The sequence below is a fragment of the Streptomyces sp. NPDC045695 genome (assembly GCF_056432025.1).
Map to the genome: position 1 here is coordinate 1 of NZ_JBWKJU010000003.1, position 57671 is coordinate 57671.

The following is a 57671-nucleotide window of genomic DNA, read 5'->3' on the forward strand; positions in this document are numbered from 1 at the left end:
TCATCCACCGAAGTGGACGGGGTATCAACTTCTGGCGTTGATTTTTGGCACGCTGTTGAGTTCTCAAGGAACGGACGCTTCCTTTGTACTCACCCGCAGCGACATTGGCTGGGGCTTTCCTCCGGGCTTTCGTTCTGTTCTTGCGTTTCCGACTCTATCAGACTCTTTCGTGTCCGATTTCCTCGGTGCTTTCCAGGTTCCCGCTTTCGCGTTTCCCTTTCCGGCGGTCCCGACTCTATCAGAGGTTTTCCACCGGATTTCCCGGTTCGAATTCCTGAATGATGAATCGGATGTACCCCGCGGAATGATGTGATCCGTATGGGGTGAGAGAGAGTTTAAACCATCGCTGCCGAACTTGTCCAGTTCGAGGCAACCGTTTGAATCTACCTCCCCGTGGCGACGATGTCAACAGTCGTTCCGGGACGACGAGGAGACTAGCAGCTCACCCGCCCCGTACGCACATCAGGCCGCGGTCGGGAGGGACGCCGTCTGGTCAGCGGCCTCGACGTCGCCCACCTCGCCCGCGCGCGACGCCCGGCCGCCCAGGACGAAGACGTACAGCAGGAAGGCCGCCTCGGCCACGACGCCGATGGTGATGCGCGCCCAGGTGGGGAGGCCCGACGGGGTCACGAAGCCCTCGATCAGGCCCGAGACGAACAGGACCACGGCCAGGCCGATGGCCATGCCGAGCGCGGCGCGGCCCTGTTCGGCGAGGGCGGTGCGGCGGGTGCGGGGGCCCGGGTCGATGACCGTCCAGCCGAGGCGCAGGCCCGTGCCGGCGGCGACGAACACCGCCGTCAGTTCGAGCAGGCCGTGCGGGAGGATCAGGCCGAGGAAGACGTCGAGGCGGCCCGCGGCGGCCATCAGTCCGAGACCGACGCCCAGGTTGGCCATGTTGAGAAAGAGGATCCACAGCACGGGCAGGCCGAGGAAGGCGCCCAGCACCAGGCAGATCGCCGCCGCCTGGGCGTTGTTCGTCCAGACCTGGGCGGCGAAGGAGCCCGCCGGGTGGCTGGAGTAGTACGTCTCGTACTGGCCGCCCGGCTGCGTGAGCGCCTTCAGGTCCTCCGGGGCCGCGATCGCCCCTTGGACCTCGGGGTGCGTGGCTATCCACCAGCCGATGAGCACGCCGAGCGCCGTGGAGAGCAGTGCGGTCGGTATCCACCAGCGGCGGCTGCGGTAGACCGCGGCCGGGAAGCCCGCGGTGAAGAAGAGCGCGGCGTCGCGCCAGCTGGCACGGCGGGTGCCCGTCACCGTGGCGCGGGCGCGGGCGACCAGCTGGGTCAGCCGGCCCGTGAGCATCGGGTCGGGGGCGCTGGACTGGATCAGCGACAGGTGGGTGGAGGTGCGCTGGTAGAGCGCGACGAGTTCGTCGGCCTCCGCGCCCGTGAGCTTGCGGCCGCGGGCCAGGAGTTGCTCCAGGCGGTCCCATTCCGCGCGATGTGCCGTCACGAAGACGTCGAGATCCATCCGGTTGCCGCTCCCCTGCCCAGGTCCCCTGCTACTGCCTATTCCTCGTGTGGTCAGCTTGGCAGACTGGTTGCCGTACGGGCGGGGGCAGGTCACATGAGAGGTGCTGTGGTGAGCGATCTGGTGACGGGGGACGCCGTCGTCCTGGGGCTGCGGCCCGCGAGGCTGCCGAGCCGCGCGCTGGCGATCCTCCTGGACCTGGCGGTGTACGTCACCGGGTACGTGCTCGTCTCGATCGGCTTGACCCTGGCGACGGCCTCGCTCGACGACGCCGCGCAGGCCGCTGTGGCGGTGGCGAGCTTTCTGCTGTTGCTGGTGGGCGTGCCGATCGCGGTGGAGACGCTGTCCCACGGGCGGTCGCTGGGCAAGTTGGCCTGCGGGCTGCGGGTGGTGCGGGACGACGGCGGGCCGATCCGGTTCCGGCACGCGCTCGTGCGCGGGGCCATGGGGGTCGTGGAGCTGATGATGACCTTCGGGTCGGTGGCGTGCATCGCCTCGCTGGTGTCGGCGCGCGGGCGGCGGCTCGGGGACGTGTTCGCGGGGACGCTTGTGGTCCGCGAGCGGGTGCCGGGCGCCCGGGTGATGCCGGTGCCCCCGCCGCCGCCGTGGCTGGCCGGGAGGTTCACGGGGCTGGATCTGTCGGCGGTGCCGGACGGGCTGTGGCTGGCGATCCGCCAGTACCTCACGCGGATGAACCAGCTGGATCCGCAGGTGGGTGCCGCGATGGCGGCGCGGCTCGCGGACGATCTGGTGCTGCGTACGGGGGCGCCGCCGCCGGTGGGCGTACCGGCCGCCGCGTTCCTGATGGCCGTGGTGCACGAACGGCAGTCGCGCGACGCCGCCCGGGCCTTCAGGCCCGCCGCTCCGGCGCCCGTGTCCGGGCCGGTGCCGGGGCCGGGGCCGGGGCCGGGGCCGGGAGCGCTGCCCGGGGCGGGGCAGGCGCCGGTGCCCGTGGCTTACGCCGCGCCGCCCGCGCCCGTGGCGCCCGCCGCGCCCGCCGCGGCCGCCGAGGCTCCGCGCGCGGGCGGGTTCGCGCCGCCCGCCTGAGGGGTCACTGCTCCTCGAAGGCGGAGGGCGGGGTCTCCAGGTGTTCGAGTTCGATGCCGGGGGCCGAGAGGACCACGTCCCCGGCGATGTGGACCGTATGGACCTCGCCGGTGTCCAGGGCGCTGACCTGGTACTCGTCCACCACCAGCGGGCCGCTGTCCGTGGGGTGCTCCGCGCGGGCCACCAGGGCCCAGGCCTGGTCGACCGTACGGGGGGCCAGGACCGGGTCCGTGAGGGCGAGGAGGCGGACGCGGGTGGCGGGGGCGCCGGGGGTCAGGCGCAGCAGGCGGGACGTGGCGACGAGGAAGGCCGGGGAGGTGCCCGTGAAGCCGGGGGCGGCGATGTTCCCCTCGGTGGCCGTGGTGCCGGTGGGATCGGTACGGACCCACGTGACGCCGTCGATGGCCGCGCCGCGGACCTGCCAGCTCGCGGCGTTGACCTCCAGGCGGATGGGGCGGCCGAGCCCGTCGATCGCGAGGTCGACGGAACCGCGGTGGTCGCCGCCCGGGCCGGTGAGCTGGGAGACGTAGCGCCAGCCGGAGGGGCCGGGGGCGCAGTGGAAGTGCTCCTCGCCGAGCGGGGTGTGATCGTGCGGGTCGTGGAGCGAGTAGCGGCCGCGGGGCATGTGCGCACACTTCTTGGGATCGAGGGCTGGGGCGAGGGCTGGGGGCGAGGGCTGGAGCCGGGGCTGCGGTCCGGCGTACGGGGCAGGCCCCCGGCACACGTGCCGGGGGCCTGCTTCACATTCTGCTACGGCTGGTCTGCCGCGGGTCGGATCAGTAGCGGTAGTGGTCCGGCTTGTACGGGCCCTCGACCTTGACGCCGATGTAGTCGGCCTGCTCCGGGCGCAGGGTGGTGAGCTTGACGCCGAGGGCGTCGAGGTGGAGGCGCGCGACCTTCTCGTCGAGGTGCTTGGGCAGCACGTAGACGTCGGTCGGGTACTCCTCGGGCTTCGTGAAGAGCTCGATCTGGGCCAGCGTCTGGTCCGCGAAGGAGTTCGACATGACGAAGGACGGGTGGCCGGTCGCGTTGCCGAGGTTCAGCAGACGGCCCTCGGAGAGGACGATCAGGACCTTGCCGTCGGGGAACTTCCAGGTGTGGACCTGGGGCTTGACCTCGTCCTTGACGATGCCCTCGACCTTGGCCAGGCCGGCCATGTCGATCTCGTTGTCGAAGTGGCCGATGTTGCCCACGATGGCCTGGTGCTTCATCTTGGCCATGTCGGCGGCCATGATGATGTCCTTGTTGCCGGTGGTCGTGATGAAGATGTCGGCCGTCTCGACGACGTCGTCCAGGGTCGCGACCTGGTAGCCGTCCATGGCCGCCTGGAGGGCGCAGATCGGGTCGATCTCGGTGACGATGACGCGCGCGCCCTGGCCGCGGAGGGACTCGGCGCAGCCCTTGCCGACGTCGCCGTAGCCGCAGACGACCGCGACCTTGCCGCCGATGAGGACGTCGGTGGCGCGGTTGATGCCGTCGATCAGGGAGTGGCGGCAGCCGTACTTGTTGTCGAACTTCGACTTGGTGACGGCGTCGTTCACGTTGATCGCCGGGAAGAGCAGGTCGCCGGACTGCATCATCTCGTAGAGGCGGTGGACACCGGTGGTGGTCTCCTCGGTCACGCCGCGGATCTCGGACGCGAGCTGCGTCCACTTCTGCGGGTTCTCGCCGAGGGTGCGGTTGAGCAGGGTGAGGATGTACGCGTACTCCTCGGAGTCCGCCGTGGACGGGTCCGGGGCCGCGCCGGCCTTCTCGAACTCGACGCCCTTGTGGACGAGGAGGGTGGCGTCACCACCGTCGTCGAGGATCATGTTCGGGCCGCCGGTGGGGGTGTTCGGCCAGGTCAGGGCCTGCTCGGTGCACCACCAGTACTCTTCCAGCGTCTCGCCCTTCCAGGCGAAGACGGGAACGCCCTGCGGGTTCTCCGGGGTGCCGTTCGGGCCCACCGCGATGGCGGCGGCCGCGTGGTCCTGGGTGGAGAAGATGTTGCAGGAGGCCCAGCGGACGTCGGCGCCGAGGGCGACGAGGGTCTCGATGAGGACGGCGGTCTGCACGGTCATGTGCAGCGAGCCGGTGATGCGGGCGCCGGCCAGGGGCTGGGTCGCCGCGTACTCGGCGCGGATCGACATCAGACCCGGCATCTCGTGCTCGGCCAGGGTGATCTCCTTGCGGCCGAACGCGGCAAGGGAGAGGTCTGCGACCTTGAAGTCCATGGGTGCTGCTCCTCATGGTTCGAGAGGGTGGGTACGGCTGGTCCGTGCGCCGTCCTGGGGACGGGACACCGAGCACAGTCCGTCGGGGGTCCTCTCTCCCCTCGGCCGGTCGCAAGGACCGCCCGACCCGCCATCAGCAGCGACGCCTGACACTGACGACGAATCTACACCGATCGGCGGAGCCTGCCCCAGTCGGACGGGCAATCCCGGGGGTTCCGGGGGAGATCCGGCCGGCCGGACGCGCGTCCGGGTGCGCGAAGGCCCCGCGGCTCGATCGAGTCGCGGGGCCTTCGCGTGTGTCCGTCCCGGCGGGCGTCCGTCTCAGCGCGCGTCCGCGGCCGCCGGCTGGTAGATGTCGGGCTCCAGGTAGATCACGCGGGCGATCGGGACGGCCTCGCGGATCCGGGCCTCGGCGGCGTTGATGGCTCGGGCCACCTCGGCCGCGGTGTCGTCGTGCTGGACGGCGATCTTGGCGGCGACCAGCAGTTCCTCCGGGCCCAGGTGCAGGGTCCGCATGTGGATCAGGCCGGTGACCGTCTCGCCGTCGACGACGGCCGCCTTGATCTTCTCGACCTCGGCGGTCCCGGCCGCCTCGCCGAGCAGCAGGGACTTGGTCTCCCCGGCCAGGATGATCGCGATCACGATGAGCAGGACGCCGATGCACAGGGTGCCGATGCCGTCCCAGACCCCGTTGTCGGTGATGAGGGCGATGCCGACGCCCGCGAGGGCCAGGACCAGGCCGACGAGCGCGCCGAGGTCCTCCAGCAGGACCACGGGCAGCTCGGGGGCCTTGGCGGTGCGGATGAAGTCCTTCCAGGACTGCTTGCCCCGGGTCTCGTTCGACTCCTTGATGGCCGTGCGGAAGGAGAAGGACTCGGCGATGATCGCGAAGACCAGCACGCCGACCGGCCAGTACCAGGCGTCGATCGCGTGCGGGTGCTTGATCTTCTCGTAGCCCTCGTAGATGGCGAACATGCCACCGACGGAGAACAGCACGATGGAGACGAGGAAGGCGTAGATGTAGCGCTCGCGCCCGTAACCGAAGGGGTGCTGCGGCGTGGCCTCGCGCTGGGCCTTCTTCCCGCCGAGGAGCAGCAGTCCCTGGTTCCCGGAGTCGGCCAGCGAGTGGACGCTTTCCGCGAGCATCGACGAGGAGCCGCTGAAGAGGTATGCCACGAATTTGGCCACAGCGATGGCGAGGTTGGCAGCGAGTGCCGCCACGATCGCCCTGGTACCGCCCGACGCGCTCATAGGTGCTGAGTGTCCTTCCTAGCCGCTGACGTCCGGCCGTACATTGTTGCAGCTGCGGAAGTTCACCGCAGTGCGCGGGCGCGCGCGGGCAGGCGCGGGCAGGCGCGGCGTCAGACGACGACGGTGGCGCGGAAGACGGTGCCCGTTCCGGACAGTTCGACCTTTTCGTGCGCCGGTACGAAGACCGATTCGCCGGGCTTCAGGGTCAGTTCGTCCGCGCGGGGCGAACCTTCCGTGCAGAGCAGGATCTGCGGGGTGCCCTGCGGCAGGACGCGGGGGGCGCCGCCGGGGGCCAGGAGGAAGCGGGACAGCCGGAATTCGTCGATGGGGGTCTCGTAGACCTCCTCGCCGTCGCCCTCCGGGCGCAGCACGTGCGGGTCGCCCCACTCGAAGTCGGTGATCTTCAGCAGCTCGGGCACGTCCACGTGTTTGGGGGTGAGCCCGGCGCGCAGCACGTTGTCGGAGTTGGCGAGCAGTTCGACGCCGAGGCCGTCGATGTAGGCGTGCGGGACGCCCGCGCCGAGGAACACGGCCTCGCCGGGCTGGAGTCGGAAGTGGTTCAGGAGCATGGCCGCGATCACTCCCGGGTCGCCCGGGTGGTGGTGGACCAGGGAGGCGTACGGGACGTACGGGCCGCCGAGGCGGTCGGCGGCGGCCGCGGCCTCGGTGACCGAGTGGGCCATCTCGGTGCGGTCCGCGGTCAGTACGGCGGTCAGCACCTCGCGCAGGGCGGCGTCTTCGGGGTGGGCCCGCAGCAGGTCCGCGTAGGGCTTGAGCGAGTCGACGCCGAGGCCTTCGATCAGCTCCGCGGCCTGCTGCGGCGGGCGGAAGCCGCACAGCCCCTCGAACGGGGTGAGGGCGCAGAGCATTTCGGGCTTGTGGTTGGGGTCCTTGTAGTTGCGGTGGCCCGCGTCGATCGGGACGCCGCGGCGCTCCTCGTCCTCGAACCCCGCCTTGGCCTGGGTCAGATCGGGGTGGACCTGGAGGGAGAGCGGGGCGCCCGCGGCGAGGATCTTGAGGAGGAAGGGCAGCCCGGGGCCGAACCGGGCGACGGTCGCGGCGCCCAACTCCCCTTCCGGATCGGCGGCGATGACCTCGGAGAGCGCCCTTTCACCTGCACCTCGGTCGAGGCGGGAAGGGGCGCTCGGGTGGGCTCCCATCCACAGCTCGGCCTGGGGCTCACCGGTGGGTTCGACACCGAGCAGGGTGGGGAGCGCCGTGGTGGAACCCCAGGCGTAGGGGCGGATCGTGTTGGTCAGGCGGTCCATCGTCGTCTTCCTGGATAGAGCCGGGCAGCGTGTGTCTACCTCAGCTGTGTCCCCCGGAGGCCAACGCCAGGTAGGCGGTGGCGAAATCCGTGACGGCGAGGAGTTCGGCGAGCTGCTCCAGCTCCACGCCCTCCTCCGGTTCGAGCTCGCTGATGGCCGTGTCGTGGCTGAGGGCGAGCTCGCGCGCGGCGGGGGCGGCGGTGAGGCCTCCGGTGGGCCGGTCACGCAGCAGGACGACGCGGGCGCGCAGGGCCTGGGGTTCGTCGACCCGGTCGCGGAAGAAGTCTTCGGGGTCGGCTCCGGCGGCGAAGGCGCCGGAGAGCAGGACGCCGTGGGCGGGCAGCGCCTCGGGGAGTACGGCGGACAGCGCGGGGCGGCCGGCGAGCTCGGCGAGGGTGGCGGCGAAGCGGCGGCCGGCCGGTGCGGCGCCGGTGCCCTCGCTCCAGATGAGCGGGAGGGAGTCGGCGAGCTCGGCGGCGAGGGTCTTCGCCGGGTTGGAGTAGGTGGCGATGGCGGGCCCGCAGCGTTCGGCGGTGCGGTCGAGCCGGTCGGCGACGAGCTGCAGGGTGTCGGGCGCGGCGGTGATCAGGCCGACCTTGTCGAGGAGCAGCAGGAGCGGCGTCAGCAGGGCCCAGAGGGCGCCGGGTCCGGCCGCGGCGGATTCGTCGTACTCCTGGTACGGGGCCTTGGCCATCGGTACGAGGAGTCCGTGCGCGCCGTCCACCGCCTCGCTCAGGGGTGAGCGCTCGGGGGCTACGGCGACGACGGTGCAGCCGCGCCGGTAGGCCTGCTCGGCCAGGACGCCGAGGCCGGGCTCGGTGCCGTCGGTGGTGGCGATGAGCAGCAGGTCGACGGGGCCGGCCCAGCCGGGCAGGGCCCAGCGCAGCGCGCCGGCGGCGTGGGCGACGCCGGTGGGGTCGAGCCGGATGACGGGCGCGGAGGCGCCGGCGAGGGCGCCCAGCAGGTCGGCGACGCCGGTGGCGGCGGTGCCGGGCCCGGCGATCAGGACGGCGCGCGGGCGGCCGTCCGGACGCAGGTCGGCGAGGCCCGCCTCGGTGGAGTGCCGGGCCGCGGTACGGACCCGGGCCCCGGCCTCGGCCGCACCGCGGAGCAGGCCCCGGCGGTCGATGCGGGCGAGAGCGTCAGGGGCGTCGAGGAGCGACTCGTCGAGCATGGCGGCCTCCGGCTGTTGGGTGACGGAACCAGTCTGCGCGTCTCGTGGCGTGCGGTGGCTCAGGCGGGGCGGCGGGCCTCGTCCACGAGGAGCACGGGGATGCCGTCACGTACCGGGTACGCGAGGCCGCAGTCCTGGCCGGTGCAGATCAGCTCGGGGGCCGTCTCGTCTGCCGACTTGTCCTGGAGGGGCGAGTGGCAGGCGGGGCACGCGAGGATCTGCAGGAGTCCGGCTTCGAGCGGCATGGCGGTTCCCTTCGGGATGCGGGTGGGCGTGGTTAGCCTACCGCCGAGTCAACTCCGTTGCGGTCTGCCGTTTCCGTGCCGGGGCGTGGCGGGGGGTCTGACCCGGGCGGGGTCGGGTTTTGTCGCTGCCCGGGCCGGGGCGGCGCGGGTGCCGGGGCTCTGCCCCGGACCCCGCGCCTCAATCGCCGGCGGGGCTGGAACGGCCCGGGCGGGTGCCGCGCCGCTGCCGGGGCTCCGCCCCGGGACCCCGCGCCTCAAACGCCGGCGGGGCTGGATCGTCCGGCGGTGGTGGAGAGGTCAGGCGCGGATGAGGGACAGGGCCTCGTCGCGGACCTCGGTGAGGGTTTTCGCGTCGCGGGCTTCGACGTTCAGGCGCAGGAGGGGCTCGGTGTTGGAGGCGCGGACGTTGAACCACCAGTCCGGGCCCGTGACGGTCAGGCCGTCGAGCTCGTCCAGGGTCACGCCCTCGCGGGCGCCGTAGGTCTCCTTGACGGCGGCCAGGCGGCCCGCCTGGTCGGCGACCGTGGAGTTGATCTCCCCGGAGCCCTCGTAGCGGTCGTAGGAGGCCACCAGGGCCGACAGCGGGCCGTCCTGGCCGCCCAGGGCCGCCAGGACGTGGAGCGCGGCGAGCATGCCCGTGTCCGCGTTCCAGAAGTCCTTGAAGTAGTAGTGCGCCGAGTGCTCGCCGCCGAAGATCGCGCCGGTCTTGGCCATCTCCTCCTTGATGAAGGAGTGGCCCACGCGGGTGCGGACGGGCGTGCCGCCGTGCTCGCGGACGACCTCGGGCACCGACCAGGAGGTGATCAGGTTGTGGATCACCGTGCCGGCGCCGCCGTTGCGGGCCAGTTCGCGAGCCGCGACCAGGGCCGTGATCGCGGACGGGGAGACGCCCTCGCCGCGCTCGTCGACGATGAAGCAGCGGTCCGCGTCCCCGTCGAAGGCGATGCCGAGGTCGGCGCCCTCGGCCAGCACGCGGGCCTGGAGGTCCACGATGTTCTTCGGGTCCAGCGGGTTCGCCTCGTGGTTCGGGAACGTGCCGTCCAGCTCGAAGTACATCGGGACGAGCTCCAGCGGGAGTCCGTCGAAGACCGTGGGGACGGTGTGGCCGCCCATGCCGTTGCCCGCGTCGACGACGACCTTCAGCGGGCGGATCGCCGCCAGGTCGACCAGGCCGCGCAGGTGGGCCGCGTAGCCGGTCAGGGTGTCCTGCTCGGTGATCGTGCCCGGGACGGTGCCGGCGGGGACGGCCGGCGCGCCCTCGTCCGACCACCTCTCCACCAGCGCGCGGATCTGCCCGAGGCCGGTGTCCTGGCCGACGGGGGCGGCGCCCGCGCGGCAGAGCTTGATGCCGTTGTACTGGGCCGGGTTGTGCGAGGCCGTGAACATGGCGCCGGGCAGGTCCAGGGACCCGGAGGCGTAGTACAGCTGGTCGGTGGAGCACAGCCCGATCAGCGTGACGTCCACGCCGCGGGCCGCCGCGCCGCGCGCGAAGGCGGCGGACAGGCCCGGGGAGGAGGGACGCATGTCGTGGCCGATGACGATCGCCGAAGCGTCCGTGACCTCGACGAACGCGGCACCGAACAGCTCCGCCAGGGGCTCGTCCCACTCGTCCGGTACGACGCCGCGCACGTCGTACGCCTTGACGATGTTCGAAAGATCTGCGGCCACTGCCTGCCCTCCTGAGGGTTCCGTGCGGTTCAGCAAACCTACCCTGAACCCGGAGGGGCTTTTCGGACGATCGAAGCGTCAGGAATCCGGCGATCTCAGGACGCGCAGGTGTCCGCGCCGCGTTTCGCCGGTGGCGGGGCCACCTTGGCCGGATCTTCCGGCCTCGGCCGCGCGGCCGGGCGGGCGGGCGGCTTCGCGGACGGCGTTGGCGAGGGCTTCGAGGTCGTCGCCGCTGGGGCGCGGCGGCCCGGAGCCGTCGGACAGGCGCACGACGTCCCAGCCCCGGGGGGCGGTCAGGCGCTCCGAGTGCTCGGCGCACAGGTCGTAGCAGTGTGGTTCGGCGTAGGTGGCGAGCGGGCCGAGAACTGCGGTCGAATCGGCGTAGACGTACGTCAGTGTCGCGACGGCAGGGCGGCCGCACGCGGTGCGCGAACAGCGACGTACAAGGCTCACGACGTTGGACGGTACCGCACTCTTGACCGGGCCGCGACGACTCCACCGCCCCTCACTCCCCCGTGTCGTGGTCGGGGCTACCCTGCGGGGGTGATGGACAGCCCCCTTCCTCCGCGTCCCGCCGAGCCCCCCGCCGGGGCCCCGGCCGAGCCCCGTCCGCGTCGTCGGGACCGGCACGGGCGTGGGATGCGCGGTCCGGTGGCGCCTCCGCAGGTGCCCCTCGCGGCGAGCCGGGCGGAGCTGTTCGGGGACCTCGTACGGGATTCCGTGGAGCGGCTTGAGCGGCGCTGGCCGCAGCTCGCCGAGGTGGAGTTCCTGGTCGGGGACGTGCCGCCGCCGCCCGGCGGCCCGGACGGCGGCTGGAACGACGAGGCGGTGCCCCTGGGCGCGGTGTCGGAGTCCCGCGACGGGCGGCCCGCCCGGATCGTGGTGTTCCGGCGTCCGGTGGAGATCCGGGCCAAGACGCGGGACGAGAAGGCGATGCTGGTCCACGAGATCGTGGTGGAGCAGGTGGCGGAGCTGCTGGGGCTGTCGCCGGAGACCGTGGATCCGCGGTACGGGCAGGACTGAGCGGAGGCCTGGTGGCGGCGCCGTTGCGGAGCGCTGCCCCCGAGCCCCCGCTCCTCAATCGCCGGGGGGCTGTTTCATGCGGCGGGGCTGATCACCTCGTCAGGACCGAGAGGTCCTCGACGGCCTTGGGGACCGCGACGGTCGAGCGGTCGTCCGAGAGGCCCTGCACCGTGAACATCGTGATGCCCTCGTGGGGGAGGGTCAGGGTGCGGGCCGCGTGCACCGGCCCGCCCGAGAGGGTCTCGACGGTGAGGGCGTAGGAGCCCTTGCCGCCCGCCGGGGCGAGGGTCAGCGTCTGCGTGGTGCCCGCCTTGACGGTGACCTCCTGGGTGGCCGGCTCACCTCCGCCGGTGCCCGGCGACGCCGTCACCTTGACCTTCGCGTCGGCGCCCGGGGCCGTCAGCGACAGCAGGGTCGTGTTCTCCTCGGGCCGGTTGTCGGCCACGGTCGCCCGTACACCGACCGGCCCGGTGGCCGGGACGAAGCCCAGTTCCTGCTTGGCGCCGCTGCCGCGGACCACCCGCACCGCCGCGACCACCGGGGCGGCCTTCTTGGGGTCCGTCGGGGTCAGCAGCAGCGAGCCGGGCTCGCCGCGGGTCACGTCCTTGAGGTCGACGCTCGCCGTCATACCGGCCTTGACGTGCAGCTGTTCGTTGCCCGCCGGGCTGATCGCGCCGCCCGGTCCGGCGAGGCGCAGCTTGAGGTCCGCGTCCTCCTCGCCGGGCACGAAGACGACGAGCCGTACGGAGGCGGCGTCGGCCGGGATGCCCGGGAGCACCAGGGAGCCCGCCGGGTCCGTGGAGGCGGGCAGCCAGTCGGCTCCCACGCCCTCCTCGCCGACCTGCACCGTGGCTCCGACGCGGCCCGCGCGGGTCGTCACGTGGGCGGTGGCGTCCGCCAGCTGGGTCGCGGGGACGAGGGAGGAGAGCAGCACGGTCTTGGTGGACCGGGGGTCGACCCTGATGCCCTCGCCGGCGTTCGCGTCGGGCTTGGCGATCCCGTCGGGGCCGTAGAGCTTGATGTCGACGACGGCCGCGGCGTCGTCGGGGTTGGTGAGGTGTACGTAGTCCTCGCGGCCCTTGGCCGTGCTGACGGCCGGGAACCAGGAGTCGGTGCCGGGCGCGGTGCAGCCGACGCCGAGCAGGCCGCGGGCCCGGCCGACCGAGACCTTGGTGGTCAGCTGGGCCGTCCAGCCGGGGGCGAGGACCCCGTCGGCGCTGCCCGTGAGGGCGGGCGCGTCGGCGCCGCTGGCGGTGGCCCCGACGGGCTTGCCGGGCTCCTTGGGCTCCAGCACGGGCTTGGCGTCCTTGGTCGCGCCGAGCAGCCGGGCCGAGCCCTTGCCCTCTCCGGCGGGGGCGCCGGGGGTGAAGGCCGTGTACGTGGTCTCCGCGATGTCCGAGGAGCTGGGCCCCGGGCACACGAGCAGGGACCGCTCGACGGGCATCCGGGCGCCGGCCGCCGCCTTGCCGTCGGCCGCCTTGCCGTCGGCGGCGGGCGCGGTGAGGGCGGCGACGCCGGTGAGGGTGGCCAGCGCCGCGGTCACGGCGGCCAGCGTCAGGGGTGCGCGCTGCTTCACTGCTGGGGGCTCCCGTCGGGACGCGGGTCGTGCGGTGCGTGGGGGTCGTACGGGTCGTAGGGCTCGTACGGGTAGGGGTAGTGCTGCTGGTCCGGGTACGGGTACGGGGCCTCGTAGGCCTGCTGGCCCTGCTGGTCGTGGCCCTGCTGGTCCTGCTGGCCGTGGCTCTGGCCCTGCTGGCCCGGCTGGCCCTGCTCGTCGTACGCCGGGTACTGCTCGTACTGCTCGTACGGGACGGGCTGCACGGGCTGCTCGGGCTGTACCGGCTGCTGCTGTTCGTACGCGTAGCCGTCCTGCTCGCCGTAGGCCTGGTACGCGTACGCCCCCTCCCCGTACACCGGCTGCGCCGGGATCTGGGCGTACGGGTCGGCGGCCGCCGCGGCCTCCGCCGGTGCGGGGGCGGCCTCGGCGCGCAGGCGGCGGGCGCGGCGGCCCTCGCCGGCCTCGCCCGGGCCGGGCTGGGAGGGCAGGACGGCCTCCTCCTCGGGCAGGTCGTCGTCGAGCCGGGCGCGGCGGCCGGGCAGGGCCATCACCAGCAGGACCAGGGCGAGCAGGCCCTGGGCCCAGTGCCAGGCGGTGCGCAGGAGCGGGTCCTCGTGGACGAGGTCGAGGCGGCCGCCGTCGGCGGGCAGTTCGAAGCCCTGCGCCCAGCCGTCCACGGTCTTGGGCTTGAGGGGCTTGCCGTCGAGGGTGGCCTGCCAGCCGTCGTCGGCCCGGTCGGCGAGGCGCAGGACGCGGCCCGCCTCACCGGCGGGGATCTTGCCGTGGGCCTCGACGGGGCCGGCGGCGACCGGGATGGGGGCTTCGCCCTGCTTGCCGGAGACGATGACGGCGCGCGGCAGCCAGGGCTCGACGCCCCACAGCGCGGTGCCGTCCTGCTGGTGGCGCCGGCTCAGGCCCGGGGTGGCGTCGAGGACCCGCCGGATCTCCTCGGGACCGCCGGGGCGGAACATCACGAAGCGGACGGCGTAGGCGCTGAGCTGGCTGGACTGGTCGGCGCCGGAGCCGGCGACCAGGTTGGAGACGACCTTGTCGAGGCGGGGGTCGCCGCCCGTGCGTGCGGTGATCTCGGCGTCGCCGAGGCGGCCGCCGGAGCCACGGACGAGGCTGTAGGAGACGGTGGCGGGCGCGTCCAGGTCGAGGATCAGGGTGCGGGTCTGGTTGTCGTCCCCACCCGCGTCGGCGACGAAGGCCGGGACCTGCACCGGGTCGCGGCGCTCCAGCGGGCCGTCGGCGCCGGCGACCAGCCAGGCGGCCGCGGCGAGCAGCGGGCCCGCGGCGGCGGCCAGGGCGATCAGCGCGGCGAGCGGCTGGCGCCAGCCGAAGCTGCGGGCGGCGACCCGGTCCTTGGCGCCTTCCGCGCCGACCGCGGCGGCGGCGAGGAGGGCGAGCCCGTAGACGAGGGTGGCGGGTCCGGCCCAGCCGGTCCGGTTGAGGACCACGGCGAGGAGCAGGGCGGCCAGGGCGACGGCCCAGGCGGTGCGGACGGCGAACCGGCGGTCGGTGCGCAGCAGTGCGGCCAGGGCGGCCAGGACGACGCCGATGAGCAGGAGTCCGGCGGCGGTACCGGGGCCGCCCGGGCTGAGGGCGAGCAGGGCGAGGGCGCTCGCGGAGCCGGTTCCGTAGGGCAGCCCGGCCTCGTGCAGGAAGCGGCCGGGGTGCGTGAGGAGGCCGAGCGACCACGGGGCGAGCACGAGGAGCGGGACGGCGAGGGTGGCGAGCAGCCGCGCCCCGTACGCCTTCCACTGCGCGCGTCGCAGGAACAGCGCGGCGGCGCCGAGGGCGGCGGCGAGCGGCCAGAGGACCGGGGTGAAGGCGGTGGTCAGGGTCAGCAGGAGCGTGTACGTCCACACCGCGCGCCAGCCGCCCCGCTTGCCCGCGCCCGTCTCGCTCTCGCCGAGGGCGAAGGCGGCGACGGCGGAGCGGGCGATGAGCGGCAGGACGACGGCGAGGACGGCGGTGCCCAGGCGGCCGCCGGCGAGGGCTCCGGTCACGGCGGGCAGGAAGGCGTAGGCGACGGCGCCCCAGGCGCGCAGGAGCCGGGAGGTGACGAGCGGCCGGGAGGCGAAGTACGCGGTGAGGCCGGCGAGCGGGACGGACCCGACGAGGAGCAGGGTCAGGGCGGCCTGGGTGGAGCCGAACAGCAGGGTGGCGAAGGCGCCGAGGACGGCGAGGTAGGGGGGTGCGGCGGCGGTGGAGCCGGTGCCGACGGGCTGCCAGCCGTCGGTGTAGGCGCGCCACAGGTCGGGTCCGCCGTCGGGTGCGGGCAGCAGGGCGCCGCCCATGAGGGAGCCGCCGCCGATGAGGCTGCGGCAGGCGGCGAGGGAGACCAGCAGGAGCACGGCGAAGAGGAGGGGCGCGGGATTGGCGGCGATCCGCTTGAGCCGGGCGAAGCGCTCGGTCTCCTGGTGGTCGCCCTCTTCGCCGGGCGCGGTGAGGATGCTGCCACCGCCGTGCCGGCCCGCGGGGGCGGCGTCGGTGTCGCGGGCGTCGCCGAAGTAGCCGGCGAGCTGTTCCGCGTTGGCCCGCAGGGAGGCGCCGGGCGGGGGGAACAGGGGGCGCAGTTCGGCGGCGGGGACGGCGGGGCGGCGCCGGGCCTTGCGGGCGGCGAGGATGCGGCCGGGGCGGAGCAGGGCGGCGAGCAGGCCGGTGAGCTCGTCCACGGCCTGGCCGGGGGCCTTGCCGACGAGGTAGGCGAGGGTGCGCAGCACGGTGCCGAGCAGGACGCGCAGCAGGACGTAGGGCAGGGCACGGCCGGAGCTGTTGGCGAGGATCGTGTAGACGGCGCCGGCCTTGTCGACGCGGTGGGGGCTGGCGCTGGTGCGTCCGGCGCAGTCGACGGTGCGGCGTTCGCGGGCGGAGGCCTCGGCGTGGCGCAGGACGGCGTCGGGGGCGACGAGGACGGTGTGGCCGGCGCTCTGGGCGCGCCAGCACAGGTCGACGTCGTCGCGCATCAGGGGCAGGCGCCGGTCGAAGCCGCCGAGGTCCTCGTACACGTCGCGGCGCACCAGCATGCCGGCGGTGGAGACGGACAGGACGGGGCGGATCTGGTCGTGCTGGCCCTGGTCCTGTTCGCGGCGGTCGAGGCCGGTCCAGCGGCGGCCGCTGCGGGCGATGGTGACGCCTGCTTCGAGGAGCTGCTTCTTGTCGTACCAGCCGCGCAGTTTGGGCCCGATGACGGCGGCGTCGGGGTTCTCCTCGGCGACGCGGAGCAGTTCGGCGAGGGCGTCGGGTTCGGGGGCGCTGTCGTCGTGGAGCAGCCAGAGCCACTGGACGGGCTCGCCGTGCGGCAGGTCGGGGAGGTCGTACGCGTCGTCGCGCCAGGTGCGGCTGACGGGGTCCCAGCCGCTGGGGCGCTTGAGGTACGGGAGGTCCTCGGGGGTGAGGGTGCCCGCGCTGCGGCTGCATTCCTCCACGGCCGTACCGAATCCGGTGCGGCGGGCGAGGTGCAGGACGCGGTCGTCGCCGAGGGCTTCGGTGAGCAGGCGCGCCGATTCGTCGGCGCTGCCGGTGTCGGCGGCGATGTGGTCCTGCGCGGGGCGTTCCTGGCCGAGGAGGCCGGCGAGTGTCCGGGGCAGCCAGCGGGCGCCGTCGTGGGCGACGAGGACCGCGGTGACGACGTGCCGGGGGAACTGTGGTGTGGCGGGGGCCTGGTGGGAGGCCGTCGACTGGCTGTGCAGGGACATCGCGCTACTGGCCCTCCGGCCTGGGGAGTCCCCCCTGGGAGCCCCTCCCGGCGGTGCCGGGGGAGCGGTCGGGGGGAGGGTCCGGGGGTGGTGTTCCCCCGGAGGCTGCTGGACAGCGCCCCACCCTAACGGCTGGCAAGACAGCGGTCCGCCTCCTGCGGGGAAGGTGCAGGAGGCGGACCGTGTGCGGTGCTCTGTGGGTACGTGCCGTGCGGCTCGATATGTCGTGCGATGTGCGGTGGTTACCCGGCCGGTGGAGCTTCGGCCGGCTCAGACCGCTGCCTTTTTCAGGCGGCGGCGCTCGCGCTCGGACAGACCGCCCCAGATGCCGAATCGCTCGTCGTTGGCGAGGGCGTACTCAAGGCATTCGGAGCGGACTTCGCAGGCGAGGCAGACCTTCTTGGCCTCGCGGGTGGAGCCGCCCTTCTCGGGAAAGAAGGACTCGGGGTCGGTCTGGGCGCACAGTGCGCGCTCCTGCCATCCGAGCTCCTCGTCCGCCTCCTCGACCAGCAGTTCCTGAAACAGCTCGGTCATGTGCGCCCCTCGCTCTGTCTGTGCGTCCCCGTGGTCATGTCGTCACTGATCGCTACGTAACGACACGAGTGAAATTACAAGTGCGTGGCTCCGGCGCAGTCAAGCCGAGGTCTGCTATTGGGCGCCTTATTCACTCTGCGGAACCAAGCGTAAGCAGAAAGTGTTCATATCGCCAAAAATCGTGACACATGCAACGGGCGTCGTGAGATGCCCGCCTCACCAGCAATCGACGCGCCGCTTTCGGACGGGGTTGCGATTCGGCCGGAGAAGCGGCGCAGATCACATTCCGGTTACGAGATGGCGGTCCTGGTTTAGATCGCGTGCGCTTCGACCCCGGTGCAGCGCCATGTGCCCCGGCCCGGCCTGCACAAACCTTTCTCCGCGCGCGGTAACCGGATGAGGTGAAACTTTTCCCCCAAAGCGGACATTGGGTTGACAGTCCGGCCTACGAGCCGTTCTCCTTGTTCGCATGTCAGCGCCCGCAGCCGCCACCCGGACCCCCATTCGTGGGTTCCTGTGCGCTGCCCAGGTTCGCTGTTGCTGTTGTTGCTGTTGATGCCCGTGGAGCCCCGGCTCCCGTGAGCTCCGGCCACTCCCCCAGCAACCGCCCTGAGCGACTGACACCCGTCGAGGAACACCCCGATGAACCAGGACAGCGACCTCCAGATCGCCGGCGACATCCTCGCCGTCCAGCACCTCCTCCAGCCCGCCCGCGAACACCCGGCCACCGTCGCCGAGTTCGTCGGCCTCGCCCGCTCCATCGCCGAGGACCGCGCCTCCTGGGAGCACCTCGTCCAGTACGACGCCACCACCCGCTGGTACCACCGGCTGCGCACCGGCCCCGGCTACGAGGTCTGGCTGCTCAGCTGGGTCCCGGGGCAGGGCAGCGGCCTGCACGACCACGGCGCCTCCTCCGGCGTCCTGACCGTGCTCGAAGGCGAGCTGACCGAGCACACCGCCCGCGGACCGCTCGCCCACCGTCCCGGCTCCCAGCGCGTCTTCACCCCGGGCTACGCCCACGAGGTCGTCAACGACACCCTCGAAGGCGCCGTCAGCCTGCACGTCTACTTCCCCGGCCTGACCGAGATGCCGATGCACACCTGCTCCCCGGCCGAAGCGGCGTCCGTACCGGCCTGACCCCGAGCGGACCGGCACGTCCGGCCCGTCGGCCCGACCTGCGGCTGACAGTCCCACCCGTCGCCCGACCACCGCCCCTCAACGGCAGCCTGCGGCTGACAGACTGTCCTGCATGCGCATTGTTGTTCTGGCCGGCGGTATAGGCGGCGCCCGGTTCCTGTCCGGACTCAAGTCGGCGGTGCCCGACGCGGACATCACGGTCATCGGCAACACCGGTGACGACATCCACCTGTTCGGGCTCAAGGTGTGCCCCGATCTGGACACGGTGATGTACACCCTCGGCGGGGGCATCAACGAGGACCAGGGCTGGGGCCGCGCCGACGAGTCCTTCACCGTCAAGGAGGAACTCGCGGCGTACGGGGTCGGACCGACCTGGTTCGGCCTCGGCGACCGTGACTTCGCCACCCACATCGTCCGTACGCAGATGCTCGGCGCGGGCTACCCGCTGAGCGCCGTCACCGAGGCCCTGTGCGACCGCTGGCAGCCCGGGGTGCGGCTGCTGCCCATGACCGACGACCGGGTCGAGACCCACGTCGCGATCACCGAGGCCGGGACCGGCGAGCGCCGCGTCATCCACTTCCAGGAGTACTGGGTCCGGCTGCGCGCCGCGGTGGACGCGGAGGCCGTGGTACCCGTCGGGGCCGAACAGGCCAAGCCCGCGCCCGGCGTGCTGGAGGCCATCGCCGCCGCCGACGTGATCCTCTTCCCGCCGTCCAACCCGGTGGTCTCGGTGGGGACGATCCTCGCCGTGCCCGGCATCCGGGAGGCCGTGGCCTCCGCCGGGGCGCCGGTCGTGGGCCTTTCCCCCATCGTGGGGGGCGCACCGGTGCGCGGCATGGCCGACAAGGTGCTGGCCGCGGTGGGCGTCGAGTCCACGGCCGCGGCCGTCGCCCTGCACTACGGGACCGGGCTGCTCGACGGCTGGCTGGTGGACACCGCCGACGCGGACGCCGTCGCCGAGGTGGAGGCCGCCGGGATCGCCTGCCGCGCGGTGCCGCTGATGATGACCGACCTGGCCGCCACCGCGCAGATGGCGCGGGCCGCGCTGGAACTGGCGGAGGCGTCCCGGTGACGGCGCCGACGGCGGCGGCTTCGGCCCCGGCGGCGGCACCGGAATCGGCACCGGCAGCGCCCGAGCGGGCCCCCCGCGGGCGCGCTCCCTCGTACGAGGTGTGGGCCGTGGAGGGAATGCCCGAGGTCAGGCCGGGCGACGACCTGGTGAAGCTGATCACCGCGGCCGCGCCCGATCTGCGCGACGGGGACGTCCTGCTCGTCACCTCGAAGATCGTCTCCAAGGCCGAGGGCCGGATCGTGGAGGCGGACTCGCGCGAGGAGGCGATAGACGCGGAGACCGTACGGGTGGTCGCGCGGCGGGGTGCGCTGCGGATCGTCGAGAACCGGCAGGGACTGGTGATGGCCGCCGCCGGGGTGGACGCCTCCAACACCGCCCCGGGCACGGTGCTGCTGCTGCCCGAGGACCCGGACGCCTCGGCCGCGGCCCTGCGCGACGGGGTGCGCGACGTCCTGTCCGTGGACGTCGGCGTGGTCGTGACGGACACCTTCGGGCGGCCCTGGCGCTCCGGGCTCACCGACGTCGCGATCGGCGCGGCGGGCGTACGGGTCCTGGACGACCTGCGCGGGAACACCGACGCGCACGGCAACCCGCTGAGCGCGACGATAGTGGCCGTCGCGGACGAACTGGCCGCCGCGGGCGACCTGGTCAAGGGCAAGGCGACCGGGACGCCGGTGGCCGTCGTGCGCGGGCTGGCGCACGTGGTGGGCGAGGGCTCGTCGGCGCGCGACCTGGTCCGGGCCCCGGCCGACGACATGTTCCGCCTGGGCACCTCGGAGGCGGTACGGGAGGCCGTGACGCAGCGCCGTACGGTACGGGCCTTCACCGACGACCCGGTGGACCCGGGCGCGGTACGGCGCGCGGTGGCGGCGGCCGTGACCGCCCCCGCCCCGCACCACACGACACCGTGGCGGTTCGTGCTGCTGGAGTCGGCGTCGGCCCGGCGGGAACTGCTGGACGCGATGCGCGACGCGTGGATCGCGGACCTGCGGGCCGACGGGAAGTCCGAGGAGTCCATCGCGAAGCGGGTGCGGCGCGGGGACGTGCTGCGCGGCGCCCCGTACCTCGTGGTGCCGTGCCTGGTGACGGACGGCGCGCACCACTACGGGCACGCCCGCCGGGACGCGGCGGAGCGGGAGATGTTCGTGGTCGCGATGGGCGCGGGCGTGCAGAACCTGCTGGTCGCGCTGGCCGCGGAGCGGCTGGGCTCGGCGTGGGTGTCCTCGACGATGTTCTGCCGGGACGTGGTGCGCGAGGTGCTGGGGCTGCCGCGGGACTGGGACCCGATGGGCGCGGTGGCGGTGGGACACCCCGCGTCGGCTCCGTCGGAGCGGGCGGTGCGGGACCCGGAGGACTTCATCGAGGTCCGCTGAGGCCCCGGCCCGGACCCCGCTCGCCGTGCCCGCTCAGAGCCGGCCGATGTCGGTGCGGGGCATGCGGGGCATGCGGCGGGGCGGGGCGTGGCCCGCGAGGAGGATCAGGCGGGCGGCGCGGTGCCGCTGGCCGGCGTACGGGGCGAGGAGCTCCAGCATGACGGCGTCGTCGGCGTCGCGGTCGCCGGCGAGCGCGTAGCCGACGATGCCGGGCAGGTGGAGGTCACCGGTGGTGACGGCGTCCGGGGCGCCGTTGCTGCGCTGGAGCGTTTCGGCGGAGGTCCACGGGCCGATGCCGGGGACGGCCTCCAGCCGGGCGGTGGCCTGCGCCAGCTCCATGGCGGCGGCCTCCTCCAGGCGGTTCGCCACGCGGGCGGCCCGCACGATGGTGGCGGAGCGCTTGGCGTCGACGCCGGCCTTGTGCCAGTCCCAGGACGGGATCATGGCCCAGGTGCGGGGGGTGGGCATGACGTACAGGTCCACCGTCCGCGGGCCGGGGGCCGGCTCGCCGTACTGCCGTACGAGGCGGCGCCAGGCGCGGTAGGCCTCGTCGGCCGTGACCTTCTGCTCCAGGACGGTCGGGATCAGGGACTCCATGACCAGGCCGGTACGGGTGAGGCGCAGGCCGGGGCGGCGGCGGTGGCTGGCGTGCAGGAGGCGGTGGCGGGGGACGAAGGCGGCGGGGTCGTCGTCGGCGCCGAGCAGTGCGGGCAGCCGTTCGAGGAGCCAGTCGGCGCCGGGGCCCCAGGCTTCGGCGCGCACCTGCGTCCCCGGGTGGCAGACCCTGAGGGTGGCGGGGCCGAGGGGGGTCTGGCTGGCCTTCCAGACCGACCCGTCGGGGGTGGTGCGGAAGGTGGGGTCGGCCGAGCCTCGCCTGAGGGGGCCGAGGGTGAGGCCGAGGTCCACGGGCCCTCCCGGCGCCCACACCCGCGCCTTGGCCCCGGCCGCCGCGCTCCGCCCCTGCCCTGCGGGCACGTCGGTGCGCCCACCGCGCACGGCGGTGCGGGTGAGGGGGGGAACGAAGCGGCCGGCCATGCGTCGAGCGTATCCCCGCACCCCAGGGGCTCCGCCCCCTCCCCCGCCGGGCTCCGCCCGGACCCGCGCCTCAAACGCCGGCGGGGCTAAATACAGCCCCGCCGGAGGCCCGGCGCGCCGGGGATGCTGCTGACCGCCGGAGGCTACGGGCGGCCCTGGAGCTTCGCCGACGCCGTGCGGGTCGGGGGGAGTTTGGCGTACAGGCGCTTGCCGGGGCATTCCGTCGCGAAGCCGTCGCGGTGGCCCGAGATGACGTTCATCTTGACGTTCGTGCCCTTGGGGTAGAGGTTTCCGCCGCCGGACTTCAGGGTCGTCTTCGCGCGCGGGTCCCGCCCGAAGAGGCCGAGCTTCCAGGCCGTGAGGCGGGCGACGGCGTCGACCGCCACCGCCGGTGGGGGCGTGGACGTGTAGGTGCCGAGCACGGCGATGCCCATGCTGTCCGTGTTGAAGCCCATGGTGTGCGCGCCGAGCACCGGCTTGGAGACCCCGCCCGCACGGCCCTCGTAGACCGTGCCGCACTTGTCGACGGCGAAGTTGTAGCCGAGGTCGCGCCAGCCGTTGCTGAGCACGTGGTAGCGGTACAGGCTGCGGAGCACCGCCGGGGCGTCCTTGCAGGCGTAGTTGTTGCCCGAGGCGCTGTGGTGGACGAAGGCCGCCTTCACCGTGTTCGTGTAGACGAAGCCCGTCTCGCGCAGCGACTCGTCCGCGCCCCACCCCTTGCGGGTGACGATCCGCGGGCGCGGGCCGATGTAGGGCGCGGCCGCCTGGGTCAGCTCTCCGTCGCTCGCGAAGATCGCGTCGGCGGTGGAGTCGGCCTTGTTCAGCTCGGTGATCTCGTTCGCGCCGAGCGGGGCGTGCGGCAGGTTCGCGGCGGAGGACTCCGCCATCTCCATGGTCATGCCGGGCGGCATCACCTCGCCGTTGTCGTCGTCGTCGGGGCCGCTGTTCTTGCCGTCGGACGGTGCGGCGGGCCGTTCCGCGCCCGGGTCGACGAGCTCGATCCGCAGGCCCGAGGGCAGCCGGGCCGCCGCGTGGGTGTCCGGGGCGCCCGGTTCCGCCTGGACGCGGACCTCCACCCCGTCGGACTCTCCGACCCACAGCGGGGCGGTGGCACCGTGGACGCGGCCCGATGCGCGTTCCGCCGCGTCGAGGTCGGCCGCGTGCTCGCTGTTGTGGATCTCGAGGTCCTGCCAGTCGGACCAGGTCGCGGTCCGGGTGGAGCGCGTACGGACCTGGACCCGGCCGTGCAGCTCGGTGGTGACGTCGTCCCAGATGACGCCGACCAGCGAGAACGTCTTGACCTCGCGGGCGGGCAGGCCCTGCGTCTCGGGGACGCGGGGTGAACTCATGCCGGGGACGCCGGGTGTGCGGTCCGCCACGGGTCCCAGGGGGACCAGCGGCAGGGACTGGGTGGACCCGGCCGGGGTGACGGGGGCGACCGCGCCCGGTGCGGGAGCGGCCAGGGCCGAAGTGGGGAGCGCGACGGGCAGGGCCAGTGCGGCAGCCGTCGCGACGCCGATCGAGGAAGCAAGGAATCCACGCATGAAAAGGATGGTGGGCACCCGCGGCACCGGCCGCCATCCGAGGACTGACGCCCCGTCCGCCCGCCCGCCGGTACCCCTCCCCCGTACGGACGAGCCGGCGGCCCCCGTACGGGGGACGGGCCCGCGTACCCTGTCCCGGGTGAACGCCACTGACCGCACCCCTGCCGACCTGCTGCGATCCGCGCTCGCCGCCGATCCGGGCCGCCCGCTCGTCACCTTCTACGACGACGCCACCGGCGAGCGCGTCGAATTGTCCGTCGCGACCTTCGCCAATTGGGTGGCCAAGACCGCCAATCTGCTCCAGGGCGACCTGGGCGCCGAGCCCGGGGACCGGCTCGCGCTGCTGCTCCCGGCGCACTGGCAGAGCGCCGTCTGGCTGCTGGCCTGCGCCTCGGTGGGGGTCGTCGCCGAGGTGGACGGCGATCCGGCCGGCGCGGATCTGGTGGTCAGCGGGCCGGACGGACTGGAGCGGGGCCTGGCGTGCGGCGGCGAGCGGGTGGCGCTCGCGCTGCGGCCGCTGGGCGGGCGCTTCCCGCAGCCTCCGGCCGGGTACGCGGACTACGCGGTGGAGGTGCCCGGGCAGGGCGACCGGTTCGCGCCCTTCGTCCCGGTCGACGCGGACGGCCCCGGGCTGGTCGTCGGCGGCGAGGAGCTCTCGTACGCGCAGCTGACGACCCGCGCCCGCGAGGAGGCGGCGAAGCTCGGCATCGGCCCGGGCAGCCGGGTGCTGACCGGGCTCGGCTACGACACCTGGGAGGGGCTCTGCGCCGGACTGTACGGTCCGCTGGCCGCGGGCGGGTCCGTGGTGCTGTGCCGGAACCTGGACCGGCTCTCGACGGAGGCGCTGGCGCAGCGGATCGAGAGCGAGCGGGTCACCCATACGGTGTGAGGTCCCGGCGGCCCCGTCACCCCGCACTGCCCTCGTCACCGTCACCCGCACTGCTCCATTGCGGGAAACCGGCGATTTGTCACCCGCATGGCCCTAGACACACCCCTGCCCCCGGGCTGCCGAGGCGGCCCGGGGGCAGGATCGGCAGTGGCCGTGCCCACCCGTACGGCTGCCGATCCGAGAGAGGCGACCTGAAGTCTTAGCGACGAGGGGACGGACGCCGGTGAGGGACAGCGCAGGCATACCGGGCGACACCCAGGCGGCCGGAGGCCCTCGGCGGCCTCCGTCCAGCCGCAGGCGTCGGCTGCTGCGCTGGATCGGCCTCGGTGCGGCCCTCCTGGTGCTGGCGGGGGCCGCCACCGGCTGGTGGCTCTACAGCAAGCTCGACGGGAACATCACCGAGGACACCTCGGCGGCGGCCGAGCTGGAGCGCTACGAGCGCGAGCGCCCGGCGCACCTGGCCACCGGCGCCCAGAACATCCTGCTGATCGGCTCCGACTCCCGCTCCGGCAAGGACAACGCCCGCTACGGGCAGGACCAGGGCACCCAGCGCTCGGACACCGCGATCCTGCTGCACCTGCCGCGGGACCGCAGGAGTGCGACCGCCGTGTCGATACCCCGGGACCTGATGACGCGGATCCCCCCGTGCCTGACGGCGGACGGGAGCCGCACCGGCGAGCGGTTCGCACAGTTCAACTGGGCGTTCCAGTGGGGTGGGGCCGCCTGCACGATCCGTACGGTCGAGACGCTCACGGGGATCCGGGTCGACCACCACATGGTGATCGACTTCGGGGGGTTCAAGAAGATGGTCGACGCCATCGGCGGGGTGGAGGTCTGCCTGAAGGAGCCGATGAACGACTCGGAGGCCAAGCTGAAGCTGGCCGCCGGGCGCCAGACCCTGCGGGGCGAGGAGGCCCTCGGCTTCGTGCGGGCCCGCTACAGCCTGGGCAACGGCAGCGACACCGAACGGATGGAGCGCCAGCAGCAGTTCCTCGGTTCGCTCGTCGACAAGGTGAAGAGCAACGGGGTCCTGCTGAATCCGGCCCGGCTGTACCCGCTGCTGGACGCGGCGACGTCCTCGGTGACCACGGACCCGGGGCTGGCCTCGCTGCGCGACCTGTATGAACTCGTACGGGACATGAGGGATATACCGACCGAGCAGGTCAAGTTCCTGACCGTGCCCCGGCAGCCGTACACCGGCGACCCGAACCGGGACGAGCTGGTGGAGCCGGACGCGGCGCGGCTCTTCGATCAGCTGCGGATGGACAAGCCGGTGACGGTCGCGCCGCCGAAGCCCGCGACCGCGGCCTCGGCCCGGCCCGAGCCCCGGTCCTCGGCCACTCCCGAGCCGACCGCCCCCGAGCCCACCGGTTCCGAGCCCCCCGCACCCGTCCCCACCTTCACCGGAACCACGGCGGGCAACGCCGACTGCCGGTAAAGCAATCCCAAAAGGCGGTGACCGAACCGAGTGGGATGGGCGCTTCGACCCGTTATAAGGGGAGTGGAATTTGTCACCAGCATGGTTTGGGGCCGAACAGGGCGGATAAGGTGAGCGATCCGGTGCCCGGCCGGACCAGAGACCGGGTGCCAGCAGCCGGATCGTTGACCGTGCGCCCGGGGGAGGCGCGTCGCGAGGCACCCGACGGAGGACTCGAGCAACCGTGGATGCGCACAGCCGTGGGCGGGCAGACGAAATCGACCCCGCAGACCAGTGGGTGCTCAACCCCCGCACCGGCCACTACGAACTGCGACTGGGCGACTCCGCAGCGCAGCAGCGGCCCACGGTCGCCGCGCCGCGCAGATCCACGTCCGCCCCCACCGCCCCCACCAGCCCCTCCCCGGCCGTACCCAAGCCCCGGCCCGGCGACGGCCCGCCCGGAGGCCGGCGCGGTGGCCGCAAGGGCGGGGGCGGGGGCGGGGGACGCCGCAAGAAGGCGCTGGTCGTCACCAGTGTGACGCTGGCGTTCCTGCTGGTCGGCGGCGCCACCGCCGCGTACCTCTACTACGACCACCTGAACGGCAACCTCAGCGTCACCGATGTCGCGGGCGCGGGCACCGGCGGGTTCAAGAAGGACCAGGCCATCAACATCCTGGTCATCGGCACCGACAAGCGCAGCGGCGCCGGCAACGAGGGCTACGGGGACAAGGACAGCGTCGGCCACGCCGACACCACGATCCTGTTCCACATCGCCAAGGACCGCAGCAACGCCACCGCGCTGTCCATTCCGCGCGACCTGATCACCGACATCCCGTCCTGCCCGACGAAGCAGCCCGACGGATCGACCAAGGAGATCCGCGGCACGAAGGGCACGCGCTTCAACACCAGCCTGGGCCAGGAGGGGCGCGACGCGGGCTGCACGATGCGCACGGTCAAGGGCATCACCGGCATCGAGGTCGACAACTTCATGATGGTCGACTTCAACGCGGTGAAGACCCTGAGCACCGCGGTCGGCGGCGTGCCCGTCTGCCTGGACAAGGACGTCGACGACGAGGACTCCAAGCTCAAGCTGACCAAGGGCGAGCACAGGCTGTCGGGCGAGCAGGCGCTCGCGTTCGTACGGACCCGGCACGCCTTCGGCAACGAGAGCGACCTGGACCGGATCAAGACCCAGCAGCAGTTCCTCGGTTCGATGATGCGCGAGATGAAGTCGAAGGAGACGCTGACCAGTCCGAAGAAGTTCTTCTCGCTCGCGGAGGCGGCCACCAAGTCGCTGACCGTGGATCAGGGTCTGGGCTCCATCAACAAGCTCACCGATCTGGCGGGCGAGTTGAAGGACATCGACCTCAAGAACATCACCTTCACGACCCTGCCGGTGCTCGACAACCCGGCCGAGAAGGTCAAGGCGACCGTCGTGGTCAACCAGGCCCTCGCCGACCCGCTGCTCCAGATGATCCGCGGGGACGTCTCGCTCACCGAGGTCGAGAAGAAGGAGCAGGCGCAGAAGGAGGCGGCCGACGCCGAGGCGAAGGCCAGGCAGGACGCGTTGCTCCAGGGCAACCGGGCTCCCGCCGCGGACGTACGCGTGGACGTCTACAACGGCGGCGGCCCCAAGGGCGCCGCCTCCACCACGCTGAACTGGCTCCAGAACACCAAGGGCATGAACAAGGCCAGCAACCGCGGCAACGCGCCCGCGAAGGTCGGTGCCACGCAGCTGGAGTACGCGCCCAACCAGGCCGACCAGGCCCGGGCGCTGGCGGACGCGCTGGGGCTGCCGGTCACCGCGCTGAAGATGGGGACGGCGGACGCGGGGGCGAAGACCCCGATGAAGCTGACACTGGGTCCGGACTTCCAGCAGCCGGGCGCCCCACTGGCGCCTCCGGTGCCGCAGGAGCTGCCCGCGGACGTCCAGCAGGCTCAGGCCGACAAGGCCGTCTGCGCCAAGTAATCACCGCACAACGGGGCACTGCCGGTCCGCCGGCGCATCATCGACCAAGAAGGATCTTGAGGGGGACGTGTGAGGCACAGCAGCGTGCGAGGGGAGGGGGCGACCGCCCAGGCCGCCGGGGACACCTCCGGCGGCGGCGCGGACGCGCCCGGCTCGGTGCCCGCACCACGGGCCGGCTCCCGGGCCGCCCGCCGGGCGGCGGCCGGCGGCGGCCGCAACAGACGGGGCCGGCGGCGCGTGCTGCGCTGGGTGGCCTCCGTACTGTCCCTGCTCATACTCGGCACCGGGGCGGCCGGATACCTGTACTACCGCCATCTGAACGGCAGCATCAAGACGGACGCGCTGAACCTCGGCGAGACCAAACTGGGCGGCTCCAAGCCCAACGCCTTCGGGCAGACCCCGCTGAACATCCTGCTCATCGGCTCCGACGCGCGCGACGACGAGGCGAACCAGGCCCTCGGCGGCGCCAGCGACACCTTCGACGGCCCGCCGCTCGCGGACGTGCAGATGCTGCTGCACCTGTCGGCGGACCGCAGCAACATGTCCGTGGTGTCCATGCCCCGCGACACGATCCTGATGATGCCCAAGTGCACCGAGCCGGGCGGCAAGGTGTACCCCGCCAGCAAGGGCCTGGTGCAGACGAACGAGTCGCTCCAGCGGGGCGGACCGGGCTGTACGGTCGCCGCCTGGACCGAGCTGACCAAGATACCCATCGATCACTTCATGATGATCGACTTCAAGGGCGTGGTCTCGATGGCGGACGCCATCGGCGGTGTCCCCGTCTGCGTCGAGCAGAACGTGGAGTCGCGCACCCGCGACGGCAAGGGCTCCGGCCTGAAGCTGCCCAAGGGCGACAACGTCATCCAGGGCGAGCAGGCCCTGCAGTGGCTGCGCACCCGCTACGGCTTCGAGGACGGCACTGACATCGGCCGCACCCACGCCCAGCACCAGTACATGACCTCGATGGCCCGCGAGTTCCGCAAGAACGCCAAGCTCACCAACCCGGGCAAGCTCAACAGCCTGGCGCAGGCCGCCATCAAGGCCATGGTCGTGGACAACGGCCTGAACAAGATCGACAAGCTGTACGACCTCAGCATGGAGCTCAAGAAGGTCCCGCCGGGCCGGATCACCATGACCACCATGCCGTGGTTCTACAGCACGCGGCCCGGCATGGACGGACGCGTCGAGCCGCTGCCCGGTGAGGCCGAGGACCTGTTCCGGATGGTCCGCGAGGACATCGCGCTGGACGGCAAGGGCTCCGGGACCCCGGCGGGCGGCGCCGCCCCCTCGCCGGGCGCCTCCGCGAGCCCGGCCGCACCGAGCGCTCCGGCCCAGCCGAGCCTGGCACCGGCCGCGCCGCCCGCGAAGATCGCGGTCTCCGTCCGCAACGCCACCGGCGGCAAGGCCGGCGCCGAGGCCAGGGTCAAGAACCGGGCGAACGACGTCGCGGCCCTGCTGGCCGGCAAGGGCTTCACCAAGGCCGCCGCCGAGACCCAGACGGGCGCCGAGGACACCACGGTGATCCGCTTCGCCACCGACGCCCAGGCGGCCGACGCCACGGCGGTGGCCACCGCGCTCGGCCTGCCGGCCGGCGCCGTGCAGAAGACCGACGAGGTCACCGGGATCGTCCTGTTCGTCGGCAAGGACTGGCGGACCGGCACCGCGCCGGCCGCGCCGCCGCCGGCCCCGACCGTGGCCCCGACGTCGGCGCACGCGCTCAACGGTGACAACGACAAGGCGTGCATGGCCATCCAGCCGGGCTTCACCTGGTAGCAGGTGCCTGCCTGGTAGCAGGTACGCGAAAGGGGCCCGGTGCGGCGGCTGCGTAGATCGCAGCCACCGCGCCGGGCCCCTTCGTACGGGTTCGTACGGGTCAGACCTGCGCGGCGCCCTGGTGCGCGGCCGGGCGGCGGCTCGCGATGAGCTTGTTCGCGAGGGCGCGCGGGCTCGTCAGGAAGCCGAAGCCCCAGCACAGGTGCATGGTGGCCAGGGCCACGGGGATCTGCGCCCGGGCCTTCAGCGGCAGGCCCCTGCCCGCCGGGACGGAGCCCACGGCGATCGCCGCGAGATAGCCGGCCGGGACGGCGAAGCCCAGCGGGCTGACGCTCGCGCCCACCACCACCCCCGCCGCGAGGGCGCAGACGAGGGTCGGCGGGGCCAGGTAGCGCGGGTTGATGGAGCCCGCGTGGTAGCGCGCCACCACGTGGCGCCAGCGGCCGTAGTCCTTGTACTGCTTGGCCAGGGCCCGTACGGAGCGCCGCGGGCGGTACTGGACCTTCAGCTCCGGCGAGAACCAGATCAGGCCGCCGGCCTCGCGGATGCGGAAGTTCAGCTCCCAGTCCTGGGCGCGGATGAACTCCTCGTTGTACCCGCCCTGCTGCTCCAGCGCCTCGCGGCGGAAGACACCGAGGTAGACGGTCTCGGCCGGTCCCGCCTGGCCTCCGGTGTGGAAGGGCGCGTTGCCGACGCCGATCCGCGAGGTCATCGCGGCGGCGACGGCCTCCTCCCAGGCGTTCTCGCCCTCGGCGTGCATGATGCCGCCGACGTTCTGCGCGCCGGTCTCCTCCAGGAGGCGGACGGCGGTGGCGATGTAGCTCGGCGAGAGCATGCCGTGGCCGTCCACGCGTACCACGATCGGGTGACGCGAGGCCTTGATGGCGGCGTTGAGCGCCGCCGGGGTCCGGCCGGTGGGGTTCGGGACGGTGTGGACTCGGGGATCCTCGGCGACGAGTTCGGCGGCGATCTCGTCGGTGCGGTCCGTGGAGGGCCCGAGTGCGATCACCACCTCCATCTCGCCCGCGTACTCCTGTTGCAGGATGTGGCGGACGGAATCGCGGAGGTAGTGCTCCTCATTGAGCACCGGCATGATCACCGAGACTGCGGGCTGCTGGGCGGGCATGTGGTCCTTCAAGGTCGGGTATCGGTGTCACGTTACCGCGTACGGGGGAACCGGGTGCGCGCCGAGTGAGCAGTAAGGACAGACGCTGATCGTATGGGCCTACTGTGCGGACCCATCAGCTGATCCGCCGACCGTCCCCTGCTGCTCCGCGGAGGTGTCCACCGTGCCCCAGCCGCACCGTCCCCACCGTCCCGCCAGGGCTCGCCCAGCGCAGCGCCGGGGCGAGCGCCCCCGGTGGGGGGTGCGGATCGCCGCGGGGGCCGCGGTCGTGGTGCTGGGCTCCGGCGCCATCGGGCACGCCGTGATGACCGGACTGGACACCGGGATCGAGCGGGTGGACCCCTTCAAGGACATGAAGAACCGCCCGCAGGCCGGGCACGGCCTCAACTTCCTGCTCGTCGGCACCGACGGGCGGGAGAAGATCAGCCCCGAGGAGAAGCGCGAGTACCGCCTGGGCGGGGCGCCCTGCCACTGCACGGACACGATCATGCTGGTGCACCTGTCGGCGGACAAGGAGCGGGCGAGCGTGATCAGCCTGCCCCGCGACAGCTACGCCGAGGTGCCCGCCCACCTGGACCTGGTCACCGGCAAGGCGCACAAGCCGCATCCCGTGAAGCTGAACGCCGCGTACGCGGAGGGCGGGCCCCACCTGACCGTGCGGACCGTCGAGAACATGACCCGGGTGAAGATCGACCACTACCTGGAGGTCGATTTCACCAGCTTCATGAAGACGGTCGACGCGATGGGCGGCGTGGACGTCTGCACGGCCAAGACCATGCGCGACCCGAACACCGGCCTCGACCTGCTGCCCGGCAACCACCGCCTCAGCGGCGGACAGGCCCTGCAGTACGTGCGCTCGCGCCATGTCGACGGTGCCTCCGACCTGGGCCGGATGCAGCGCCAGCAGCGGTTCCTCGCCGCGCTGATCAAGCAGGCGACCGGCAGCGGGGTACTGCTGAACCCGGTGAAGTTCAAGGAGGTCAGCTCCACGCTGCTCGGCTCGGTCCGGGCCGACCGGGGCTTCGGCTCCGAGCAGATGCTGGCCCTCGGCCAGGCGATGCGCGACTTCACCCCGTCGTCGTCGGAGTTCGCCTCGGTGCCCATCGGCAGCTCCTCCTTCCCGGTCAAGGGCATCGGCTCCACCGTGAAGTGGGACGAGGCCAAGGCGGCCAAGCTGTTCGAGGCCGTGCGCCAGGACCGGCCGCTCGCGCCGCCGCCGCCCGGGAAGAGCGCCGCCCGGCCCGTGGCCGTGCCGGTGGACGTGCCGCCGCAGCAGGTCCGGGTCCAGGTGGAGAACGGGACCCGGATCGACGGGCTGGGCGGCCGCGTCGACGCGGCGCTGCGCGCCACCGGCTTCGACACCACGCGGGCCCCGGGCAACGGCGCCGGCCGCGACGTCAAGCGCACGGTGATCACGTACGACCCGCGCTGGGACCGCTCGGCCCGGTCGGTGGCGACCGCGCTGCCGGGCAGCGAGCTGCGGGCGGTGCCGGGCCAGGGGCGGACGGTCCAGGTCATCGCGGGCTCGGACTACCGCAAGGTGGTGCCGGTGCGCGCGGAGGACCCGTACCAGGGCGGCGCCGTCCAGGTGGTCTCGGGCGACCAGGTGGTGTGCGGGACCTGACGGCGCCGGAGCCCTGGTCGCCGGAGCCCTGCTAGTCGTCGAAGCCCTGGGCGGCGCGCTCCTCGCGCAGCGCCTTGATCGCCTGGCGGCGGGCGAGGCGGTGGGTGCGGCGGATCTGGGCCTCCTGGTAGCGCCGCTCGTCCTGTTCCGTCTCCGGGAGGACGGGCGGGACGGTGCGGGGCTTGCCCTCGGCGTCCACCGCGGCGAAGACGAGGTAGGCGGTGCCGACCTGGGTGGCGGGGGTGGACTCGTTCCACCGCTCCGCGAGGACGCGTACGCCGATCTCCATGGAGGAGCGGCCGGTCCAGTTGCACTGGGCCTTGACGTGGACGAGGTCCCCCACACGCACCGGCGCGAGGAAGACCATCTCGTCCATGGAGGCGGTCACGGCGGGGCCGCCGGAGTGACGGCCCGCCACCGCGCCGGCCGCGTCGTCCACCAGCTTCATGATCACGCCACCGTGCACCGTGCCGAGGAGGTTGGTGTCGTTCGCGGTCATGATGTGGCTGAGGGTCGTACGGGAGGCCGCGGTCGGCTTCCCGGGCAGCTCGCCCGGTATCTGAGTCATACAGATACCTTAGAGCCGTACCAGAGGCATCAGCTTCGCAACAGCCCCGGAACGGATCGGCCCCCGGGCTGTCGGACGCCGCTCGCGGGCAGGCATCCTTGGCACATGAATGACTGGCCAGAAGGTCGTGAAGGCGGGTACGGACACGGCAGCGCGCAGCCGCAGCCCGAGGGCGCGCAGCGGATGCGGCACGTCCAGCGGCAGCAGCCCCAGCCGCAGCGGCCCCCGCAGCCCCCGCGCCCCGCGCAGCCCTCGCGCCCGTCGGTGCCCGCCCAGCAGGCGCAGGGCCCCGACGCGTACAGCGGTTACGACACCGGTTACAACACCGGCCAGGTCTACGGATCGCCCGCGGGCGGAGCCCCGGGCGGCCCGGCCGGTCCCGGCGGGCCGTCCGGCCCCGGCCGGGTGCCCGGCTCCGCCCCGGACTGGCGCAAGCGGATCAAGGTCGGCTCGATCGTGCTGGTCTCCGCGCTGCTGGTGACCTCGGTCGCCACCTACTTCTGGGCCGACTCCAAGGTGCGGCGCGAGGTGGACCTCTCCAAGGTCATCGAGCGCCCCAAGGAGGGCGACTGCACGACGTACCTGATCGTGGGCTCCGACAGCCGCGAGGGCATGTCCGACGAGGAGAAGAAGAAGCTCCACACGGGCTCGGCCGAGGGCAAGCGGACCGACTCGATGATGATCCTGGCGAAGTGCTCCATCGGGAACACCATGATCTCGCTGCCGCGCGACTCGGACGTGGAGATCCCGTCCTTCGTCGGCTCGCAGTCCGGCAAGAAGTTCCCCGCGCAGGGGCGGCGGGTCAAGCTCAACGCCGCGTACGCGGAGGACGGCCCCGAGCTGCTGGTGCGGACGGTGGAGTTCAACACCGGGCTGCGCATCGACCACTACGCGGAGATCGGCTTCGCCGGCTTCGCGAACATCGTGGACGCGCTGGGCGGTGTGGAGCTCGACATCGAGGAGGGCTTCAAGGACGAGAAGTCGGGCGCCGACTTCAAGGCGGGCAAGCAGACGCTCAACGGCGAGCAGTCCCTGGCCTTCGTGCGCACCCGGTACGCCTTCGCCGAGTCGGACCTCCAGCGGACGAAGAACCAGCAGAAGTTCCTGTCGGCGCTGGCGAGCCAGGCGGCCACCCCGTCCACCGTGCTCAACCCGTTCGAGCTCTACCCGCTGCTGGGCGCCGGCCTGGACACCCTGATCGTGGACAAGGACATGGGCCTGTACGACATGGGCCAGATGTTCTTCGCGATGAAGGGCGTCAACGGAGGGGACGGCGTCTCGATGAACATGCCGATCTCCGGGCAGCGCGGCGGAAACCTCGTCTGGGACAAGGCGAAGGTGCAGCAGCTGGTCAAGCAGATCCAGAACGACGAGAAGGTCACCGTACGCGGGAACTGACCGGGTGACCGGCCGCTGGGCCGATCGGGTGACCGGCCGCGGGACCGCCCGCGGCCGTGCTCCCTGCCCCGAAGGGGATCAGGCGTCCGGGGAAAAGCGGATGGCGGCGGCGGGCAGCTGCGCCCCGCACCACACCCGGGCCCCGGCGCGCAGTTCGTTGTCGGCCCCCACGGCCGCCCCGTCGCCGATGACGGCGCCGTCGAGCACGGTCCGCGCGCCCACCTCGGCGCGCGCGCCGATCAGGCTGGCGTTCAGCTGCGCGTCCGGGCCGATCACGGCGTCGTCGAGGACGATGCAGCCCTGGACGACCGCGCCGGCCTCGATCCGGGCGCCGGCGCCGACGACGGTGCCGCCCGAGAGCTTGGCCCCGGGCGCCACCTGGGCGCCCGGCAGGACCAGCGACTCGCCGCGGCGGCCGGGGACCGCCGGGGAGGAGACGACGCCGCGGACCAGGTCGGCGGAGGCCTGGATGATCGACTCCGGCTTGCCGAGGTCCATCCAGTAGGTGTTCTCGGTGACCCCGTGCAGCGTGGCCCCGGAGGCGAGCAGGCCGGGGAAGGTCTCGCGCTCCACGGAGACCGGGCGGCCGGCCGGGATGGCGTCGATCACGCTGCGGCGAAAGACGTAGCAGCCGGCGTTGATCTGGTCGGTGATGATCTCCTCGGGGGTCTGCGGCTTCTCCGTGAAGGCCAGCACCCGCCCCTCGGAGTCGGTGGGTACCAGGCCGAAGGCGCGCGGGTCCTCGACCCGGACCAGGTGCAGGGAGACGTCCGCGTCGGCCGCCTCGTGGGATTCGACGAGGCCGGCGATGTCCAGGCCGGTGAGGATGTCACCGTTGAAGACGAGCACGGAGGAGTCCGGGCCCCCGGTCAGGAGCTGCCCGGCGTTGCGGATGGCGCCGCCGGTCCCCAGCGGCTCGTCCTCGACCACGTATTCGAGGGTGAGGCCGAAGTCGGACCCGTCGCCGAAGTACGGCTCGAAGACCTCGGCGAGGTAGCAGGTGGCCATCACGATGTGCGTGACACCGGCGGCGGCGGCCCTGGCTATCTGGTGGGCGAGGAACGGGACGCCTGCCGTGGGGACCATCGGCTTGGGCGTGTTCACCGTCACGGGACGCAACCGTGTGCCCTGTCCGCCGACCAGCAGGATCGCTTCCGTCATTGCGTTCTCCCCAACCGATTCCGGCGTACGAAGGTCCAAATTTAGCCCATCCGGGGGGCCTTCCAGGGCCGCCGCCGTCAGGACGCGAACGGGTCGGCGCGGCCCGGCAGTTGGCGTCGGGGCCGCGGGACGGCCGGTTTTCCGGAGACGGGCACGGCTTCAGGGCCGGGCATCCGGACGACCCCCGGCCGCGGCCGGGGGTCGTTGGCGTTCGGGTAGGCCAGAGGCCCGCCGCTACGGCAGGTTCCTCGCCATCACGATGCGCTGGACCTGGTTGGTGCCTTCGTAGATCTGCGTGATCTTGGCGTCGCGCATCATGCGCTCCACCGGGTAGTCACGGGTGTAGCCGTAGCCGCCGAGCAGCTGGACGGCGTCCGTGGTGACCTCCATGGCCACGTCGGAGGCGAAGCACTTGGCCGCGGCGCCGAAGAAGGTGAGGTCGGCGTCGACGCGCTCGGACTTGGCGGCGGCCGCGTAGGTCAGCTGGCGGGCGGCCTCGATCTTCATGGCCATGTCCGCGAGCATGAACTGCACGCCCTGGAAGTCGCCGATCGGCTTGCCGAACTGCTTGCGCTCCTGGACGTAGCCCTTGGCGTAGTCCAGGGCGCCCTGCGCGATGCCGAGCGCCTGGGCCGCGATGGTGATGCGGGTGTGGTCCAGGGTCTTCATGGCGGTGGCGAAGCCGGTGCCCTCGGCGCCGATCATGCGGTCGGCGGGGATGCGGACGTTGTCGAGGTAGACCTCGCACGTCGGTGAGCCCTTGATGCCGAGCTTCTTCTCCGGGGCGCCGAAGGAGACGCCCTCGTCGCTCTTCTCGACGACGAAGGCGCTGATGCCCTTGGAGCGCTTCTCGGGGTCGGTCACGGCCATGACCGTGTAGTACTCGGAGACGCCCGCGTTGGTGATCCAGCGCTTGACGCCGTTGAGGACCCAGAAGTCCCCGTCGCGCACGGCGCGGGTCTTCATGCCGGCGGCGTCGGAGCCCGCGTCCGGCTCGGAGAGCGCGTACGAGAACATCGCGTCGCCCTTGGCCAGGGGGCCGAGGTACTTGGCCTTCAGCTCCTCGGAGCCGGAGAGGATCACCGGGAGGGAGCCGAGCTTGTTCACGGCCGGGATGAGGGAGGAGGACGCGCAGACGCGGGCCACCTCCTCGATCACGATCACGGTGGCGAGCGCGTCGGCGCCGGCGCCGCCGTAGCTCTCCGGCACGTGGACGGCGTGCAGGTCGTTGGCGACCAGGGCGTCGAGGGCCTCCTGCGGGAAGCGGGCCTCCTCGTCGACCGCGGCCGCGAACGGCAGGATCTTCGCCTCGGCGAGCGAGCGGACGGACTCGCGGAGCATGTCGTGCTCCTCGGCCGGGCGGTACAGGTCGAAGTCGGCAGAACCCGCCAAGATCTCTCACTCCCCAAGGGTGATGCGTGTGCTAACTACCGTTAAGTAACCCAAGCTTAGTGGGCCGGTCACGGATGGCGATATGGACGGCCCACGTGAGTTGCGTGACAGAAGGGACGAGAGCCGTCGTGTCCTGGGGAACGTCCCCGCCGGTGGGCCCGACTATGCTCAGTGGCCGCAAACGGCCCCGCACCTCTGGAGCACCCATGGCCCCCCTCAGGATCACTGTGATCGGCACCGGATACCTCGGCGCGACCCACGCCGCGGCGATGGCGGAGCTGGGGTTCGAGGTGCTGGGGCTGGACGTGGTCCCGGAGAAGATCGAGATGCTGGCGTCGGGCCGGGTGCCGATGTACGAGCCCGGGCTGGAGGAACTGCTGGCCCAGCACGTGGCCGGGCTGCCCGGGTCCACGGGGCGGCTGCGGTTCACGACCTCCTGGGAGGAGGTCGGCGCGTTCGGCGACGTCCACTTCGTGTGCGTGAACACTCCGCAGAAGCACGGCGAGTACGCGTGCGACATGTCCTACGTGGACGCGGCGATGGCCTCGCTGGCCCCGTACCTGACCCGGCCGGTCCTGGTCGTGGGCAAGTCGACGGTGCCGGTGGGCTCGGCGGAGCGGCTCGCGGCGAAGCTGGCGGAGCTGTCCCCGGCGGGCGCGGACGTGGAGCTGGCCTGGAACCCGGAGTTCCTGCGGGAGGGCTTCGCCGTGCAGGACACCCTGCACCCCGACCGGATCGTGATCGGCGTGCAGGGCGAGCGAGGCGAGAAGCTGCTGCGGGAGGTGTACGAGACGCCGATGTCGGAGGGGACCCCGCTGGTCGTCACGGACTTCCCGACGGCGGAGCTGGTGAAGACCGCCGCCAATTCCTTCCTCGCGACGAAGATCTCCTTCATCAACGCGATGGCGGAGGTGTGCGAGGCCGCCGGCGGTGACGTGGTCAAGTTGGCCGAGGCCATCGGCTACGACGAGCGCATCGGCGCGAAGTTCCTGCGGGCCGGGATCGGCTTCGGCGGCGGCTGCCTGCCCAAGGACATCCGGGCCTTCATGGCGCGCGCCGGCGAGTTGGGGGCCGACCAGGCGCTGACCTTCCTGCGCGAGGTCGACTCCATCAACATGCGGCGGCGCGGACACATGGTCGAGCTCGCCCGCGACGCCGTCGGCGGCTCCTTCCTCGGCAAGCGGGTCGCCGTACTCGGCGCCACCTTCAAGCCGGACTCGGACGACGTACGGGACTCGCCCGCGCTGAACGTGGCCGGGCAGATCCACCTCCAGGGCGGGCAGGTCACCGTCTACGACCCCAAGGGCATGGACAACGCCCGGCGCGTCTTCCCGACCCTCGGCTACGCGGACTCCGCGCTGGCGGCGGCCCGGGGCGCGGACGTCGTGCTCCACCTCACCGAGTGGCGCGAGTTCCGCGAGCTCGACCCGGCGGAGCTGGCCGCGGTGGTCACGGACCGCCTCGTCCTGGACGGCCGCAACGCGCTGGACGCCGAGCGCTGGCGCGAAGCGGGCTGGGCCTACCGCGCGATGGGCCGCCCCCGCTTCTGACGCACGGGCCGCGCCCCGTCCCGCGGGAGGCGGGGCGGGGCGGCGGCGGTACGGGGGCCGGGCGGGCGGCGGGGCGTTACTGGGCCGGCTGCTTGTGGTGGGCGGCGCGGGCGGTGAATTCCGCGTCGCGCAGGACCCGCTGGGCGTTGCCCCAGGTCAGCAGGGCCAGGTCGGACTCCGACCAGCCGCGTTCCAGGAGCTCGGCGATCAGCCGGGGGTAGCCCGACGGGTCGGTCAGGCCGGTGGGGCGCGGCGCGCGGGGCTCGATGCCGAAGGCGGCGCCGAGGCCGACGCTGTGCGGGCCCGCGACCGCCCGTACGTGGTCGAGGTGGTCCGCGACCGCGTGCAGGGATTCCCCGGTGCGCGCGATGTCGAACGCGACCATCACCAGGCCGTGTGCCTCGCGCAGGGCGAGCAGGACCTCGTCGGGCACGTTGCCCGGATGCGGGGTGAGCGCGGCCGCGGCCGTGTTCGAGATGACAACCGGGGCCTTGGAGGCCGCCGCGAGCTCGCAGGCGACCTCGGGCGTGCAGCCGGTGAGGTCCAGCAGCACCGCCAGCCGGTTCGCCTCGCGGACCACCTCGTGGCCGAAGGGCGTCAGCTCCTCCCGCGCCCAGGACGCTCCCGCGGGCGCGAGGATCCGTACGCCCAGCGTGTGGAAGGCCCGCAACGGGCTCAGGGAATCCGTCAGCGTGCGGCCGGACACGGGGCCGAGGAACGAGGCGATCCGGCCCCGGTTGCGGGCGTCGGCCATGTCGTCGGCGCCCAGCGCCAGGGACAGGCTGTCGGGGTAGCGGCGGATCAGGGCCCGGGCCACGTCGATCTGTTCCAGGGTGTCGGAGACCACCTGGTCGTCGGTCGACGGTACGAGCAGGGACCAGAACTGGGCCCCCACTCCCCCGGCGCGCAGCCGCGGGATGTCGGTGTCGACACCGGTGTCGGGGGTGTCGATGTCGTGGTACGGGCTCTGGCGCAGGGTCCAGACGAGGGTGTTGCACCCGTCCACGACGGGGTGGACGGACAGCAGTGCGGCGGCCCGGTCGAGGGCGCCGGCTGCCGCGTGCGCGGCTGCGGGGAGGTCCTCGGCTCCGATGCCCACGGACTGGGGTTCATCCTGCAGGTCGGCCATGGCTTTGGCTCCGGTCTCGGCGGCAGCAGGGAGAGATGCAGCCACCGTGACACGGGGGACTCGGGAGCCGCCCGGCAGATGTGGCATTCGGGTGATCCCGCAGGCCCCGCAGGTCGTGTGGGACCTGCGGTTCCTGCGGGCACACCGGGCCGCCGCACCAGCCGGGCCCTGCCGAGCCGCGGTTAGACCGCGATCACCGCGTTCGACGGCCCCCGGGTCGCCGACAGCTCGCGCGCCACCGCTTCCGCGTCGCGCAGCACCCGTACCGCGTTGGACCAGGTCAGCTTCGCCAGGTCGGCCCTGGACCAGCCGCGGGCCAGCAGCTCGGCGACGAGGTTCGGGTAGCCGGCCACGTCGTCCAGGCCGGACGGGGTGAAGGCCGTGCCGTCGTAGTCCCCTCCGATGCCGATGTGGTCGATGCCCGCCACCTCGCGCATGTGGTCCAGGTGGTCGGCCACCGTGGCGGCCGTCGCCACCGGGCGCGGACGCTGCGCCTCGAAGGCCCGGTGCAGGGCCATCGCCTCGGGCGTGGTGTCCAGGTGGTGGAAGCCGTGCGCCCGCAGGTTCTCGTCCGCGGCCAGGGTCCACTCGACGGCGGCCGGGAGGATGAACTTCGGGACGAAGGTGGCCATCGCGACGCCGCCGTTGGCCGGCAGCATCGCCAGCACGTCGTCCGGGATGTTGCGCGGGTGGTCGCACACCGCCCGCGCCGAGGAGTGCGAGAAGACCACCGGCGCGGCCGAGACGGCGAGCGCGTCGCGCATCGTCGTCGCCGCCACGTGCGAGAGGTCCACCAGCATGCCGACGCGGTTCATCTCGCGGACGACCTCGCGCCCGAAGTCGCTCAGGCCGCCGTGCCGGGGCTCGTCGGTCGCCGAGTCCGCCCAGTCGATCGTGTCGTTGTGCGTGAGCGTCATGTACCGCACGCCCAGCTGGTGCAGGGCGCGCAGCGTGGCGAGCGAGTTGTTGATGGAGTGGCCGCCCTCGGCGCCCATCAGCGAGGCGATCCGGCCCTCGGCGCGGGCCGCCTCCATGTCGTCCGCCGTCAGCGCCCGGACGAGGTCGCGGGGGTAACGGTCGATCAGCTGCGCGACGACGTCGATCTGCTCCAGGGTGGCGCTGACCGCCTCGTCACCGGCGTAGTCGGAGCGGACGTAGACGGACCAGAACTGCGCGCCGACCCCGCCGGCGCGCAGCCGGGGGATGTCGGTGTGCAGATGGGCCGACTGGTCACCGCCGATGTCCCGTCGCGCCAGGTCGTAGCGCACCTGCTCGCGCAGCGCCCAGGGCAGGTCGTTGTGGCCGTCCACGACGGGGTGCTCGGCCAGCAGGGCGCGCGCCTCGTCCAGACGCTGCGCGGCGCTCACTTGCCGAATCCGAAGGACTCCGCGTTCGCGACCTTCGTCCGCAGCCGCTTGCCCTTCTCGGTGGCCTGGTCGTTGAGCTCCTGCTGGAAGTCGCGCATCCGGGCCAGCAGCTCCTTGTCGTGCGCGGCCAGCATCCGTACGGCGAGCAGGCCGGCGTTGCGCGCCCCGGCGACGGAGACCGTGGCGACGGGAACCCCGGCGGGCATCTGGACGATCGACAGCAGGGAGTCCATGCCGTCGAGGTACTTCAGCGGCACCGGGACGCCGATGACGGGCAGCGGGGTCACCGAGGCGAGCATGCCGGGCAGGTGGGCGGCCCCGCCGGCGCCGGCGATGATCGCCTTCAGCCCGCGCTCGGCGGCCTGCTCCCCGTACGCCACCATCTCGCGCGGCATCCGGTGGGCGGAGACGACGTCGACCTCGTAGGGGATCTCGAACTCGTCGAGGGCCTGGGCGGCGGCCTCCATGACGGGCCAGTCCGAGTCCGAGCCCATGACGATGCCGACGAGGGGGGCTGCGGTAGCGGTGCTCATTCGGTGATCGTTCCTCTGAGGTAGCCGGCTGCGTGACGTGCGCGCTCCAGCACATCGTCCAGATCGTCGCCGTAGGTGTTGACGTGGCCGACCTTGCGGCCGGGTTTCACGTCCTTGCCGTACATGTGGATCTTGAGCTGGGGGTCGTGGGCCATGCAGTGCAGGTACGCCGCGTACATGTCGGGGTAGTCCCCGCCCAGCACGTTCGCCATGACCGTCCACTTGGCGCGGGGGCGCGGGTCGCCCAGCGGGAGGTCCAGGACCGCCCGTACGTGGTTGGCGAACTGCGACGTCACGGCCCCGTCCTGGGTCCAGTGGCCGCTGTTGTGCGGGCGCATGGCCAGCTCGTTGACCAGGATCCGGCCGTCGGTGGTCTCGAACAGCTCCACCGCCAGGTGGCCGGTCACGCCCAGTTCCCCGGCGATGCGCAGGGCCAGGGCCTGGGCCTCGCCCGCCAGGGCCTCGGAGAGGTTGGGGGCGGGGGCGATGACCGTGTCGCAGACCCCGTCCACCTGGACGGACTCCACGACGGGATAGGCCACGGCCTGGCCGTGCGGGGAGCGGACGATGTTGGCCGCGAGCTCGCGGACGTAATCGACCTTCTCCTCCGCGAGGACCGGGACGCCCGCCTTGAAGGGGGCCTCCGCGTCCTGAGGGCTGCGGACGAACCACACGCCCTTGCCGTCGTAGCCGCCGCGCACGGTCTTGAGGATGACGGGGAACCCGCCCACCTCGTCCGCGAAGGCGGATACGTCGGCCGGATCGCTCACGATCCGGTGGCGGGGGCTGGGTGCGCCGATCTCGTCGAGCTTGGCGCGCATCACCCCCTTGTCCTGGGCATGTACCAAGGCGTCGGGCCCCGGGCGGACGGGGATGCCGTCCGCTTCCAGGGCCCGCAGGTGCTCCGTGGGTACATGCTCGTGGTCGAAAGTGATCACGTCGCAGCCGCGCGCGAAGGCACGCAGCGTCTCCAGGTCGCGATAGTCGCCGATGACGACGTCGCTCACCACCTGGGCCGCCGAGTCCTGCGGGGTGTCACTGAGGAGCTTGAATCTGATGCCGAGGGGGATACCCGCCTCGTGGGTCATGCGGGCGAGCTGACCGCCGCCGACCATGCCGACTACCGGGAACGTCACTCCTCCAGGATATCCGCCGGTATTGCGCCATCCGGACGTGACCCTGGCCCGGACCGGGCGGTGTGCCGTGCGTCGCACGGTGTCCGAAGGCACAGACGGGTCACAGGGGGGACACTTAACATGGGTGGGTTGACCGAGAGACCGGACGCCCCGTGCAGGGGCGGTGACCGACAGGACTGGCTTACTGATGAGCACGCCGGGGAACGGATCTGTCCTCGAACGCGTACGCGGCCTCGTGCGGGAGGTCGCCAAGTTCGGGGCGGTCGGCGGTCTGGGTGTGCTGGTCAACCTGGGTGTCTTCAACCTGATCCGCAGCACGACCGAGCTCCAGGTGGTCCGCGCGAGCGTGATAGCCACCGTCGTGGCCATCGCCACCAACTACCTCGGCTTCCGCTACTTCGCCTACCGGGACCGCGCGCAGAACGGCCGCACCCGCGAGCTGAGCCTGTTCGTGGCCTTCAGCGTGGTCGGGCTGGTCATCGAGAACGGCGTGCTCTACACGGCCACCTACGGCTTCGGCTGGGACGGCCCGGTCGCGAGCAACGTCTTCAAGTTCATCGGCATCGGCGTCGCCACCGTCTTCCGCTTCTGGTCGTACCGGACCTGGGTGTTCAGGGCCCTGCCCGTGCCCCTCACCGCAGCGGAGCCGATGCCGGAGCCGGCGCCGCTGCCCAAGCCGGAGCGCACGCCCGAGCCGCTGCCCGAGCCTGAGCCGGCGCCCGCGAACAACTAGGGCCGGTGGTGGCGGGGGCGGGTGTGTGCCGGGGCGTCCCCGCAGGGGGCCGAACGCACCACCGCCGCACCCCCCGGCCCCCCGAACCGTTCGGCGCCCGAGGAGACGCCCCGGCGCGCGCCCGGCCCCGCTCCACCACCGGCCCCACCGCACCGCACCGCCACGGCCAGCCAGCGCCAGCCAGCGCCAGCGCTAGCGCACCGTGGTCTGCGGTTCGGAGCGTTCCGGCGCCGTCCGGCTGAGGAACAGCGCGAACACCGGGGGCTTCGTCTGGAGCAGCTCCAGGCGCCCGCCGTCCGCCTCGGCGAGGTCCCGGGCGACCGCAAGGCCGATGCCGGTGGAGTTGCGGCCGCTGATGGCCCGCTCGAAGATCCGGTTGCCGAGGTCCGGCGGGACCCCCGGGCCCTCGTCCGTCACCTCCAGCACCGCCTGGTTGCCGATCACCCGGGTGCGGATCGCCACCGTGCCGCCCCCGTGCATCAGGGCGTTCTCCACGAGGGTGGCCAGGACCTGGGAGACCGCTCCCGGGGTGCCCACGGCCCGTACGCCCTGCTTGCCGGAGCGCACGATGGCCCGGCCGGCGCTGCGGTAGGCCGGCCGCCACTCCTCCACCTGCTGTTTGACGACCTCGTCCAGGTCGAAGGGGACCGCCGAGCCCGTCCGCGGGTCCCGCGAGTTCGTGAGCAGCCGCTGCACCACGTCCGTGAGCCGCTCCACCTGGGTCAGGGCGATCGTGGCCTCCTCCCGCACGGTCTCCAGGTCGTCGGTGACCGTGATCTCCTCCAGGCGCATGGACAGCGCCGTCAGCGGGGTGCGCAGCTGGTGCGAGGCGTCGGCGGCGAGGCGCCGCTCGGCGGTGAGCATCCGGCCGATCCGCTCGGCGCTGGAGTCCAGTACGTCCGCGACGCGGTCGAGCTCGGGGACCCCGTAGCGCCGGTGCCGGGGGCGCGGGTCGCCCGATCCGAGCCGCTCGGCCGTCTCGGCCAGGTCGGTGAGGGGGGAGGCCAGCCGGTTCGCCTGCCGTACGGCGAGCAGTACGGCCGCCACGACGGCCAGCAGCGCCACCGCGCCGACCACGGCCAGGGTCCGTCCGACCTCCTTGGTGACGGTCGAGCGGGATTCCTCGACGGTCACGACCTCGCCCTGTTCGCCGCGGGCGGTGCCCCGGATGACGCCGTCGGGGATCGCGGCGCCCACCTCGACGGCCGGCTGGCCGGGGATCGTGATCCGCGCGTAGTGGCCGGCGTCCAGCTGTTCGGCGAGGCGGACGGGGTCGATGGGCTTCCTCTCCAGCACGTTCGCCTCGACGATGCCCACCAGCCGCAGCGCCTCGGACTCGATCCGGTCCTGGGCGCTGCTGGTGATCGTCCGGGTCTCCACGATGACGAGGGAGACCCCGAAGACGGCGATCACGACGAGCACCACGGCGAGCGTGGAGTTGATCAGGCGGCGGCGCATGGCTCAGAGGATGCCTTAGGGAGGGGGTTCAGCTCTTCTCGAAGCGGAAGCCGACGCCCCGGACGGTGGCGATGTAGCGGGGATTGGCGGCGTCGTCGCCCAGCTTCTTGCGCAGCCAGGAGATGTGCATGTCGAGGGTCTTGGTGGAGGACCACCAGGTGGTGTCCCAGACCTCGCGCATGAGCTGGTCACGGGTGACGACCCGGCCCGCGTCGCGCACCAGGACCCGCAGGAGGTCGAACTCCTTGGCCGTGAGCTGGAGCTCCTCCTCCCCCATCCAGGCGCGGTGCGATTCGACGTCGATCCGCACGCCGTGGGTGGCGGGGGCCTGGGCGTTGTCGGCGGCGCCGCGCCGGAGCAGGGCCCGGACCCGGGCCAGCAGCTCGGCCAGCCGGAAGGGCTTGGTCACGTAGTCGTCGGCGCCGGCGTCCAGGCCGACGACCGTGTCGACCTCGTCCGCGCGTGCGGTGAGGACCAGGATGGGGAAACCGTGGCCCTCCGCGCGCAGCCGCCGGGCGACCTCCAGCCCGTCCATGCCCGGCAGGCCCAGGTCCAGGACGACGAGGTCGACGCCGCCCTGGAGTCCCGCGTCCAGTGCGGTGGGGCCGTCCTCCCGTACCTCGACCTCGTACCCCTCCCGGCGCAGGGCGCGGGCCAGGGGTTCCGAGATGGATGCGTCGTCCTCGGCGAGCAGTACACGCGTCATGTGGGTGATGGTAGTCCGCGGTGACTGGATCGATAGGCCTGCCGTCAAGACCCTCTCTATCTGGGCTTATGAACTACTAAGGGCCTTCGAATATGGTCGAACGGTTCCCTCCGCGCCTGTGATCCATCTCTCAAGTACGTTCAAATGCCACCGTGTCGTGTCGTATGGTGGCGAGACGCCTGATGCACTACCTCGAGGACCTTTGTGCCGAAAAGCGAGCCAAGGGTCTCCCTTTCTGTCCTGACCGGGCACGCAGTCCCGTCGGACTGACCTGTCCGGGCTTGATGACAGTGAATGACCTATGGGCCGGGCCCCTCGCGCATCCCGCGCGAGCGGCGTGGATCCCGGGTACGGATGTTCTTTCGCTCCCACCCCACGGGGGCGAGACCCCTGGGCGTGGGGTGGGAGGTCCGTCGCCGGTGCCGGCCACCCCCCACCGGGCGCGAATGAGCTCACAAGGCGCAGCGTCCCGAGCAAGCAAGGATCGACCATGGCTTCCAGCCTGACGAAGGACCCGGCGGAATCCTCCGCCGAGAAGGCCTTCTTCGGACACCCCCGTGGCCTGGCCACTCTGTTCATGACCGAGATGTGGGAGCGCTTCTCCTACTACGGCATGCGCGCACTTCTCGTCGTCTACATCCTGTCCGGCGGTCCCGACGCGGAGGCGGGCAGCCAGGCGGGCGGCCTCGCCATGCGGACCGCCGTCGCGACGGCGATCTACTCCGTCTACGTGGCCATGGTGTACCTCATGGCCCTGCCCGGCGGCTGGTTCGGCGACCGCGTCTGGGGTGCCCGCAAGACGGTCACCATCGCGGGCGGCGTGATCATGGCGGGCCACTTCGCGCTCGCCGTTCCGGGCCAGGCGATGTTCTTCGTCGGCCTCGCGCTGGTGGCGGTCGGTTCCGGCCTGCTGAAGGCCAACATCTCCACGATGGTCGGCCACCTGTACGACGGTCCGCAGGACCCCCGCCGCGACAGTGGCTTCACGCTCTTCTACGTGGGCATCAACCTCGGCGCCTTCGTGGCCCCGCTCGCCATCGGCACGGTCGGCCAGACCGTCAACTGGCACCTGGGCTTCGCCATGGCCGGTCTGGGCATGGCGCTGGGTCTGGGCCAGTTCCTCATGGGCACCAAGCACCTGAGCGCCACGAGCAGCCTGGTCCCGAACCCGCTCACCGTCCAGGAGCGCAACGCGGTCATCGTCCGGCTGGCGGCGGCCGTCGGCATCATCACCGTCTTCTACGCGGTCGTGGCCTTCGCCGGCATGTTCACGCTGAACTGGGCCATGATCCCGCTGACGATCGCGGGTCTGCTGATCCCGATCGGCGTGCTCGCCCGCATCAAGCGCGACAAGGACCTCTCGGCGCCCGAGCAGTCGAAGATGACCGGCTACATCTGGTTCTTCGTCGCCGCCGCCGTCTTCTGGATGATCTACGACCAGGGTGGTTCCACGCTGGCCGCGTTCGCCGAGACCAAGTCCGCGAACACGCTCTTCGGCTTCGACTTCCCGTCGACCTGGTTCCAGTCGCTGAACCCGCTCTTCGTGATGTCCCTGGCCCCGGTCTTCGCCTGGCTGTGGATCTGGCTGGCGCGCAAGAACCAGGAGCCGACGACCATCGTGAAGTTCGCGATGGCCCTGGTCCTGGTCGGCGGCTCGTTCTTCGTCTTCGTCGTGCCGATGGGCATGGCGGGCGACGGCGGCAAGGTCAGCCCGATGTGGCTCGTCTCGATCTACATGATCCAGACGATCGCCGAGCTGTGCCTGTCCCCGGTGGGTCTGTCCGTCACCACCAAGATGGCTCCGCAGAAGTACGCGAGCCAGATGATGGGTGTCTGGTTCCTCGCGGTCACCGCGGGTGACTGCACCACCAGCCTCCTGTCGATCGCCGGTGTGGACCTGAACGGCACCACGATCATCGCGGCGCAGGCCGCGCTGGCGGCGCTCGCGGGCTTCGCGATCTACATGTACCGCAAGCAGGTCCAGACGATGATGGGCGACGTCCACTGACGCACCCCCCTTCACGACGGGACGGCCCGGCACACCGAAAGGCGTGCCGGGCCGTCCCGTTTCCGCGTACGGGAGGCGCCGCTACCGGGTGCCGCGCAGGCGGCGCCACGGGGTGAAGGTGAACACCGCGCCGCCGAGCAGGATCACCGTGCCGGCGACCAGGGCCAGGGCCTTGATGCCGCCCTCGTCCTGCGCCCCGGTCTCGGCGAGGCCGCCCGAGGTGGTGCTGCCGGTGGTGGAGGTCGAGGAGCCGGAGCCGCCCGCCTGCGCGGTGGTGTCCAGTTCCAGGGAGACGCCGCTGCTGGTCGCCTTGCAGGGGACGTTGATCGGCGTGGCGCCCGGGGCCATCGTGACGTCGATCGTCAGCTGGTCCGGGCTCAGCGTGACCTTGCCGGTCTTGCCCGGCTTGTAGGTGCCGGTCATATCGCTGAGGCTGACCGGGGCCTTGTCGGGGATCGGCTCCGCGTTGGCCGGGCCGGCGACCTTGACCGTGCCGCTGTCCGCCCCGCCGAGCTTCACGGCCATCGAGGGCTTGAGGGCTCCCGCGGGCAGGGCCATGGGCGCGGCCATCGCGCCCTTGGCGGTCTTGACCGTCAGGTCGTAGCTGCCGCCGTTCTTCTTGGCGTTGATCGTGACCGGGGTCTTGATGCCGCCCGGAACGACCGGCCCGCAGTCGAAGGCCACCTCGACGGCCTTGCCCGGGAAGTCGGTCTGGCCGCCGCCTCCGCCGGTGGTCCCGCCGGAGGTCGAACCGCCCGAGGTCGAACCGCCGGAGGTCGTGCCGCCGGTCGTGGTGCCGGTCGTGGTGCCGCCGGAGGTCGTACCGCCGGTGGTGGTCCCGCCGTTCGTCGTCCCGCCGCTGGAGCCGGCGGACACGTCGATGGTGGCCCCGCCCTTCACCTCACCCGTCGGCGCGCACTTGGTGACGAAGGTGCCGAAGGAGAAGGTGACGGCGACCTCGTACTTGCCGGGAGTCAGGGTGATCTTGCCGGCCTTGGTGAGCTTCAGCTTTCCCTTCATGGTCGACATCTGCATGGGGGCCTTCTTGGGGATCGGCGGGTTCTTCTTCTCCCCGACGACCTTCAGCTCGCCGCCACCCTCGCCCACCGTGATCCAGCCGGTGGGCTGCACCGCGTCCTTCGGGATGTCCATCAGGTCCGTGTTGTTCGAGGCCGGCTTGACCGTCTCCCAGGACACGTCGACCTCGTCACCGACCTTGGCCGTGGCCGGGGCCGTCACCTTGGCGGTGGTCTCGCCCTCCACCGGGTCGCCGCCGCCGGCCGGCGGCACGCACCTGACCTTGTACGTGGCGTCCGCGGCCTGAGCGGGAGAAGCCGCTGTGGCAAGGCCCGCGCCGCCGAGCAGCAGCGCGACCACGGCCGCGCTCACCCTCCGTTGGGTCTTCACTGGTGTCCCTTCGTCGTCGAACGGTTCTCAGACGGTGCGGACGTCTGTGGTGCTGTCTCCGGCGCGCTGTCCGGGGTGAACCACGGCAGGACCGCCGTGGGGGTCTCAGGGGGGCCGGCCGCCTGCTCCGAGCGGGCGGGCGCGGCGGCCCGCAGGGCGGACAGCCGGGGCAGCCGGGCCGTGACGGCCGATGTCTCCTCGGCGGGCCGGGCTCCGCGGTGGCGGCCCGCCGCGGGCACCCGGCGGGGCCGGACCCGGTCGACGACGGCCATGCCGATACGGAAGACGGCGGCCGGGATCACCAGCAGGAGCAGGCCCCAGAAGAGCAGCACCCCGTACGGCCGGTCCACGCCCCAGGGCTGGGTGGCCATGACGGTCTCGCCGTACTTGAGGGAGATCGTGTAGTCCCCGTACGCGCCCGCGGCGAGGCTGACGTCGAGCGCGATCTCCGCCTTGCCCCCCGGCGGGATGGTGCCCTTCCAGCGGACCTCCTCCCACAGCGGGGCGAACACGCCGTGGGCGGTGCCGAGCTGGAAGACCGGGTCCTTGACCGGGGCCGAGCCGAGGTTGCCGACGGTGACCTCGAACCTGCGGCCGGGCGGCGCGCCGAACCAGGTCAGCACCCCGTCCTCGCCCTCCAGCCGGACCCCGGTGAGCAGGGCGAGGCGGGCCGTTCCGGACGCGGCGGGCAGCTCGGCCACGGGGTGGCCGGTGATCTTCAGGGGTGCGGAGACGGTGGACTGGTCGCCGTTGACGGAGGTGACGTTGACGACGCAGGGGCAGGGCTTGGGCGGTGCCACCACCGCCAGGGAGGCGGTGAAGCGCCCGTCGTCGCCGACCGAGACGGCCGCGCCGTCGGCGTTGGCGCAGCTGTTGGTGCCGCCGATCATGTTCTGCCCGCAGACCAGCAGCATCACCAGGGTCTTGGCGCGCCAGCCGGTTCCGGTGACGGTGATCTCGGTGCCGGGGGCGGCCTCCTGGAGCGAGAGCGCCGCGGTGGGCTTGCCCTCGTCGGCGGCGGCCGGGGCCGCAGGCAGCAGCGCGAGGGCCGCGGCCACCAGTACCGCCAGCGCCGCCAGCGCCGTCGCGGCGAACCGTTCGATCCTGCCGCTCACCTGGCTGCTCCCGTCAGTTGGTGGTCCGCTGCGGCTTCGCTCCCGGAATCGGGCCGCTCCCCGTCGCCCGGGCCGGGCCCGGGCACGCCGCCGCCCCGGGGCCGCCCGCGCCGTACGAGGAGCAGCGCGGCCGCCGCGCTCCCGCCGAGCAGGAGCAGGCCGGCCCCCGCCCAACCGGCGCCCGGCCGGGGCGTGAACCACGCCGAGGCGGAGCCCGTGGCCGGAGCCGCGCCCGGGGCGGTGACCGTGAGGGTGAAGGCGACCCGGTCCAGGGCGGGGGCCGCGGGCCAGGGTTCGGTCAGCCGGACCCGCTGGCCCGGAAGCAGCTCGACGGGCAGGGGCCGGGGGCCGCCTGCCCGCTCCCGGCCGAAGGTCCCCGCGGCCCTGACCGCGAGCTCGGGGGCGAGGGCCACGTTGCCCCGGTTGACCAGGGTGTACGCGACCTGCGCGGCGGCGCCCCGGCCGTGCACGGCGACGTCCTCGACGGTGAGGGCGGCCAGTGTGGGGCCGCTGACCCGCAGGTGGACCCGTACGCCCACCTCGCGTCCCGCCTCGGTGGCGACCACGGCGGCGGGGTGGTCGCCCGGCGGGGAGGAGGGCGGCACGGTGACCGTGAAGGGGACCACCGCGCGGGTGCGGGGCGGGATCGTCACGGTGGCGCCCGCGCCGAAGCTGATCCAGGCGCCGGCCCCGGCGCCGGGGCCCTCGGCGGAGCCCGTGGCCGAGGGCCGCCCCGGGCGCACCGCGAAGGCGCCGTCGGCGGTGTTGTAGGCGTCGGCGCCGCGCAGGGTGACGGTGTGTTCCTCGTCGCTGGTGTTGGCGAGGGCCAGGCGGTCCTCCAGCACGGTGCCGGCGTCCCCCGCGAGGTAGAAGTACGGGCGGGCGCTCCCGGATCCGGCGGCGGGCTCGGCGGTCCAGCCCGGCTCGTCGGCGGCCGCGCCGTACGCGGGGGCCGCTGGGATCGCGTACAGCGCGGCGGTGGTCAGCAGGAGGACACCGGCGCGCTTGAGGGCGTGGAGCAGCACGGGCATGGCCGGGGCGCTCCGTTCAGGACCGGGCCCGCTGGCCGCGCCGGGTCAGCCAGAGCACGCCGGCGACGCCCGAGAGCAGCACGGTGCCGCCGAGGGTGCCGAGGGCGAGGGCGGAGTCGGCCGGTCCGGTCTGCGGGAGGGTGTCGCCCCCGGCGCCGTCCTGCGTGGCGCCGCCGGATTGCGTGCCGGCGCCGCCGGCGGCCGTCACGTCCAGCTCAAGGGAGGGACCGGGGTTGTTGCCGGGGGTGCAGGTGGTCGTGGTGCCCATCGCCTTGATGGTGAGCACCCCGGCGGTGAAGGTGACCTTGCCGCTCTTCTTGGGCGTGTAGGTGCCCGAGAGGTCGGTGATCTTGATGGGCGTGTCGGCGGGCGCGGCCTCGGGGTTGGGCGGACCCGAGACCGGCACCGACACCTTCTCGGCGCCGCCGACGAGGATCACGGCGCTGGGGCTCATCGCGCCCTTGCCGAGCTCGATGGGGCTGGAGGAGACGCCCTTCTGGAAGGACATCGTGAGCTTGTAGGCGTCGCCGTCCTTGACGGCCTTGATGTCGATGGGCGATACCGCCGACTTGTCCCCGATCGGGGTCTTGCAGTCGTAGGCGACGTCGACGACGGCGGCCTGGGCCGCGGGCGCGGCCAGCAGGACCGCCGGTCCGGCCGCCAGCGCGGAGGCCAGCGCGAGCGCGGTGGAGCGTTTCCGGTCGGACACCTTCGTCTTCCCCTCGGACCACAGGTAACTGACGACACATCAGATGAGTGGCTCAAGGTACGCCCGGGCCCTTACGGAGGGAAGACAAAGGACAGGCCGGGATCGACCGTTCGTCAGTGGACGCGCAGACCCTTCTGCCACACGGCGGAAACGAGCGGAACGCCGGGGCGGTAGGCCAGGTGGACGTGGCTCGGGGCGTCCAGCAGGGCCAGGTCGGCGCGGGCTCCGGGGGTGACGACGCCGACGTCCGCGCGGCGCAGGGCGCGCGCCCCGCCGGCGGTGGCCGACCAGAGCGCCTCGTCGGGGGTCATCCCCATGTCGCGGACGGCGAGCGCGATGCAGAACGGCATGGAACTGGTGTAGGAGGAGCCGGGGTTGCAGTCCGTGGACAGGGCGACGGTCGCACCCGCGTCGATCAGGCGCCGGGCGTCGGGCCACTGGGCGCGGGTGGAGAACTCGGCGCCGGGCAGCAGGGTGGCCACCGTGGTCGCGGCCGCCTGGGCCAGGGCGTCCACGTCGGCGTCGGTGAGGTGGGTGCAGTGGTCGGCGGAGGCGGCTTCGAGCTCCACGGCGAGCTGCACGCCGGGGCCGTGGGAGAGCTGGTTGGCGTGGACGCGCGGGATCAGCCCGGCGGCGGCGCCCGCGGTGAGGATCGTACGGGCCTGGTCGCCGTCGAAGGCGCCCTTCTCGCAGAAGACGTCGACCCAGCGGGCGTACGGGGCGCAGGCGTCCAGCATCTCGCCGGTGACGAGGTCGACGTAGCCGGCCGGGTCGTCGGCGTAGTCGGGGGAGACGATGTGCGCGCCGAGGTAGGTGACCTCCTCGGTGTGCGCGGCGGCGATGCGCAGGGCGCGGGCCTCGTCGGCGACGGTGAGGCCGTAGCCGGACTTGGTCTCGAAGGTGGTGGTGCCCTGGCGGCGGGCCTCGTGGAGGTGGCGCAGCAGGTTGGCTTCGAGTTCGGCGTCGGTGGCGGCGCGGGTGGCGGCGACGGTGGTGCGGATGCCTCCGGCGGAGTAGCTGCGGCCGGACATGCGGGCGTTGAACTCGGCGGTGCGGTCGCCGGCGAAGACGAGGTGCGAGTGGGAGTCGACGAAGCCGGGGATGACGGCGCGGCCGTCGGCGTCGAACGTCTCGTCCGCGGCCGGGGCCTTGGCGGCGGGGCCGACCCAGGCGACGTGGTCGCCGTCGAGGACGACGGCGGCGTTCTGGACGAGGCCGAGGGGGCCGTCGCCGAGGGCGGGGTCGTTGGTGACGAGGCTGCCGATGTTGGTGATTGCGGTGGTGGTCATGGTTCCTCGCGATCGTCGAGTTGTTGTTCCCCCGCCCCGCCCTTTCACCGTTTCCCGGGGCTCCGCCCCGGACCCCGCTCCTCAAACGCCGGAGGGGCTGGAAAACAGGGGCGGGGTGGGGGAAGGGCCCGCCGCAGGCGGCGTCGTCAGGCGCGGAGGGCCGCGATGGTCTCGGCCAGGGCCGACGGGACGTCCGGGACCAGCTGGTGCGACCCGTCGCGGACCACGTGGCGGCCGCCGACCACCGTGTGGCGGACGTCGGCGGCGGAGGCGGCGAAGACCGCCGTCTCCGCGCCCAGCCGCGCCACCGGCCCCGCCGTGCGGACGGAGTCCAGGGCGATCGTGGTGAAGTCCGCGAGCGCGCCCGCCTCCAGGCGGCCCGCCTCGGCCCAGCCCAGCGCCGCGTGGCCGTCGGCGGTGGCCGCCCGCAGCAGCGCCGCGGCCGTCCAGTGGCCCCGCGTACGGCTGGCCAGGCGTTCGTTGAGCTCCATCGCCCGGGCCTCTTCGAGCAGGTCGATCACCGCGTGGCTGTCGCTGCCCAGCGACAGCGGGCTGCCGGCCCGCTGGAGCCGCACGGCCGGGCCGATTCCGTCGGCGAGGTCCCGTTCGGTGGTGGGGCACATGCAGGTGCCGGTCGCGGTGCCACCCAGGAGGGCGATGTCCGTGTCCGTGAGGTGCGTGTTGTGGACGCCGGTGGTGCGCGGGCCGAGCACCCCGTGGTCGGCCAGCAGCTCGGTCGGGGTACGGCCGTGCGCGGCCCGGCAGGCGTCGTTCTCCGCGGTCTGCTCGGAGAGGTGGACGTGCAGGGGGGCCCTGCGGTCCCCGGCCCACTGCGCGACGGTGGCGAGCTGGTCCGCGGGGACGGCCCGTACGGAGTGGATCGCGGCGCCGATCCGGGCGTGCTCGCGCCCCTTGAGCGCGGAGACCCGCTCGGCCCAGGCCTCGGCGGTGCCGTCGCTGAAGCGCAGCTGGTGGTGGTTGGGGGGCTCTCCGAAACCGGCCGAGAGGTAGGCCGTGTCGAGGAGGGTGATGCGGATGCCGGCTTCGGCGGCGGCCGCGATCAGGGCCTCGCCCATGGCGTTGGGGTCCGCGTACGGGGCGCCGCCGGGGGCGTGGTGCACGTAGTGGAACTCGCCGACGGCCGTGATGCCGGCCAGCGCCATCTCCGCGTACACGGCCCGGGCGAGCGCGAAGTAGGCGTCGGGGGTGAGGTTCTGCGCGACGGAGTACATGACCTCGCGCCAGGTCCAGAAGGTGCCGGAGCCCACCTGGACCGTGCCGCGCAGGGCCCGGTGGAAGGCGTGGGAGTGCGCGTTGGCCAGGCCGGGGAGCGTCAGCCCGCGCAGGACCTCGGCGCCCGGGGGCGGGCTCTCGGTCCCGGTCACGAGCGAGGCGATCCGCCCGTCGGCGGACACCTCCAGGGCGACGCCCGGCTCGACGTGCGTGTCGAGCCAGGCGTGCTCCAGCCAGTACGTCGTCGTCACCGGCACGCGAGTCCTTCCAGTACGTCGGCGAGGGCGAGGACGCCGGCCACGCAGTCGTCCTCGGCGGCGAACTCCCGCGGGGAGTGGGAGACACCGGTCGGGTTCCGTACGAACAGCATCGCGGTCGGGACGGCCGCGGAGAGGATTCCGGCGTCGTGTCCCGCCCCGGTGCCCAGGACGGGGACGGCCCCGCCCAGGATCCGGTTGAGCTCGTCGCGCAGGGCGTGCTCGAACTCGACGACCGGGGTGAAGGACTCCCGGACGATCGCGAGGTCGATGCCGTCCTGGTCGGCGCGCTCGCGCGCGGCCTTCTCGACGGCGGTGACGACCGTGTCGAGGGTGGCCTGGTCGGCGGCGCGGGAGTCGAGCCAGCCGCGCACCAGGGACGGGATCGCGTTGACCCCGTTGGGCTCGACGGAGATCTTCCCGAAGGTGGCGACGGCCCCGGCGAGGGCCGCCTCCGTACGGGCGGCCAGGACGGTCGCCGCGTACGTGAGCATCGGGTCGCGGCGGTCCACCAGGCGGGTGGTGCCCGCGTGGTTGGCCTCGCCGTGGAAGTCGAACCGCCAGCGGCCGTGCGGCCAGATCGCGGAGGCGATGCCGACCCGGTCCCCGGAGAGGTCCAGGGCGCGGCCCTGTTCCACGTGGAGCTCGACGAAGGCCCCGATGCGGCCCAGGCGTTCGGGGTCGGCCCCGATGGCGTCCGGGTCGTAGCCGGCGGCCTCCATGGCCCGGGGCAGGCTGATGCCGTCGGCGTCGCGCAGCTCGTACGCCTTCTCCTTGGTCAGCTGCCCGGCGGCGAGCCGGGAGCCGACGCAGGCGAGGCCGAAGCGGGCGCCTTCCTCGTCACCGAAGTTGGTGATGGCCAGCGGCCTGGAGAACTCCGCGCCCCTCCTGCGGAGTTCGTCCAGGGCCGCGAAGGAGGACACCACTCCGAGGGGGCCGTCGAAGGCCCCGCCGTCGGGGACGGAGTCCAGGTGCGAGCCGGTGACCACGGCGTCCCCCGCGAGGGGGTCGCCGAGCCAGGCCCACTGGTTGCCGTTGCGGTCGGTCTCGTACGTCAGCCCGCGGGCCTGGGCCTGCGCCTGGAACCAGGTCCGGCAGTCGGCGTCGGCGCCGCTCCAGGCGTAGCGGCGGTAGCCGCCGCTGTCCGCGTGCTTGCCGATGGGTGCGAGCTCGGCCCACATCTCGTGGAAGGTCACGCGGAGTCGCCCTCGCGCATGGGGACGCGGACGCCGCGCTCGTCCGCGACCGACTCGGCGATGTCGTATCCGGCGTCGACGTGGCGGATGACGCCCATGCCCGGGTCGTTGGTGAGGACGCGGCGGATCTTCTCGCCGGCCAGCGGGGTGCCGTCGGCGACCGTCACCTGGCCCGCGTGGATGGAGCGGCCCATGCCGACGCCGCCGCCGTGGTGGATGGAGACCCAGGAGGCGCCGGAGGCCACGTTGACCATGGCGTTGAGCAGCGGCCAGTCGGCGATGGCGTCGGAGCCGTCGAGCATGGCCTCGGTCTCGCGGTACGGGGAGGCCACCGAGCCGCAGTCGAGGTGGTCGCGGCCGATGACGAGCGGGGCGGCGAGGGTGCCGTCGGCCACCATCTCGTTGAAGCGCTCGCCGGCCTTGTCGCGCTCGCCGTAGCCGAGCCAGCAGATGCGCGCGGGCAGGCCCTGGAAGTGGACCCGCTCGCCGGCCATCTTGATCCAGCGGTGCAGGGACTCGTTCTCCGGGAAGAGCTCCAGCATCGCCTTGTCGGTCTTGTGGATGTCCGAGGCCTCGCCCGAGAGCGCCGCCCAGCGGAAAGGGCCCTTGCCCTCGCAGAAGAGCGGGCGGATGTAGGCGGGGACGAAGCCGGGGAAGGCGAAGGCGCGGTCGTAGCCGGCCAGCTGGGCCTCGCCGCGGATGGAGTTGCCGTAGTCGAAGACCTCGGCGCCGGCGTCCATGAAGCCGACCATGGCCTCGACGTGCTTGGCCATGGACTCGCGGGCGCGGGTGGTGAAGCCGGCCGGGTCCTTGGCGGCGTAGGAGGCCATGTCCTCGAAGTCGACGCCGACGGGCAGGTAGGCCAGCGGGTCGTGGGCGCTGGTCTGGTCGGTGACGATGTCGATCGGGGCGCCCTCGGCCAGCATCTGCGGGAGCAGCTCCGCGGCGTTGCCGAGGAGGCCGATGGAGAGCGGCTTGCGGGCGTCGCGGGCCTCGACGGCGAGCTGGAGCGCGTGGCGCAGGTCGTCGGCCTTGACGTCCAGGTAGCGGTGCTCGATGCGGCGCTCGATGGCGCGCGGGTCGACGTCGATGCAGATGGCGACGCCGTCGTTCATCGTCACGGCCAGCGGCTGGGCGCCGCCCATGCCGCCGAGGCCGGCGGTGAGGGTGATGGTGCCGGCGAGCGTGCCGCCGAACTTCTTGGCGGCGACGGCGGCGAAGGTCTCGTAGGTGCCCTGGAGGATGCCCTGGGTGCCGATGTAGATCCACGAACCGGCCGTCATCTGGCCGTACATGGTCAGGCCCAGGTTCTCCAGGCGGCGGAACTCCTCCCAGTTGGCCCAGTCGCCGACGAGGTTGGAGTTGGCGAGCAGGACGCGCGGCGCCCACTCGTGGGTCTGCATCACGCCCACCGGGCGGCCGGACTGGACGAGCATCGTCTCGTCCTGCTTGAGGGTCTGGAGGGTGCGGACCATCGCGTCGTACGAGCGCCAGTCGCGCGCGGCCTTGCCCGTGCCGCCGTAGACGACGAGCTTGTCGGGGTGCTCGGCGACCTCGGGGTCGAGGTTGTTCTGGAGCATCCGCAGAGCGGCCTCCTGCTGCCATCCCAGGGTGCTGAGCTCGGTGCCTCGCGCGGCACGTACGGGGCGGGGTCCTGACATGGCGGTGCCTCCTCCGATGTTGGTCAATCTATTCACATCCTCGCGTCCTGAATAGATTCAGTCAACACCTGCGCACGGCGCCGTCGGATGATGGGATGGCGGACATGGCTGCCACCACGCACGCGGGAGAGCACGAGGGAGAGCACGCGGGACAGGGCGCCGCCGCGCGCCGGGACCTGGCCGTACGCGCCGCCGTCGAGCAGGGGCTGCTGGACGCCGACCCCCTGGCCTGCCTCCTGGACGTCGCCGGGATCCGGGCTTCCGCGGCCGCCCTGACCAGCGCATTCGCGGACGCTGTGGCACCGGGCACCCCCGTCCTGCACGCCTTCGCGGTGAAGGCGGCCCCCCTCGTGCCGGTGCTGCGGCTGCTCGCCGGCGCGGGGCTCGGCTGCGAGGTCGCCAGCCCCGGCGAGCTGGCACTGGCCCGGGCCGCGGGCGTCCCCGCCGGGCGGACGGTCCTCGACTCCCCCGCGAAGACCGCGGCCGACCTGCGGGAGGCCCTGGCCCTGGGCATCGCCGT

The 57671-nt window shown here is 72.8% G+C and carries 48 protein-coding genes (1 of these 48 running past the window's edge); 16 read left to right on the plus strand and 32 right to left on the minus strand.

Annotation, left to right across the window (positions count from 1 at the left end; all coding sequences use genetic code 11):
* Positions 1-313 (plus strand): hypothetical protein (locus tag AC07DU_RS06370; protein WP_479109940.1); only part of this gene is annotated, 313 nt, incomplete at its 5' end.
* A 149-nt stretch (positions 314-462) separates the two neighbouring features.
* Here AC07DU_RS06370 and AC07DU_RS06375 read toward each other — a convergent pair.
* Positions 463-1470 (minus strand): stage II sporulation protein M, encoded by a 1008-nt coding sequence (locus tag AC07DU_RS06375; RefSeq protein ID WP_360901138.1) that lies wholly within the window; start codon positions 1468-1470, stop codon positions 463-465.
* 111 nt (positions 1471-1581) lie between these two features.
* Between AC07DU_RS06375 and AC07DU_RS06380 the strand changes: the two genes are divergently transcribed.
* Positions 1582-2517 carry an RDD family protein gene (locus AC07DU_RS06380; RefSeq protein WP_479109942.1) on the plus strand — a complete coding sequence of 312 codons (936 nt, stop codon included), beginning with the start codon at positions 1582-1584 and terminating at the stop codon, positions 2515-2517.
* A gap of 4 nt (positions 2518-2521) precedes the next feature.
* Here AC07DU_RS06380 and AC07DU_RS06385 read toward each other — a convergent pair whose 3' ends face one another.
* From AC07DU_RS06385 to AC07DU_RS06420, 8 genes are all read right to left on the minus strand, one after another.
* Positions 2522-3142 carry a hypothetical protein gene (locus AC07DU_RS06385; RefSeq protein WP_479109944.1) on the minus strand — a complete coding sequence of 207 codons (621 nt, stop codon included), beginning with the start codon at positions 3140-3142 and terminating at the stop codon, positions 2522-2524.
* Positions 3143-3293: 151 nt separating this feature from the next.
* Positions 3294-4730, minus strand: a complete 1437-nt coding sequence (gene ahcY, locus AC07DU_RS06390) for an adenosylhomocysteinase (RefSeq protein ID WP_453289310.1) — start codon at positions 4728-4730, stop codon at positions 3294-3296.
* A 321-nt stretch (positions 4731-5051) separates the two neighbouring features.
* A complete protein-coding gene (locus AC07DU_RS06395; protein WP_360901150.1) occupies positions 5052-5981 on the minus strand; it encodes a cation diffusion facilitator family transporter in 930 nt (309 codons plus the stop codon).
* 110 nt (positions 5982-6091) lie between these two features.
* Positions 6092-7249 (minus strand): mannose-6-phosphate isomerase, class I, encoded by a 1158-nt coding sequence (gene manA / locus AC07DU_RS06400; protein WP_479028286.1) that lies wholly within the window; start codon positions 7247-7249, stop codon positions 6092-6094.
* A gap of 40 nt (positions 7250-7289) precedes the next feature.
* A complete protein-coding gene (locus AC07DU_RS06405; protein WP_360901156.1) occupies positions 7290-8423 on the minus strand; it encodes an SIS domain-containing protein in 1134 nt (377 codons plus the stop codon).
* A 59-nt stretch (positions 8424-8482) separates the two neighbouring features.
* Complete coding sequence (locus tag AC07DU_RS06410) at positions 8483-8668, minus strand: Trm112 family protein (protein ID WP_030724745.1); 186 nt, start codon at positions 8666-8668, stop codon at positions 8483-8485.
* Positions 8669-8965: 297 nt separating this feature from the next.
* Positions 8966-10336, minus strand: coding sequence for a phosphomannomutase/phosphoglucomutase (locus AC07DU_RS06415; RefSeq protein ID WP_453374023.1), 1371 nt, complete (start codon positions 10334-10336; stop codon positions 8966-8968).
* Positions 10337-10414: 78 nt separating this feature from the next.
* Positions 10415-10789: a DUF3499 domain-containing protein gene (locus AC07DU_RS06420; RefSeq protein ID WP_360901163.1), complete on the minus strand. Its 375-nt coding sequence runs from the start codon at positions 10787-10789 to the stop codon at positions 10415-10417.
* A 93-nt stretch (positions 10790-10882) separates the two neighbouring features.
* Here AC07DU_RS06420 and AC07DU_RS06425 point away from each other — a divergent pair, with 93 nt between their 5' ends.
* Positions 10883-11359: a metallopeptidase family protein gene (locus tag AC07DU_RS06425; RefSeq protein WP_360901166.1), complete on the plus strand. Its 477-nt coding sequence runs from the start codon at positions 10883-10885 to the stop codon at positions 11357-11359.
* A gap of 91 nt (positions 11360-11450) precedes the next feature.
* On the opposite strand, the gene AC07DU_RS06430 is transcribed toward AC07DU_RS06425, so the two are convergent.
* The 3 genes from AC07DU_RS06430 to AC07DU_RS06440 form a co-directional block, all read right to left on the minus strand.
* Positions 11451-12935, minus strand: coding sequence for a DUF5719 family protein (locus tag AC07DU_RS06430; protein ID WP_479109946.1), 1485 nt, complete (start codon positions 12933-12935; stop codon positions 11451-11453).
* Positions 12932-16621 carry a glycosyltransferase family 2 protein gene (locus AC07DU_RS06435; RefSeq protein WP_479109948.1) on the minus strand — a complete coding sequence of 1230 codons (3690 nt, stop codon included), beginning with the start codon at positions 16619-16621 and terminating at the stop codon, positions 12932-12934. The genes AC07DU_RS06430 and AC07DU_RS06435 overlap by 4 nt, the downstream gene beginning before the upstream one ends.
* Before the next feature lie 270 nt (positions 16622-16891).
* Complete coding sequence (locus AC07DU_RS06440) at positions 16892-17155, minus strand: WhiB family transcriptional regulator (RefSeq protein WP_003983763.1); 264 nt, start codon at positions 17153-17155, stop codon at positions 16892-16894.
* A 642-nt stretch (positions 17156-17797) separates the two neighbouring features.
* Between AC07DU_RS06440 and AC07DU_RS06445 the strand changes: the two genes are divergently transcribed.
* From AC07DU_RS06445 to AC07DU_RS06455, 3 genes are all read left to right on the plus strand, one after another.
* Positions 17798-18292: a cysteine dioxygenase gene (locus AC07DU_RS06445; RefSeq protein ID WP_360901176.1), complete on the plus strand. Its 495-nt coding sequence runs from the start codon at positions 17798-17800 to the stop codon at positions 18290-18292.
* A gap of 112 nt (positions 18293-18404) precedes the next feature.
* Complete coding sequence (gene cofD, locus AC07DU_RS06450) at positions 18405-19364, plus strand: 2-phospho-L-lactate transferase (protein ID WP_360901179.1); 960 nt, start codon at positions 18405-18407, stop codon at positions 19362-19364.
* Positions 19365-19480: 116 nt separating this feature from the next.
* Positions 19481-20737, plus strand: coding sequence for a coenzyme F420-0:L-glutamate ligase (locus tag AC07DU_RS06455; protein ID WP_479029030.1), 1257 nt, complete (start codon positions 19481-19483; stop codon positions 20735-20737).
* Between the two features lie 33 nt (positions 20738-20770).
* On the opposite strand, the gene AC07DU_RS06460 is transcribed toward AC07DU_RS06455, so the two are convergent.
* Both AC07DU_RS06460 and AC07DU_RS06465 read right to left on the minus strand, forming a co-directional pair.
* On the minus strand, positions 20771-21772 hold the full coding sequence (locus tag AC07DU_RS06460) for a DNA-3-methyladenine glycosylase family protein (protein WP_479028302.1): 1002 nt from the start codon (positions 21770-21772) through the stop codon (positions 20771-20773).
* A gap of 143 nt (positions 21773-21915) precedes the next feature.
* Positions 21916-23316 carry a peptidoglycan recognition protein family protein gene (locus tag AC07DU_RS06465; RefSeq protein WP_479109950.1) on the minus strand — a complete coding sequence of 467 codons (1401 nt, stop codon included), beginning with the start codon at positions 23314-23316 and terminating at the stop codon, positions 21916-21918.
* A 139-nt stretch (positions 23317-23455) separates the two neighbouring features.
* Between AC07DU_RS06465 and AC07DU_RS06470 the strand changes: the two genes are divergently transcribed.
* The 4 genes from AC07DU_RS06470 to AC07DU_RS06485 all read left to right on the plus strand — a co-directional run bounded on the left by AC07DU_RS06470 (position 23456) and on the right by AC07DU_RS06485 (position 29364).
* Positions 23456-24205, plus strand: a complete 750-nt coding sequence (locus AC07DU_RS06470; protein WP_479109952.1) for a TIGR03089 family protein — start codon at positions 23456-23458, stop codon at positions 24203-24205.
* Between the two features lie 223 nt (positions 24206-24428).
* A complete protein-coding gene (locus AC07DU_RS06475; RefSeq protein ID WP_479109954.1) occupies positions 24429-25643 on the plus strand; it encodes an LCP family protein in 1215 nt (404 codons plus the stop codon).
* 223 nt (positions 25644-25866) lie between these two features.
* On the plus strand, positions 25867-27591 hold the full coding sequence (locus AC07DU_RS06480; protein ID WP_360901195.1) for an LCP family protein: 1725 nt from the start codon (positions 25867-25869) through the stop codon (positions 27589-27591).
* Positions 27592-27660: 69 nt separating this feature from the next.
* Positions 27661-29364: an LCP family protein gene (locus AC07DU_RS06485; protein ID WP_479109956.1), complete on the plus strand. Its 1704-nt coding sequence runs from the start codon at positions 27661-27663 to the stop codon at positions 29362-29364.
* A 100-nt stretch (positions 29365-29464) separates the two neighbouring features.
* Here the strand turns inward: AC07DU_RS06485 and AC07DU_RS06490 are convergent, their stop codons facing one another.
* Entirely contained in the window at positions 29465-30490 is a 1026-nt protein-coding gene (locus tag AC07DU_RS06490) for a glycosyltransferase family 2 protein (RefSeq protein WP_360901201.1), read from the minus strand.
* A gap of 154 nt (positions 30491-30644) precedes the next feature.
* On the opposite strand from AC07DU_RS06490, the gene AC07DU_RS06495 reads away from it, so the two are divergent.
* Positions 30645-32114: an LCP family protein gene (locus AC07DU_RS06495; RefSeq protein ID WP_479109958.1), complete on the plus strand. Its 1470-nt coding sequence runs from the start codon at positions 30645-30647 to the stop codon at positions 32112-32114.
* A gap of 31 nt (positions 32115-32145) precedes the next feature.
* Here AC07DU_RS06495 and AC07DU_RS06500 read toward each other — a convergent pair whose 3' ends face one another.
* Entirely contained in the window at positions 32146-32682 is a 537-nt protein-coding gene (locus tag AC07DU_RS06500) for an acyl-CoA thioesterase (protein WP_360901207.1), read from the minus strand.
* Between the two features lie 105 nt (positions 32683-32787).
* Between AC07DU_RS06500 and AC07DU_RS06505 the strand changes: the two genes are divergently transcribed.
* Positions 32788-34080, plus strand: coding sequence for an LCP family protein (locus AC07DU_RS06505; RefSeq protein WP_479109960.1), 1293 nt, complete (start codon positions 32788-32790; stop codon positions 34078-34080).
* A 78-nt stretch (positions 34081-34158) separates the two neighbouring features.
* Here AC07DU_RS06505 and manB read toward each other — a convergent pair whose 3' ends face one another.
* Positions 34159-35241, minus strand: coding sequence for a mannose-1-phosphate guanylyltransferase (gene manB, locus AC07DU_RS06510; protein ID WP_360901213.1), 1083 nt, complete (start codon positions 35239-35241; stop codon positions 34159-34161).
* 234 nt (positions 35242-35475) lie between these two features.
* The gene (locus tag AC07DU_RS06515) at positions 35476-36633 is read right to left on the minus strand and encodes an acyl-CoA dehydrogenase family protein (protein WP_360901216.1); all 1158 of its coding nucleotides are present in this window, start codon (positions 36631-36633) and stop codon (positions 35476-35478) included.
* A gap of 206 nt (positions 36634-36839) precedes the next feature.
* On the opposite strand from AC07DU_RS06515, the gene AC07DU_RS06520 reads away from it, so the two are divergent.
* Positions 36840-38183: a UDP-glucose dehydrogenase family protein gene (locus AC07DU_RS06520; RefSeq protein WP_360901219.1), complete on the plus strand. Its 1344-nt coding sequence runs from the start codon at positions 36840-36842 to the stop codon at positions 38181-38183.
* Between the two features lie 76 nt (positions 38184-38259).
* On the opposite strand, the gene AC07DU_RS06525 is transcribed toward AC07DU_RS06520, so the two are convergent.
* The 4 genes from AC07DU_RS06525 to AC07DU_RS06540 form a co-directional block, all read right to left on the minus strand.
* On the minus strand, positions 38260-39312 hold the full coding sequence (locus AC07DU_RS06525) for a membrane dipeptidase (protein WP_479109962.1): 1053 nt from the start codon (positions 39310-39312) through the stop codon (positions 38260-38262).
* Positions 39313-39494: 182 nt separating this feature from the next.
* Complete coding sequence (locus AC07DU_RS06530; protein WP_360901225.1) at positions 39495-40679, minus strand: dipeptidase; 1185 nt, start codon at positions 40677-40679, stop codon at positions 39495-39497.
* Positions 40676-41212: a 5-(carboxyamino)imidazole ribonucleotide mutase gene (gene purE, locus AC07DU_RS06535; protein WP_360901229.1), complete on the minus strand. Its 537-nt coding sequence runs from the start codon at positions 41210-41212 to the stop codon at positions 40676-40678. The genes AC07DU_RS06530 and purE overlap by 4 nt, the downstream gene beginning before the upstream one ends.
* Positions 41209-42327, minus strand: a complete 1119-nt coding sequence (locus AC07DU_RS06540; RefSeq protein ID WP_360901238.1) for a 5-(carboxyamino)imidazole ribonucleotide synthase — start codon at positions 42325-42327, stop codon at positions 41209-41211. The genes purE and AC07DU_RS06540 overlap by 4 nt, the downstream gene beginning before the upstream one ends.
* 208 nt (positions 42328-42535) lie before the next feature.
* On the opposite strand from AC07DU_RS06540, the gene AC07DU_RS06545 reads away from it, so the two are divergent.
* Positions 42536-43081, plus strand: coding sequence for a GtrA family protein (locus AC07DU_RS06545; protein WP_479109964.1), 546 nt, complete (start codon positions 42536-42538; stop codon positions 43079-43081).
* Between the two features lie 192 nt (positions 43082-43273).
* Here AC07DU_RS06545 and AC07DU_RS06550 read toward each other — a convergent pair whose 3' ends face one another.
* On the minus strand, positions 43274-44539 hold the full coding sequence (locus tag AC07DU_RS06550) for an ATP-binding protein (protein ID WP_479028339.1): 1266 nt from the start codon (positions 44537-44539) through the stop codon (positions 43274-43276).
* Between the two features lie 28 nt (positions 44540-44567).
* Positions 44568-45245: a response regulator transcription factor gene (locus tag AC07DU_RS06555; RefSeq protein WP_360891605.1), complete on the minus strand. Its 678-nt coding sequence runs from the start codon at positions 45243-45245 to the stop codon at positions 44568-44570.
* A 490-nt stretch (positions 45246-45735) separates the two neighbouring features.
* Here AC07DU_RS06555 and AC07DU_RS06560 point away from each other — a divergent pair, with 490 nt between their 5' ends.
* Positions 45736-47253, plus strand: coding sequence for a peptide MFS transporter (locus AC07DU_RS06560; RefSeq protein ID WP_479028343.1), 1518 nt, complete (start codon positions 45736-45738; stop codon positions 47251-47253).
* Positions 47254-47334: 81 nt separating this feature from the next.
* On the opposite strand, the gene AC07DU_RS06565 is transcribed toward AC07DU_RS06560, so the two are convergent.
* The 8 genes from AC07DU_RS06565 to hutU form a co-directional block, all read right to left on the minus strand.
* A complete protein-coding gene (locus AC07DU_RS06565) occupies positions 47335-48660 on the minus strand; it encodes a hypothetical protein (protein WP_479109966.1) in 1326 nt (441 codons plus the stop codon).
* Positions 48657-49775: a neocarzinostatin apoprotein domain-containing protein gene (locus AC07DU_RS06570; protein WP_479109968.1), complete on the minus strand. Its 1119-nt coding sequence runs from the start codon at positions 49773-49775 to the stop codon at positions 48657-48659. The genes AC07DU_RS06565 and AC07DU_RS06570 overlap by 4 nt, the downstream gene beginning before the upstream one ends.
* A complete protein-coding gene (locus AC07DU_RS06575; protein ID WP_479109970.1) occupies positions 49772-50806 on the minus strand; it encodes a COG1470 family protein in 1035 nt (344 codons plus the stop codon). The genes AC07DU_RS06570 and AC07DU_RS06575 overlap by 4 nt, the downstream gene beginning before the upstream one ends.
* A 16-nt stretch (positions 50807-50822) precedes the next feature.
* Positions 50823-51515: an LPXTG cell wall anchor domain-containing protein gene (locus tag AC07DU_RS06580; RefSeq protein ID WP_479109972.1), complete on the minus strand. Its 693-nt coding sequence runs from the start codon at positions 51513-51515 to the stop codon at positions 50823-50825.
* Positions 51516-51628: 113 nt separating this feature from the next.
* On the minus strand, positions 51629-52804 hold the full coding sequence (gene hutI, locus AC07DU_RS06585; protein WP_479109974.1) for an imidazolonepropionase: 1176 nt from the start codon (positions 52802-52804) through the stop codon (positions 51629-51631).
* A gap of 146 nt (positions 52805-52950) precedes the next feature.
* Positions 52951-54294, minus strand: coding sequence for a formimidoylglutamate deiminase (locus tag AC07DU_RS06590; protein WP_453374120.1), 1344 nt, complete (start codon positions 54292-54294; stop codon positions 52951-52953).
* Positions 54285-55475 carry an allantoate amidohydrolase gene (locus AC07DU_RS06595; RefSeq protein WP_479029034.1) on the minus strand — a complete coding sequence of 397 codons (1191 nt, stop codon included), beginning with the start codon at positions 55473-55475 and terminating at the stop codon, positions 54285-54287. The genes AC07DU_RS06590 and AC07DU_RS06595 overlap by 10 nt, the downstream gene beginning before the upstream one ends.
* A gap of 11 nt (positions 55476-55486) precedes the next feature.
* Positions 55487-57151, minus strand: a complete 1665-nt coding sequence (hutU, locus tag AC07DU_RS06600) for a urocanate hydratase (protein ID WP_360891583.1) — start codon at positions 57149-57151, stop codon at positions 55487-55489.
* Positions 57152-57255: 104 nt separating this feature from the next.
* Here hutU and AC07DU_RS06605 point away from each other — a divergent pair, with 104 nt between their 5' ends.
* On the plus strand, positions 57256-57671 hold the beginning of the coding sequence (locus tag AC07DU_RS06605; RefSeq protein WP_479109976.1) for a type III PLP-dependent enzyme domain-containing protein. It continues 952 nt past the right edge of the window; the window shows 416 of its 1368 coding nt (coding positions 1-416); the start codon lies at positions 57256-57258; its stop codon lies beyond the right edge, outside the window.

Excerpts from the sequence above, each read along its gene's own strand:
- AC07DU_RS06375 (WP_360901138.1), bottom strand. The coding sequence starts at position 1,470 with ATGGATCTCGACGTCTTCGTGACGGCACATCGCGCGGAATGGGACCGC.
- AC07DU_RS06385 (WP_479109944.1), bottom strand. The coding sequence starts at position 3,142 with ATGCCCCGCGGCCGCTACTCGCTCCACGACCCGCACGATCACACCCCG.
- ahcY (WP_453289310.1), bottom strand. The coding sequence starts at position 4,730 with ATGGACTTCAAGGTCGCAGACCTCTCCCTTGCCGCGTTCGGCCGCAAG.
- AC07DU_RS06395 (WP_360901150.1), bottom strand. The coding sequence starts at position 5,981 with ATGAGCGCGTCGGGCGGTACCAGGGCGATCGTGGCGGCACTCGCTGCC.
- manA (WP_479028286.1), bottom strand. The coding sequence starts at position 7,249 with ATGGACCGCCTGACCAACACGATCCGCCCCTACGCCTGGGGTTCCACC.
- AC07DU_RS06405 (WP_360901156.1), bottom strand. The coding sequence starts at position 8,423 with ATGCTCGACGAGTCGCTCCTCGACGCCCCTGACGCTCTCGCCCGCATC.
- AC07DU_RS06410 (WP_030724745.1), bottom strand. The coding sequence starts at position 8,668 with ATGCCGCTCGAAGCCGGACTCCTGCAGATCCTCGCGTGCCCCGCCTGC.
- AC07DU_RS06425 (WP_360901166.1), top strand. The coding sequence starts at position 10,883 with ATGGACAGCCCCCTTCCTCCGCGTCCCGCCGAGCCCCCCGCCGGGGCC.
- AC07DU_RS06435 (WP_479109948.1), bottom strand. The coding sequence starts at position 16,621 with ATGTCCCTGCACAGCCAGTCGACGGCCTCCCACCAGGCCCCCGCCACA.
- AC07DU_RS06440 (WP_003983763.1), bottom strand. The coding sequence starts at position 17,155 with ATGACCGAGCTGTTTCAGGAACTGCTGGTCGAGGAGGCGGACGAGGAG.
- AC07DU_RS06445 (WP_360901176.1), top strand. The coding sequence starts at position 17,798 with ATGAACCAGGACAGCGACCTCCAGATCGCCGGCGACATCCTCGCCGTC.
- cofD (WP_360901179.1), top strand. The coding sequence starts at position 18,405 with ATGCGCATTGTTGTTCTGGCCGGCGGTATAGGCGGCGCCCGGTTCCTG.
- AC07DU_RS06455 (WP_479029030.1), top strand. The coding sequence starts at position 19,481 with ATGCCCGAGGTCAGGCCGGGCGACGACCTGGTGAAGCTGATCACCGCG.
- AC07DU_RS06460 (WP_479028302.1), bottom strand. The coding sequence starts at position 21,772 with ATGGCCGGCCGCTTCGTTCCCCCCCTCACCCGCACCGCCGTGCGCGGT.
- AC07DU_RS06465 (WP_479109950.1), bottom strand. The coding sequence starts at position 23,316 with ATGCGTGGATTCCTTGCTTCCTCGATCGGCGTCGCGACGGCTGCCGCA.
- AC07DU_RS06490 (WP_360901201.1), bottom strand. The coding sequence starts at position 30,490 with ATGCCCGCCCAGCAGCCCGCAGTCTCGGTGATCATGCCGGTGCTCAAT.
- AC07DU_RS06500 (WP_360901207.1), bottom strand. The coding sequence starts at position 32,682 with ATGACTCAGATACCGGGCGAGCTGCCCGGGAAGCCGACCGCGGCCTCC.
- AC07DU_RS06505 (WP_479109960.1), top strand. The coding sequence starts at position 32,788 with ATGAATGACTGGCCAGAAGGTCGTGAAGGCGGGTACGGACACGGCAGC.
- manB (WP_360901213.1), bottom strand. The coding sequence starts at position 35,241 with ATGACGGAAGCGATCCTGCTGGTCGGCGGACAGGGCACACGGTTGCGT.
- AC07DU_RS06520 (WP_360901219.1), top strand. The coding sequence starts at position 36,840 with ATGGCCCCCCTCAGGATCACTGTGATCGGCACCGGATACCTCGGCGCG.
- AC07DU_RS06525 (WP_479109962.1), bottom strand. The coding sequence starts at position 39,312 with ATGGCCGACCTGCAGGATGAACCCCAGTCCGTGGGCATCGGAGCCGAG.
- purE (WP_360901229.1), bottom strand. The coding sequence starts at position 41,212 with ATGAGCACCGCTACCGCAGCCCCCCTCGTCGGCATCGTCATGGGCTCG.
- AC07DU_RS06540 (WP_360901238.1), bottom strand. The coding sequence starts at position 42,327 with ATGGTCGGCGGCGGTCAGCTCGCCCGCATGACCCACGAGGCGGGTATC.
- AC07DU_RS06545 (WP_479109964.1), top strand. The coding sequence starts at position 42,536 with ATGAGCACGCCGGGGAACGGATCTGTCCTCGAACGCGTACGCGGCCTC.
- AC07DU_RS06550 (WP_479028339.1), bottom strand. The coding sequence starts at position 44,539 with ATGCGCCGCCGCCTGATCAACTCCACGCTCGCCGTGGTGCTCGTCGTG.
- AC07DU_RS06555 (WP_360891605.1), bottom strand. The coding sequence starts at position 45,245 with ATGACGCGTGTACTGCTCGCCGAGGACGACGCATCCATCTCGGAACCC.
- AC07DU_RS06560 (WP_479028343.1), top strand. The coding sequence starts at position 45,736 with ATGGCTTCCAGCCTGACGAAGGACCCGGCGGAATCCTCCGCCGAGAAG.
- AC07DU_RS06575 (WP_479109970.1), bottom strand. The coding sequence starts at position 50,806 with ATGCCCGTGCTGCTCCACGCCCTCAAGCGCGCCGGTGTCCTCCTGCTG.
- hutI (WP_479109974.1), bottom strand. The coding sequence starts at position 52,804 with ATGACCACCACCGCAATCACCAACATCGGCAGCCTCGTCACCAACGAC.
- AC07DU_RS06595 (WP_479029034.1), bottom strand. The coding sequence starts at position 55,475 with ATGTGGGCCGAGCTCGCACCCATCGGCAAGCACGCGGACAGCGGCGGC.
- hutU (WP_360891583.1), bottom strand. The coding sequence starts at position 57,151 with ATGTCAGGACCCCGCCCCGTACGTGCCGCGCGAGGCACCGAGCTCAGC.